This is a genomic window from Burkholderia sp. AU28863, from assembly GCF_002223195.1.
GTDB lineage: Bacteria > Pseudomonadota > Gammaproteobacteria > Burkholderiales > Burkholderiaceae > Burkholderia > Burkholderia sola.
Genome location: NZ_NKFE01000005.1, coordinates 1 through 56,687, shown reverse-complemented (window position 1 = coordinate 56,687; position 56,687 = coordinate 1). Strand labels below are relative to the sequence as shown.

53 protein-coding genes, 2 pseudogenes and 1 riboswitch (1 of these 56 running past the window's edge) are annotated in these 56,687 nt (G+C 66.9%); of the genes and pseudogenes, 20 read left to right on the top strand and 35 right to left on the bottom strand.

All coding sequences use genetic code 11. The features are described 5' to 3' along the window. The 9 genes from CFB81_RS16815 to CFB81_RS16770 form a co-directional block, all read right to left on the bottom strand. Positions 1-451: the start of a peptidase S10 gene (locus CFB81_RS16815; RefSeq protein ID WP_089435906.1), read on the bottom strand. 1,397 nt of this gene lie to the left of the window's left edge; 451 of the gene's 1,848 nt are visible here — the first part of the coding sequence; its start codon is at positions 449-451; its stop codon lies beyond the left edge, outside the window. Positions 452-1,148: 697 nt separating this feature from the next. Further along, positions 1,149-2,963 carry an ExeM/NucH family extracellular endonuclease gene (locus tag CFB81_RS16805; protein WP_089435905.1) on the bottom strand — a complete coding sequence of 605 codons (1,815 nt, stop codon included), beginning with the start codon at positions 2,961-2,963 and terminating at the stop codon, positions 1,149-1,151. A gap of 169 nt (positions 2,964-3,132) precedes the next feature. Beyond that, positions 3,133-4,074, bottom strand: a complete 942-nt coding sequence (locus CFB81_RS16800) for a CopD family protein (protein ID WP_089435904.1) — start codon at positions 4,072-4,074, stop codon at positions 3,133-3,135. Next, on the bottom strand, positions 4,071-4,451 hold the full coding sequence (gene copC / locus CFB81_RS16795) for a copper homeostasis periplasmic binding protein CopC (RefSeq protein ID WP_089437037.1): 381 nt from the start codon (positions 4,449-4,451) through the stop codon (positions 4,071-4,073). The genes CFB81_RS16800 and copC overlap by 4 nt, the downstream gene beginning before the upstream one ends. Before the next feature lie 14 nt (positions 4,452-4,465). Next, a complete protein-coding gene (locus CFB81_RS16790; RefSeq protein WP_089435903.1) occupies positions 4,466-4,813 on the bottom strand; it encodes a copper-binding protein in 348 nt (115 codons plus the stop codon). A gap of 65 nt (positions 4,814-4,878) precedes the next feature. Continuing rightward, the gene (locus CFB81_RS16785) at positions 4,879-6,174 is read right to left on the bottom strand and encodes a multicopper oxidase family protein (protein ID WP_089435902.1); all 1,296 of its coding nucleotides are present in this window, start codon (positions 6,172-6,174) and stop codon (positions 4,879-4,881) included. Position 6,175: 1 nt separating this feature from the next. Beyond that, positions 6,176-7,678 (bottom strand): TolC family protein, encoded by a 1,503-nt coding sequence (locus CFB81_RS16780; protein WP_089435901.1) that lies wholly within the window; start codon positions 7,676-7,678, stop codon positions 6,176-6,178. Further along, a complete protein-coding gene (locus CFB81_RS16775; RefSeq protein WP_179235984.1) occupies positions 7,675-7,956 on the bottom strand; it encodes a hypothetical protein in 282 nt (93 codons plus the stop codon). Before CFB81_RS16775 ends, CFB81_RS16780 begins: the two co-directional genes overlap by 4 nt. A 90-nt stretch (positions 7,957-8,046) precedes the next feature. Further along, positions 8,047-8,403, bottom strand: a complete 357-nt coding sequence (locus CFB81_RS16770; protein WP_089491880.1) for a hypothetical protein — start codon at positions 8,401-8,403, stop codon at positions 8,047-8,049. A 232-nt stretch (positions 8,404-8,635) separates the two neighbouring features. Here CFB81_RS16770 and CFB81_RS16765 point away from each other — a divergent pair, with 232 nt between their 5' ends. Both CFB81_RS16765 and CFB81_RS16760 read left to right on the top strand, forming a co-directional pair. Continuing rightward, complete coding sequence (locus CFB81_RS16765) at positions 8,636-9,307, top strand: heavy metal response regulator transcription factor (RefSeq protein WP_069619009.1); 672 nt, start codon at positions 8,636-8,638, stop codon at positions 9,305-9,307. Beyond that, positions 9,304-10,713, top strand: coding sequence for a heavy metal sensor histidine kinase (locus tag CFB81_RS16760; protein WP_089435898.1), 1,410 nt, complete (start codon positions 9,304-9,306; stop codon positions 10,711-10,713). The genes CFB81_RS16765 and CFB81_RS16760 overlap by 4 nt, the downstream gene beginning before the upstream one ends. A 23-nt stretch (positions 10,714-10,736) precedes the next feature. Here CFB81_RS16760 and CFB81_RS16755 read toward each other — a convergent pair whose 3' ends face one another. The 4 genes from CFB81_RS16755 to CFB81_RS16740 all read right to left on the bottom strand — a co-directional run bounded on the left by CFB81_RS16755 (position 10,737) and on the right by CFB81_RS16740 (position 13,505). Continuing rightward, positions 10,737-11,945 carry an MFS transporter gene (locus tag CFB81_RS16755; protein ID WP_089435897.1) on the bottom strand — a complete coding sequence of 403 codons (1,209 nt, stop codon included), beginning with the start codon at positions 11,943-11,945 and terminating at the stop codon, positions 10,737-10,739. A gap of 97 nt (positions 11,946-12,042) precedes the next feature. Next, positions 12,043-12,228: a DUF1289 domain-containing protein gene (locus CFB81_RS16750; RefSeq protein ID WP_089435896.1), complete on the bottom strand. Its 186-nt coding sequence runs from the start codon at positions 12,226-12,228 to the stop codon at positions 12,043-12,045. A gap of 2 nt (positions 12,229-12,230) precedes the next feature. Next, a complete protein-coding gene (gene dmeF / locus CFB81_RS16745; RefSeq protein ID WP_089435895.1) occupies positions 12,231-13,217 on the bottom strand; it encodes a CDF family Co(II)/Ni(II) efflux transporter DmeF in 987 nt (328 codons plus the stop codon). Between the two features lie 12 nt (positions 13,218-13,229). After that, positions 13,230-13,505, bottom strand: a complete 276-nt coding sequence (locus CFB81_RS16740; protein WP_069619013.1) for a metal/formaldehyde-sensitive transcriptional repressor — start codon at positions 13,503-13,505, stop codon at positions 13,230-13,232. Positions 13,506-13,620: 115 nt separating this feature from the next. Beyond that, a riboswitch (yybP-ykoY riboswitch) is annotated at positions 13,621-13,788 on the top strand. A 69-nt stretch (positions 13,789-13,857) separates the two neighbouring features. Between CFB81_RS16740 and CFB81_RS16735 the strand changes: the two genes are divergently transcribed. Next, complete coding sequence (locus CFB81_RS16735) at positions 13,858-14,868, top strand: sodium:calcium antiporter (protein WP_069619014.1); 1,011 nt, start codon at positions 13,858-13,860, stop codon at positions 14,866-14,868. Between the two features lie 94 nt (positions 14,869-14,962). Here the strand turns inward: CFB81_RS16735 and CFB81_RS16730 are convergent, their stop codons facing one another. The 6 genes from CFB81_RS16730 to gstA all read right to left on the bottom strand — a co-directional run bounded on the left by CFB81_RS16730 (position 14,963) and on the right by gstA (position 22,555). After that, entirely contained in the window at positions 14,963-15,331 is a 369-nt protein-coding gene (locus CFB81_RS16730; protein ID WP_089435894.1) for a copper-binding protein, read from the bottom strand. Further along, positions 15,328-18,534 (bottom strand): efflux RND transporter permease subunit, encoded by a 3,207-nt coding sequence (locus CFB81_RS16725; RefSeq protein ID WP_089435893.1) that lies wholly within the window; start codon positions 18,532-18,534, stop codon positions 15,328-15,330. The genes CFB81_RS16730 and CFB81_RS16725 overlap by 4 nt, the downstream gene beginning before the upstream one ends. Then, positions 18,531-20,054, bottom strand: coding sequence for an efflux RND transporter periplasmic adaptor subunit (locus CFB81_RS16720; RefSeq protein ID WP_089437036.1), 1,524 nt, complete (start codon positions 20,052-20,054; stop codon positions 18,531-18,533). The genes CFB81_RS16725 and CFB81_RS16720 overlap by 4 nt, the downstream gene beginning before the upstream one ends. 11 nt (positions 20,055-20,065) lie before the next feature. Beyond that, entirely contained in the window at positions 20,066-21,358 is a 1,293-nt protein-coding gene (locus tag CFB81_RS16715; RefSeq protein ID WP_089435892.1) for a TolC family protein, read from the bottom strand. Positions 21,359-21,449: 91 nt separating this feature from the next. Beyond that, positions 21,450-21,836: a hypothetical protein gene (locus tag CFB81_RS16710; protein ID WP_089435891.1), complete on the bottom strand. Its 387-nt coding sequence runs from the start codon at positions 21,834-21,836 to the stop codon at positions 21,450-21,452. A gap of 86 nt (positions 21,837-21,922) precedes the next feature. Further along, a complete protein-coding gene (gstA, locus tag CFB81_RS16705) occupies positions 21,923-22,555 on the bottom strand; it encodes a glutathione transferase GstA (protein WP_089435890.1) in 633 nt (210 codons plus the stop codon). 136 nt (positions 22,556-22,691) lie between these two features. Between gstA and CFB81_RS16700 the strand changes: the two genes are divergently transcribed. From CFB81_RS16700 to CFB81_RS16685, 5 genes are all read left to right on the top strand, one after another. After that, positions 22,692-23,072 carry a helix-turn-helix domain-containing protein gene (locus CFB81_RS16700; protein ID WP_089435889.1) on the top strand — a complete coding sequence of 127 codons (381 nt, stop codon included), beginning with the start codon at positions 22,692-22,694 and terminating at the stop codon, positions 23,070-23,072. A gap of 18 nt (positions 23,073-23,090) precedes the next feature. Further along, complete coding sequence (locus CFB81_RS16695; RefSeq protein ID WP_089435888.1) at positions 23,091-23,465, top strand: hypothetical protein; 375 nt, start codon at positions 23,091-23,093, stop codon at positions 23,463-23,465. Positions 23,466-23,505: 40 nt separating this feature from the next. After that, on the top strand, positions 23,506-23,661 hold the full coding sequence (locus CFB81_RS36130; RefSeq protein WP_176730212.1) for a hypothetical protein: 156 nt from the start codon (positions 23,506-23,508) through the stop codon (positions 23,659-23,661). 283 nt (positions 23,662-23,944) lie between these two features. Continuing rightward, entirely contained in the window at positions 23,945-24,829 is an 885-nt protein-coding gene (locus CFB81_RS16690; protein ID WP_089437035.1) for a helix-turn-helix transcriptional regulator, read from the top strand. Between the two features lie 135 nt (positions 24,830-24,964). Further along, the gene (locus CFB81_RS16685) at positions 24,965-25,555 is read left to right on the top strand and encodes a GNAT family N-acetyltransferase (protein ID WP_089435887.1); all 591 of its coding nucleotides are present in this window, start codon (positions 24,965-24,967) and stop codon (positions 25,553-25,555) included. Between the two features lie 41 nt (positions 25,556-25,596). Here CFB81_RS16685 and tam read toward each other — a convergent pair whose 3' ends face one another. Further along, positions 25,597-26,382: a trans-aconitate 2-methyltransferase gene (gene tam / locus CFB81_RS16680; protein ID WP_089435886.1), complete on the bottom strand. Its 786-nt coding sequence runs from the start codon at positions 26,380-26,382 to the stop codon at positions 25,597-25,599. A gap of 139 nt (positions 26,383-26,521) precedes the next feature. Between tam and CFB81_RS16675 the strand changes: the two genes are divergently transcribed. Together CFB81_RS16675 and CFB81_RS16670 are read left to right on the top strand one after the other, a co-directional pair. After that, complete coding sequence (locus CFB81_RS16675) at positions 26,522-27,304, top strand: LysR family transcriptional regulator (RefSeq protein ID WP_089435885.1); 783 nt, start codon at positions 26,522-26,524, stop codon at positions 27,302-27,304. A gap of 145 nt (positions 27,305-27,449) precedes the next feature. Beyond that, the gene (locus tag CFB81_RS16670) at positions 27,450-28,733 is read left to right on the top strand and encodes a cystathionine gamma-synthase family protein (protein ID WP_069619026.1); all 1,284 of its coding nucleotides are present in this window, start codon (positions 27,450-27,452) and stop codon (positions 28,731-28,733) included. Between the two features lie 153 nt (positions 28,734-28,886). Here the strand turns inward: CFB81_RS16670 and CFB81_RS16665 are convergent, their stop codons facing one another. The 4 genes from CFB81_RS16665 to CFB81_RS16650 form a co-directional block, all read right to left on the bottom strand. Continuing rightward, on the bottom strand, positions 28,887-29,321 hold the full coding sequence (locus tag CFB81_RS16665; RefSeq protein WP_089435884.1) for an N-acetyltransferase: 435 nt from the start codon (positions 29,319-29,321) through the stop codon (positions 28,887-28,889). 150 nt (positions 29,322-29,471) lie between these two features. Then, entirely contained in the window at positions 29,472-29,939 is a 468-nt protein-coding gene (locus CFB81_RS16660; RefSeq protein WP_069619028.1) for a nucleoside deaminase, read from the bottom strand. A 98-nt stretch (positions 29,940-30,037) separates the two neighbouring features. Then, positions 30,038-30,508, bottom strand: a complete 471-nt coding sequence (cynS, locus tag CFB81_RS16655; protein WP_089435883.1) for a cyanase — start codon at positions 30,506-30,508, stop codon at positions 30,038-30,040. A gap of 36 nt (positions 30,509-30,544) precedes the next feature. After that, entirely contained in the window at positions 30,545-31,204 is a 660-nt protein-coding gene (locus tag CFB81_RS16650; RefSeq protein ID WP_069619030.1) for a carbonic anhydrase, read from the bottom strand. Positions 31,205-31,317: 113 nt separating this feature from the next. On the opposite strand from CFB81_RS16650, the gene cynR reads away from it, so the two are divergent. Next, positions 31,318-32,247, top strand: a complete 930-nt coding sequence (cynR, locus tag CFB81_RS16645; protein WP_089435882.1) for a transcriptional regulator CynR — start codon at positions 31,318-31,320, stop codon at positions 32,245-32,247. A 105-nt stretch (positions 32,248-32,352) separates the two neighbouring features. Here cynR and CFB81_RS16640 read toward each other — a convergent pair whose 3' ends face one another. Beyond that, entirely contained in the window at positions 32,353-32,556 is a 204-nt protein-coding gene (locus CFB81_RS16640; RefSeq protein ID WP_069619032.1) for a hypothetical protein, read from the bottom strand. A 220-nt stretch (positions 32,557-32,776) separates the two neighbouring features. Between CFB81_RS16640 and CFB81_RS16635 the strand changes: the two genes are divergently transcribed. Beyond that, the gene (locus CFB81_RS16635; RefSeq protein WP_027782171.1) at positions 32,777-33,652 is read left to right on the top strand and encodes a LysR family transcriptional regulator; all 876 of its coding nucleotides are present in this window, start codon (positions 32,777-32,779) and stop codon (positions 33,650-33,652) included. Between the two features lie 27 nt (positions 33,653-33,679). Here CFB81_RS16635 and CFB81_RS16630 read toward each other — a convergent pair whose 3' ends face one another. Together CFB81_RS16630 and CFB81_RS16625 are read right to left on the bottom strand one after the other, a co-directional pair. Continuing rightward, positions 33,680-34,231: a hypothetical protein gene (locus CFB81_RS16630; protein ID WP_089435881.1), complete on the bottom strand. Its 552-nt coding sequence runs from the start codon at positions 34,229-34,231 to the stop codon at positions 33,680-33,682. 128 nt (positions 34,232-34,359) lie between these two features. Continuing rightward, entirely contained in the window at positions 34,360-34,710 is a 351-nt protein-coding gene (locus tag CFB81_RS16625) for a hypothetical protein (RefSeq protein WP_089435880.1), read from the bottom strand. Positions 34,711-35,185: 475 nt separating this feature from the next. Between CFB81_RS16625 and blaOXA the strand changes: the two genes are divergently transcribed. Further along, the gene (gene blaOXA / locus CFB81_RS16620; protein ID WP_373452656.1) at positions 35,186-35,998 is read left to right on the top strand and encodes an OXA-1043 family class D beta-lactamase; all 813 of its coding nucleotides are present in this window, start codon (positions 35,186-35,188) and stop codon (positions 35,996-35,998) included. After that, positions 35,995-37,134 (top strand): acyltransferase, encoded by a 1,140-nt coding sequence (locus CFB81_RS16615; RefSeq protein WP_089435878.1) that lies wholly within the window; start codon positions 35,995-35,997, stop codon positions 37,132-37,134. Before blaOXA ends, CFB81_RS16615 begins: the two co-directional genes overlap by 4 nt. Before the next feature lie 41 nt (positions 37,135-37,175). Here CFB81_RS16615 and CFB81_RS16610 read toward each other — a convergent pair whose 3' ends face one another. The 3 genes and pseudogenes from CFB81_RS16610 to CFB81_RS16600 all read right to left on the bottom strand — a co-directional run. Continuing rightward, entirely contained in the window at positions 37,176-37,763 is a 588-nt protein-coding gene (locus CFB81_RS16610) for a class I SAM-dependent methyltransferase (protein WP_089435877.1), read from the bottom strand. Positions 37,764-38,239: 476 nt separating this feature from the next. Beyond that, positions 38,240-39,961 (bottom strand): ubiquinone-dependent pyruvate dehydrogenase, encoded by a 1,722-nt coding sequence (poxB, locus tag CFB81_RS16605; protein ID WP_089435876.1) that lies wholly within the window; start codon positions 39,959-39,961, stop codon positions 38,240-38,242. Positions 39,962-40,213: 252 nt separating this feature from the next. After that, positions 40,214-40,420, bottom strand: a pseudogene (locus CFB81_RS16600) (Lrp/AsnC ligand binding domain-containing protein); the annotation flags it as partial. 23 nt (positions 40,421-40,443) lie between these two features. Between CFB81_RS16600 and CFB81_RS16595 the strand changes: the two are divergent. The 5 genes and pseudogenes from CFB81_RS16595 to CFB81_RS16575 form a co-directional block, all read left to right on the top strand. Then, positions 40,444-40,982 (top strand): annotated as a pseudogene (locus tag CFB81_RS16595) (aminocyclopropane-1-carboxylate deaminase/D-cysteine desulfhydrase family protein); the annotation flags it as partial. 750 nt (positions 40,983-41,732) lie between these two features. After that, the gene (locus tag CFB81_RS16590; RefSeq protein WP_089435875.1) at positions 41,733-42,293 is read left to right on the top strand and encodes a fimbrial protein; all 561 of its coding nucleotides are present in this window, start codon (positions 41,733-41,735) and stop codon (positions 42,291-42,293) included. Between the two features lie 111 nt (positions 42,294-42,404). Next, positions 42,405-43,145 carry a molecular chaperone gene (locus tag CFB81_RS16585; RefSeq protein WP_089435874.1) on the top strand — a complete coding sequence of 247 codons (741 nt, stop codon included), beginning with the start codon at positions 42,405-42,407 and terminating at the stop codon, positions 43,143-43,145. A gap of 216 nt (positions 43,146-43,361) precedes the next feature. Then, positions 43,362-45,971, top strand: coding sequence for a fimbria/pilus outer membrane usher protein (locus CFB81_RS16580; protein ID WP_089435873.1), 2,610 nt, complete (start codon positions 43,362-43,364; stop codon positions 45,969-45,971). A gap of 7 nt (positions 45,972-45,978) precedes the next feature. Continuing rightward, positions 45,979-47,136 (top strand): fimbrial protein, encoded by a 1,158-nt coding sequence (locus CFB81_RS16575; protein ID WP_179235982.1) that lies wholly within the window; start codon positions 45,979-45,981, stop codon positions 47,134-47,136. Positions 47,137-47,244: 108 nt separating this feature from the next. Here the strand turns inward: CFB81_RS16575 and CFB81_RS16570 are convergent, their stop codons facing one another. Beyond that, positions 47,245-50,319 carry an ATP-binding protein gene (locus tag CFB81_RS16570; protein ID WP_089435871.1) on the bottom strand — a complete coding sequence of 1,025 codons (3,075 nt, stop codon included), beginning with the start codon at positions 50,317-50,319 and terminating at the stop codon, positions 47,245-47,247. A gap of 256 nt (positions 50,320-50,575) precedes the next feature. Between CFB81_RS16570 and CFB81_RS16565 the strand changes: the two genes are divergently transcribed. Further along, positions 50,576-50,779 (top strand): hypothetical protein, encoded by a 204-nt coding sequence (locus tag CFB81_RS16565; RefSeq protein WP_089435870.1) that lies wholly within the window; start codon positions 50,576-50,578, stop codon positions 50,777-50,779. A gap of 158 nt (positions 50,780-50,937) precedes the next feature. Here the strand turns inward: CFB81_RS16565 and CFB81_RS16560 are convergent, their stop codons facing one another. The 4 genes from CFB81_RS16560 to CFB81_RS16545 form a co-directional block, all read right to left on the bottom strand. Further along, entirely contained in the window at positions 50,938-51,597 is a 660-nt protein-coding gene (locus tag CFB81_RS16560; protein ID WP_069619056.1) for a response regulator, read from the bottom strand. Positions 51,598-51,918: 321 nt separating this feature from the next. After that, a complete protein-coding gene (locus tag CFB81_RS16555; protein WP_084044297.1) occupies positions 51,919-52,107 on the bottom strand; it encodes a hypothetical protein in 189 nt (62 codons plus the stop codon). A gap of 120 nt (positions 52,108-52,227) precedes the next feature. Beyond that, on the bottom strand, positions 52,228-55,308 hold the full coding sequence (locus CFB81_RS16550) for an ATP-binding protein (protein ID WP_089435869.1): 3,081 nt from the start codon (positions 55,306-55,308) through the stop codon (positions 52,228-52,230). Between the two features lie 354 nt (positions 55,309-55,662). After that, positions 55,663-56,682: a hypothetical protein gene (locus CFB81_RS16545; protein WP_089437034.1), complete on the bottom strand. Its 1,020-nt coding sequence runs from the start codon at positions 56,680-56,682 to the stop codon at positions 55,663-55,665. Positions 56,683-56,687 lie beyond the last annotated feature (5 nt).

The window sequence follows — 56,687 nt, the reverse complement described above, 5'->3', positions numbered from 1 at the left end:
CGAACGTGACCGGGCGCGGCTTGCCGTTCGTGCTGGGCGCGGTGTACGCGACATACGACATCGACGCTTCCGGATTGCCGTTCGCGTCCTGCGCGGTCAGGTGGCCGGTGGTCGTCGTGTAGTCGATCGTCTTGCCGCCGCCCTTCCACTGGTAATGCATGACGGCCGCTTTCTCGGACACCTGCGACGGCGCGAGGCCGTCGGTCGCGTTCATCGAGTACGCGACCGGGTCGACATACGGCTGGTTGGCGGCAGACGTCTGGGTGCCGGCCGCCTGCGCGCTGGCCTGCTGGCTCGCGGTGGCCTGCGCGAGGCTCGACGCGCCGACGGACGACGAATCGTCGCCGCCGCATGCCGCGAGCGCCAGTGTCATGACGGTCAATGCGCCTAGCCCGGCCAGCCGGCCACGACGAACACGGCGGCTGCCGGTACTGCTCCTGTCTGGTTTCATCTCTTTCCTTCGGCTTCGGATACCGCGTCACAAAGGCCGCCAACGCCCGCGACACGCGCAGGCCGACCCGCCACTCGCGTTGCACGGTCGGCAGTCGGCGGTTGGGGATAGGACTTCCAAGAGACTGAACTTGATACAGACACAGCAAACTGCTGGCGAGAATGATGCCCGGACGCGCCCCCTGCAGTTTGGACAACTTTTGTATGACTGAAACTCAGGCCATGACAAAAATAGGCGGTGCTGCGCCGCGTTGTCAAAGATCATTCGGATATTAAAAATCCCGCAATGATGCGAAGGGCGGACAGTGTCTGGAACTTGAAAGAAAACGGAATTATTCGTGCAAGGTGTGTTTTGGCGGCAATGCCACGCCGAATATTTTACTTTTCACGCGCAATGCAGAATCCTTTCCCGTATTGGCGCAGAAGACAGAAATCCTTCAAATCGGCATGATCATTCTTTCAACTTTATTATCGCCAATCGATTAACGCGATGCAGCAGCATGTACAGGTCATTCGACGATCCGATTCACTTCAATCCTTCCTCAATTGCGGCATCGATGTGCACTGCATCATCCATAAAGTACCGGCTCGATTAATTACTCATGGAATTATTTACCCGGTATTCGAACGGTTTCCGGGACAAGCGCGACGTCCGGCATTGCCGCACATCACGCCTGTCGCAAAACCTCAAGCCATCGTCACCTCCCGCCGCCCGGCAGCGCGATATCGATCAGCACCGGATCATGATCCGACGAACGATACGCATCGGCCGCGTAGAACGTCTTCTGCTGCTCGGCCGACTTGTACGCGAGCGTGTACTGCAGCGCGAGCGGCTCGTCCGCGTTGATGTGCCATTCGTGCACGGCCTTCACGTGCGACGCGAGCGGCAGCGTCGCGAGCGCGTGGTCGAGATAGCCGGCTTCGCCGTTGTACACGTAGCTGTACGCGTTCGCACCGATCCAGCGCGCGACGAGGTTGCGGTAGCCGCGCGATTCGAGCGTGCGGATCGGGTCTTCGTACGTGTAGCTGTTGAAGTCGCCGATCAGCAGCACGCCCTGGCTCTTGACGCCCGTCGGGTTGCCGGCCAGCCAGTCGGCGACCTTCGCCGCCGCGCGCGTGCGCGTCGGGTTCCAGCATCCCTGGCCATCGCCCTGGTCGAGATCGTCGTTCGCGGCGTCCGGGCAGTTCTTCGACTTCAGGTGGTTCACGGCCACCGTCAGCGCCTGCTTGTTGCCGCCGAGCAGCCGGAACGACTGCGCGAGCGGCTGGCGGTTCTTGTCGTCGATCGCGAGCGTCGCCGCGCGGCCGACCGGTTCGACCTTGCGGCTGTCGTAGATCATCGCGACCGCGATCGCGTCGCCGCCGAGCCGCGACGTGCCCGGATCGACCACGCGCCAGTGACTGCCGAGCTTCGCCGCGAGCTGGCGCACCGCGCTCAGTTCGCCGTAGCCGTTGTTCTGGATTTCCATCAGGCCGATCACGTCGGCGTCGATGGCCTTCAGCGCGCTGACGATCTTCGCTTCCTGGCGCTGGAATTCCTGGAACGTCTTCGCGCCGCGATTGTTCGGATCGTCGAAGCCGCCGCCGAGACCGTTGCCGTTGAAGTAGTTGAGCACGTTGAACGACGCGACGCGCAGGTTCGCTTTCGGATCGCGCGCCGGTGCGTTCGTGCGCGGGTTCTCGCGCTTGTCGAACACCGGCGCGGCCGCGCCGGGCAGCGGCTGTACGCGCCATGCGCCGTAACGCACTTCGAGCACGCCCTCGACGTCGCGCACCGTGTAGCCCGTGCGCAGCGTGTTCGCGGCCGACAGGCCCGGCGCCGGATACGGCACGGTCGCGGGATTCTGCTTGTTCGAGCCGTCGTCGAGGATCAGGCGGTTGCGCGCGTTCGCGTCGATCTGCGTCTGCGCCTGTGCGGGCGGCACGACGCTCGTCGGCGTGCGCAGCCGGCCGTTGCTGAGCATCACGCTGCCGTAGCGGCCGAGTTCGTAGTTGTCGGTGACGCTGAGCGTCTGCGGCAGGCGCACGAGCATCCCTTCGTACGCGGCGAACGCGTTCGGGCTGTCGACCGGCAGCGTGAGCGTCGCGGGCGTGACCGTCTGGCCGTTCGCGCACACCGCGATCGCACCCGCCAGCGTGAGCTGCGTCTGCCCGTATTTCTCGTCGACCCTGCCCGTCACGTGCACGAGATCGCCGGCCTTCGCACGCACCTTCGGCGCATAGACGAACAGGCCTTCGGACACGCCCGGCTGGTTGCGGCGCTGCGCGTCGGCCTGCTGGACGAAGAAGCCGCCGAAGCCGTCCGTGCCGCCGAAATCGGCGGTGACGACGGCTTCGATCGACGCGTTCTGACCGGCGAGCGGCGACGGCGCGCCCGGCCCTTGGATATCGGCGATCGGCGTCGTGCTGCCGCCGCAATTCGCGCTGACGGGCGCGGCGGTGGCGGCGGATACCGGCGCGGCGAGCATCGGGAGCAGCAATAGCGGGGCAAACAGGCGGATTGTCGAGCGCATGGCGGGAATCCCGGTTGTGAGGGTGGCGAAAGCTTAGCGACGCTCGGTGACAGTTTTTGGTAATCGGCAGACAGGCCGATGTCATCGTCGTCATCACGCCGGGATCGCCACGCGTCGTACGGCCGGGCGTCGCCGATGCGCCGAATCCTCCGCCGACAAAACCGCCGCGCTAGACCGTCCCCGGCAGTGCGCTCGACACGAGCACGGCCGCGACCATCAGCACGCCGCCGAGCACGACCGCCTCGACGCGCAGCACCGTGCCGAACCGTTTCAACGCGCCGGCCGGCATCGCGGCGGCCGGGTCCTTCAACGCGGCCAGCAGCTTCGGCATCCCGAAGAACCGGTTGTGTCCGCCGAGCATCGCGGCAATCAGCACGAGCGCGAGCTTCAGCAGCAGGATCTGCCCGTACGTCGATGCGAGCAGGTTGGCGGGCGTACCGACGCCGCGCCAGCCGTTGTACGTACCGGTCGCGAACAGCACGACCAGCGCGTAAGTGGATGCATCGGACAACGACTGCACGAACGATGCGCCCGTCGTGCGTTCGCTCGCCGGCATGCGGACGAGCCGCGGCATCACGCCGAACGCCGTCACGAGCACGAGCCCGACCCACGCGCTGATCGCCAGCAGATGCAGCCAGTCGATCCACACCGGCACGCTGAACAAGCCCGCATCCACGGGATGGCCGCCGTTGCCGCGCGCGAGCGCGACACCGGCGAGCGCGACCGCCATCGCGAACGGAAACCGGGTGTCGTTCGCATGCGTGACGAACGACAGCAGCACGACGACGAGCATGAACACCGTGCCGGCCAGCCACGCATGGCCGAACCCGGTGCCCGCGAGCATCGAATGAGCCGCCGGCCCCGCGTCGAGCAGCGACACTTCGCTCATCAGCGCGCAGTGCGCCCAGAACGCGATGACGCTCGCGAGCAGCGAGACGACGGACGCGCTGCGCAGCGTCGCGACGAGTCGCTGGCCGACGTCGTGTTGCCACACCGATGCGCCGCGCGCGAGCCAGTGCCGGCCGAGCAACGCGCCGACGACGACCGCGAACCCGGCGTTCTGGATCGCCACTGACACGAGCCGCAGCAGGCCGACGATGCCGTCGTTCACCCCTTCACCCGGAACGTATAAGCGCCCTTCGTGCGATGCGCGTCGGCCGTCATCGCCGCCCACTGCACCGTGTACGCGCCCGCCGCGAGCTTCGGTATCGCGACGGTCATCACGCGCGGGTTCGACGCATCGATCTTCGCCTTGTCCCGCGTGACGGCGTTGCCGCTCGCGTCGGACACCGTCACCGAGCTGAACGCCGGTTCGAGGTCTTCGTTGAACGTGAGCCGCAACGTGTCGGGCGCCGCGTCGACCGTGCTGCCGGCCGCCGGCACAGCGCCTTCGAGCTTGCCGTGGGCCGAAGCCGCGACCGGTGTCATCGCGAAGAGGGCGGCAGCCGCGGCGAGCGCGGCGAGCCGTCCGGAAATCGTGCTGTTCATGTTCGCGCTCCGCGTCACGGCTTCTTCAGTTCGACGACGGTCAGCGCGCCGTTCACGTCCTCGGCGACGAAATCGATCGTATCGCCCGCCTTCACCTGCGACAGCATCGCCGGGTCCTTGACCTTGAACACCATCGTCATCGCGTCCATCCCGAGGTTCTCCAGCGGGCCATGCTTGATCGTCAGCTTGCCGGCGGCCATGTCGACCTTGCGGATCTCGCCGTGCGACATGCGCTGCGCCGCCGCGGCGCCCTGCCTCGAGCCGCCGCTCATGTCCATGCCGGCCACGTCGCCGGCCGCGTACGACGCGGCGGAGAATGCGAGCGCGCACCCCGTCGCCATCAAAACCAGTCCTTTCTTCATCGTGTCGACTCCCGTGTGAATGAATGGAAACCGGCGGCGCGTCGGTGCGGCCGCCGCGTGCTGCTTCAGCCGTCCGGCAATTCGCCGGTGAATTCGTACGCGACCGTGCCCTTCGGATGCCGGAACCAGCCCGGATCGCGATAGTCGTTGCGGCCAAGCCCTTGCCGCACCTTGAGCACCGTGAACATGCCGCCCATCTCCAGCGGCCCGAACGGGCCCGTGCCGGTCATCATCGGCAGCGTGTTGTCGGGCAGCGGCATCTCCATGCCGCCCATCGCGCCGCCCGTGCTGCCCATCGCCATGTAGTCGGGCACGAGCTTGCCGATGCGCTTCGCGAGATCCTTCTGCGGCACGCCGATCAGGTTCGGCACCTGGTGGCCCATCGCATTCATCGTGTGATGCGACTTGTGGCAATGGAACGCCCAGTCGCCCGGACGATCGGCGGTGAACTCGATCGCGCGCATCTGGCCCACCGCAACGTCGGCCGTCACTTCGGGCCAGCGCGCGGCCGGCGGAATCCAGCCGCCGTCGGTGCCCGCGACCTCGAAGCTGTAGCCGTGCAGGTGGATCGGATGGTTCGTCATCGTCAGGTTGCCGAACCGGATCCGCACGCGGTCGCCGGCGCGCACCGGCAGCGGATCGATGCCCGGGAATACGCGCGAGTTGAAGGTCCACATGTTGAAGTCGGTCATCTCGTTCACGCGCGGCGTGTAGCTGCCCGGATCGATGTCGTACGCGGCGAGCAGGAACACGAAATCGCGATCGACCGGCATCGTGCCGCGCGCCTTCGGATGCACGATGAACATGCCCATCATCCCCATCGCCATCTGCACCATCTCGTCGGCGTGCGGGTGATACATGAACGTGCCGTGCGCTTCGAGCCGGAACTCGTAGACGAAGGTCTTGCCGGGCGGAATGTGCGGCTGCGTCAGGCCGCCGACGCCGTCCATCCCGTTCGGCAGCCGCAGCCCGTGCCAGTGGATCGTCGTGTGCTCGGGCAGCCGGTTGGTCACGAAGATGCGGACCTTGTCGCCTTCGACGGCCTCGATCGTCGGACCCGGCGACTGGCCGTTGTAGCCCCACAGGTTCGCGTTCATGCCGGGCGCCATCTCGCGCACGACGGGCTCGGCCGTCAGGTGGAATTCCTTCCAGCCGTTCTTCATCCGCCACGGCAGCGACCAGCCGTTCAACGTCGCGACGGGCGTGTACGGGCGGCCGTCGGGCGGCACGAGCGGCGGCTGCGTGCCGGCTTTCGCCATCGTGGGCGCTTCGGGCAGCGACGCGGCGCCGGCCTTGCTGACCATCGCCGCACCGAGCAGCGCGGCGCCCGAGCCGCTGAGAAATTGTCGACGGGACACCATGTCAATGACCTTCCGGATGCGGTTGCGTGGCGGGCGCCGACGGCGCCGCGGGAGTGGAAGCCGGCTGCGGCGCGGCGTCGGCTTTCGAAGCGGATTCGGGTGATGATTCGGCGGAGTGCGTCGCGCGCGGCGCGGCGCCCGACGACGGCAACCGGCCGCCGACCGCCATCTGCAGATCGGTTTCGGCGAGCCAGTAGTCCTTCAGCGCATCGATGTAGCCGTTGACCGCGCCAACCTGTTCTCGCGCATCGGTCAGCAGCTCGAACACGCTCGCGAGCATCCCGTTGTAGCGCAGCAGCAGTTCGTCGGAGATCGTCTTGCGCAGCGGCACGACTTCGTCGCGATAGTGCGTGGCGACGTCGTAGCGGGTGACGTAAGCCGCATACGATTCGCGCACTTCGGAGCGCGCATCGATGGCGGTTTTCGCGAGCCGGTTCGCGGACTGCATGTAGATCGCCTCGGCACGCGCGACCTTGGCGCCGCCCCAGTCGAACAGCGGAATCTCGACGCTGATCTCGTAGCCGTGCTCGTGGCCCTTGCCGGTTTCGTAGTCGTTCACGTAGCCGAGTTCGACCGCGTTGACGAAGCGCGTGGCCTTGCTCAGGCCGAGCGACGACGCGACGCCCTGCGTCCGCAGCTTCGCGGCCTGGATGTCGAGACGGTTGCTCATCGCGAAACGTTCGAGATCGGGCAGGTCCGGGCGCGCTTTAGGCAGATCGGGCAAGCGTTCGGGCAACGCGTACCGCGTGCGCTCGCCCCACAGCCCCATCGCGCGCGTGAGCTTCTCGCGTGCGGCGACGGCCTGCTGGCGCGCTTTCGCGTGCTGCGCGACCGCGTCGGCATGAAACGCCTGTTCGCGTGCGTAGTCGAGCCGGCTGAAGTTGCCGGCCTGCCGCATGCGCAGCGCGAGTTCGGCCGCCGCGCTCGCAGCCTCGCGCACCTGCTGCGCATAGTTCGCGGCCTGCTCGGCGGCGACGGCCTCCACGTAGGCCCGGCGCGCGTCGGCCGCGACCTTCAGCATCGCGTCGGCCGTTTCGAGCTTGGTCTGCTCGAAGCGACGGCGCTCGATGTGCGTCGCGAGCGGCATCGTCAGCAGCGCGAACACGTTCGCCGAGAACGTGCGGCCGAGCGTCAGCTCGCCGTCGCCGGCACGCGTGCGGCTGAACGCGAAGCGCGGGTTCGGCAGCCGGCCGGCCTGCACGAGGTCGGCCTCCGACAGCCCGAGTTCCGCGTACGACGCCTGCAGCCCGCGGTTGTTCAGCAGCGCGACCTGCACCGCGTCGTCCATCGACAGCGGTTTTGCAAGCAATTCCTGCGTCCGCTGGTCGACCGCTTCGCGGTCGGCGTCGGTCCGCACCACCACCGCGTCCTTGCCGATTCGCTCGGTTGCGACGGACGACACGGCGTCGAACCCGCCGTCCTTCGAAAATGTCGTGCAGCCCGCGAGGAGCGCCAGCACGATCGCGGCCGCACCGATCCGACGCGATATCGCGAGCGTCGTCATCGCGTGGCCCCTCCGTGCGTGGAATGAGCGGCGCCGTTGCCGGCCGCGCCGCTGTTCGTGCGCCCTTTCGCGGGTCGCTCCGTCACGTCCCGGTTCAGTTGCTTCCAGCCCGGGCCTGCGTCGTCCCGATACGGCCGATAGCCGTCGAACGCCGACGTCACGGTGACGTCCGGCACCGACGCGGCGGCGTCTGCCGGATCGGGAAACGCGGTTTGCGCGGGCGCGAGCGACGGCACGAGGGCCGCCGCGCCCCATAGCGCCGCAATGATCAATCGCATGAACATGTCTCGTCGTAAAGTCGTCCGGCGTGGCGTGATGCGATGGCCGGAGCAAATAGCGGATCGCGGCGGGTCGGCCGCGGCCAGGAACTAGACGGGTATCCGGCGAGGCGGCCGGTCGATGCCGCCGGTCAGGAACGACACGCCCCCGGCCGAACGCGGCCGCGCGACGGTCGTGACGCGCACGCTCGCCATGACGGGCGCCGCGGGTGCGCCCGCCATGCCCATGCCGATGCAGCAGGACACGCACGCGGCACATGACGACGCATGCCGCGCGCGATCGCCGTGATCGTGATGGCCGTCCTGCGCGGCCGGTATCGTGTGCGGCGCGTTGTCCTCATGCGGCACGGCGGCGCCCGCGCACGGCATTGAAACAGCCGCGAACGACTGGATCGGCAGGCTCAGCGCCAGCAACACGACGACGAGAAAGGTGCGCCAGTACGACATGGATGCGAAATCGGGGCAGACAGCGACCGTTGGGCCGGCGCGTCGCACGACAGCGCGCGCCGGGGACAAGACGGCCGCAGCTTATCGCCGCCGCGGTGACGGCGACATGGCCGAAACATGACCGGGCTTTCATGACAATTCCGTCATCCGCCGATCATCGTTCGCGCACGCGCGGCGCCGTATGCTCCGGCGTTACACTGACCGGCTGGAATCACGGACGGCCTGCCTCACCATGCGGATACTGATAGTCGAAGACGAACCCAAGATGGCGTCGTACCTCCGGAAGGGGTTGATGGAGGCGAGCTACACGGTCGACGTCGCGGAAAACGGCCAGGACGGGCTGTTCCTCGCGCTGCACGAGGATTTCGATCTCGTCGTGCTCGACGTGATGCTGCCGGCGCTGGACGGCTTCGAGGTGCTCAGGCGGCTACGCGCGCAGAAGCAGACGCCCGTGCTGCTGCTCACGGCCCGCGACGCGATCGAGGACAAGGTCGCCGGGCTCGAACTCGGCGCCGACGATTACCTGCTCAAGCCGTTCGCGTATGCCGAATTCCTCGCGCGCATCCGCTCGCTGCTGCGGCGCGCGCCGCGCAACGTGCGCGACATCCTGCACGTCGCCGATCTCGAAATCGACCTGCTCAAGCGCCGCGTGCGGCGCGCCGACACCCGCATCGACCTGACCGCGCAGGAATTCGCGCTGCTGCAGCTGCTCGCGGAACGCGAGGGCGAGGTGCTGACGCGCACCTTCATCACGTCGCAGATCTGGGACATGAATTTCGACAGCGACACGAACGTCGTCGACGCGGCGATCAAGCGCCTGCGCGCGAAGATCGACAACGCGTACGAGACGAAGCTGATCCACACGATCCGCGGGATGGGCTACGTGCTCGAGGATCGTTCGTGACCGCGCACGCCGCTTCGTATTCGCTGCTGCGGCGCCTGACGCTCGCGTTCGCCGCGGTCGCCGCGCTCGTGTTCGCGCTGACCGGCGCGTATCTGTACCGATCGCTGTCCGCCGAGCTGACGCGACGCGACGACATCGAAATCTCCGGCAAGCTCAACCAGTTTCTGCAGCTCGCGCGCGCCAGCGGATCGACGGCCGCGCTGCGCGCCGACCCGGCCGTGTTCCACGACGTGCTGCTGTCGCATCCGGGTGTCTATCTCGGCATCTACGACGCGCAAAACCGCCCGCTCGTCGAGCATTCCGACGAAGCCGGCAACACGCTCGCGTCGGTGATCGCCGCATCGCATCGGGCACGCAGCACCGATGGCCCGTTCACCTGCGCGCCGCCCGGCATCGGCACGTCGCGCTGCGTGTCCGCACGCGAAACGCTGCCGTCCGGCGAAACGATCCAGGTCGCACTCGCACGCACGGCGACCGATCGGCAGTCGCTGCTCGAAAGCTATCGCGTCGACATCTGGCTCGCGGCGGCCGTCGGCGCGCTGCTGGTCGGCGCGCTCGGCTACGCGGTCGCGTCGCGCGGCCTGCGCCCGGTCGAAAGCCTCGGCCGGCAGACGTCGCGCATCGAGGCGCACAACCTGAACGCACGCCTCGACGCACGCGGCGGTCCGGTCGAATTGCGCGAGCTCGCCACGTCGGTGAACCGGATGCTCGACCGCCTCGAACGCGCGTTCGTGCGGCTGTCGCAATTCTCGTCCGATCTCGCGCACGACATGCGCACGCCGCTCGCGAACGTGATCAGCTCATCGCAGATCACGCTGTCGCGCGCACGCACGGCCGACGAATACGAAGCGCTGATCGAATCGAACATCGAGGAATGCGAACGGCTGCAGCGGATGATCGAGAACATGCTGTTTCTCGCGCGCACCGACAATGCGCGACAGCACCTGAAGGCCGCCGAACTCGACGCGGGCAGCGAATTGCGCCGGCTCGCGTCGTATTTCCAGGCACTGGCCGACGAAGCCGGCGTGCGCATCGACGTGCATGGCGAAGCGCCGGTCGTCGCGGACGCGACGCTGTTCCGGCGCGCGGTCAGCAATCTCGCGTCGAATGCGCTCGAACACGCGGAAGCCGCATCGACGATCGAGCTGGCCGTGTCGACCCAACGCGGTTACGCGGTCGTCGAAGTCACGAATCGCGGCGTCGCGATTCCGCCCGAACAGGTCGAGCGGATCTTCGAGCGCTTCTACCGGATCGATTCGTCGCGGCACGGCGCGGCGCGCAACGCGGGGCTCGGGCTCGCGATCGTGAAGTCGATCATGGAGCTGCATCGCGGCAAGGTGGAAGTCGCGAGCCGCGACGGGCGCACGACGTTCACGCTCTACTTTCCGCGCGACACCGACAATTGAACGACGCGCCGCCGCGTGCGGCGCTAGCGATCCCGCGCGGCAGCGAACGACGTGCGAACGCACACGAGCAGCACGATGGTCGCCGCGCTGAATACGGCCCCCGCGTAGAACGTGGCCGCGGCGCCGGCCCGATCCCACAGCACGCCCGCGACGGCGCTCGAGACGAGCGTCACGATGCCGCTGATCAGGTTGAACACGCCGAACGCCGTGCCTCTCAATTCGGCCGGCGCGGCCTGCGCGACCATCGTCGCGAGCAGCCCTTGCGTCATCCCCATATGGAGCCCCCACAGCGCGACGCCGACGAGCACGGCCGGCCAGTGCGCGCCGTGCGCCAGCACGATGTCGGCGGCGATCAGCAGGAGGAGCCCGATCGCCATCAGTTTCGTGTGGCTCGTCGTATCGGCGAGCTTGCCGAACGGGTAAGCGGACAACGCATACACGACGTTCATCGCGACCATCACGAGCGGCACGAGTGCGACGGGCACGCCGCTGCCCATCGCGCGCAGCACCAGGAACGCCTCGCTGAAACGCGCGAGCGCGAACACGCCGCCGACGGCCACGACCCACCAGTAGCGGGCGCCGAGTTGCGCGACGACCTCACGGCGGATCGGGTTCACGCCCTTCTCGCCCGGCGCACCAGCCGGTTCCTGGATGCCGAACGCGAGCAGCGCCACGGCCAGCACGCCCGGGATCACGGCCAGCCAGAACGCGAGGCGGAAATCGTCGCGCCACACCAGCATGATGACGACGGCCAGCAGCGGCCCGAAAAACGCGCCCACCGTGTCGAGCGACTGGCGCAACCCGTACGCGGCGCCGCGCAGGTGAACGGGCGTGACGTCGGCGACGAGCGCATCGCGCGGCGCGCCGCGAATCCCCTTGCCGATGCGGTCGACGATCCGCGCGGTCACCACGACGCCGATCGTCGGCGCGATCGCGAACAACGGCTTGCTGAGCGCGCCGAGCGCATAGCCGGCCACCGCGAGCCATTTCCGATTACGCAGGTAGTCGCTCAGCGTGCCGGAGAACACCTTGACGACCGGCGACGTCGCCTCGGCGATCCCTTCGATCACGCCGATCGTCGTCGCGCTCGCGCCCAGGCCCGCCATCAGGAACATCGGCAACAGGCTGTGGATGATTTCGGACGACACGTCCATCAGCAGGCTGACACAGCCGAGCACCCACACGCTACGCGGAATCTGCCGAAGAATGCCGGTCGATGCGTCGGTCTGCATGGATCGCTCCCGGTTCAGGCATCGTGATGCCGAATGCCTGTGATGCTACCGCATGCTCGCGACCCTGATCGCAGACCGAGGCGCGCGTGCGCGCTTGCTATTGCGCCGCGTCGCGCCGTAGCTTCGCCTGTCGGCGCGACCGGTCGTTCAGTATCTGGTGCCGGCGATGGTCGGTCCGCTTCTTCCAGTCGCGGGCCTCATCGCGCGTGCGCAGGCAGCCGACACAAAAGCCCGTTCGGCCGTCGAACGCGCACCGGTCGATACACGGCGATTTCGCGGCCACGATCAGGCTGCCTTCGCACGCGTCATCACTTCGACGGTCACGTGCGACACGCCGTCGAAGCGCGCGAGCAGCGCATGGTAGAAACGCGCGTCGCGCGCGGCGTCGCCCGATTCGACCGACACGATCGCGCTCATGTGCCCGGGGCCCACGCGCCACACATGGAGGTCGTTGACCTTGTCGCCGAGCGCCTCGATCGCACGGCGCACGTTGTCCGTCAGCTTGCGATCGACGTTGACGTCGAGCAGGATCCCGCCCGTGTCGCGCATCAGCCCGTACGCCCAGTTGGCGATCACCAGCGCGCCGACGATGCCCGCGAGCGGGTCCATCCAGACCCAGCCGAACGCACGCGCGAGCAGCAGGCCGACGATCGCCAGCACCGACACGGCCGCGTCGGCGATCACGTGAACGTAGGCCGACCGGATGTTGTGGTCGCGATGCGCGGCCGAGTGCGAACCGTGATCATGGTGTGTGTCGCCGTGGTCATGATCGTGGTCGTGCGCATGATGATGATCATGCCCGTGATGGTGATCGCCGCTCAGCAGCCACACGCTCGCGAGGTTCACGGCAAGCCCCAGCACGGCGATCGGAATCGCTTCGTCGAAGTGGATCGGCACCGGCGCCAGCAAGCGCGCGATCGCCTCATAGCCGATCAGCACCGCAATCATCGCCAGCACGATCGCGCTCGTGAAGCCGGCCAGGTCGCCGAGCTTGCCGGTGCCGAACACGAAGCGCGGATCGTCGGCGTGCCGGCGCGCATAGGTATAGGCCAGCGCCGCGATCAGCATCGCATCCGCGTGCGTCGACATGTGCAGCCCGTCGGCAACCAGCGCGAGCGAGCCGAACAGCGTGCCGCCGACGATCTCGGCGATCATCATCGCCGTGCACAGGCCGATGACCATCCACGTCTTCCGCTCGTTGCGGGCGTGTGCGGCGCCCAGGAACGCGTGACTGTGCGAGCCGCCGGCCGACGTGCGGTTGAATTCGTTCATGTCGCGGTCCGGTTACTTGAAATAGCTGTGCACGACGTCGATGAGCTGCTCGGTCGCGCTGCCCTCGTGTGCGTCGGCCGTATCCGCATCGACGAGATGCGACCGGATGTGGTCTTCCAGCACGACGGCCAGCAGGCCGTTCATCGCGCCGCGGCAGCTCGTGATCCGTTGCAGCACGTCGTTGCAGCCACGCTCTTCCTCCAGCGCGCGCTCGATCGCTTCGACCTGCCCCTTGATACGGCGCACGCGGTTCAGCAGCTTCTGTTTCTCGCGAACGGTATGACTCATCGATGGCTCCCGGATAGGGTAGGGGAGTATATCTCCGGAAGATTTCCCCCATAGGGTAGAGGGGTATATTTTTCCAGACGAACGCTTGTCGAACGAAAACCGCTCGGCTAGACTGTTTTTCGTCTTTGGGGAGTAGCCTGCTTTCCGTCACCGGAAAGCGAACGCGTCAACACACTCGGCCCGCGGCCGTGGCGCGTTCGGCCTGATCGGCTTGGCGAGACCATCGGCACATCGCGTCGTTCCTGGTCGGACGCCGGCGGATGTGTCATGGTTCGTCAGCGTCCGACCACGGAGTCCCCATGTTCCTTTCCGCTCGCCTCCCTCACGCCACCGCCGCCCGCGGAGGTGCCGCATGACCTTCATGTTCGTCGAACTGGCGTTCATGCTGATCGTCATCCTCGTCGCCGCCGAAGTCTTCACCAATGCGCTCGAACATCTCGGCGAACGCCTGAAGATTTCCGAAGGCGTGACCGGCTCGCTGTTCGCGGCCGTCGGCACCGCGCTGCCCGAAACGATGGTGCCGCTGCTCGCGCTGGCCGGCGGCACGTCGAACCAGGCCGTGAACGAGGAGATCGGCGTCGGCGCGATTCTCGGCGCGCCACTGATGCTCGCGACGCTCACCACGCTCCTGATGGCGCTCGCCGTGATCCGCTCGCGCGGGCTGCGCGGCACGATCGCGCCCGAACGCACGGGCTTCGTGCGCGACATGAACACCTTTCTCGCCGCATTCTCGCTGGCGACCGTCGCGATGTTCGTCCCGCATCACAACTGGGCCGTGCGCGCATTACTCGCCGCGATGCTGGTCGGCCTCTACGTGATGTATGTCGTGCTGACGTTCCGCGCGTCGACCGGGCTCGTCGACGCCGGGCACGGCACCGAGGCGCCGCACGCGATGTTCCTGTCGCGCGTCGGCCTGCCGACCAACCTGTCGACGATCGTGCTGCAACTGCTGATCGGCGTCGCGCTGCTGGTCGGCGGCGCGAAGGGCTTCATTCACGGTGTGGAAGGCGTGTCGCACGCGCTCGGCGTGTCGGCGCTGCTGCTGTCGCTGATCATCGTGCCGATCGCGACGGAACTGCCGGAGAAGGTCAACAGCGTGCTGTGGATCCGCCGCGGGAAAGACACGCTCGCGTTCGGCAACATCACCGGCGCGATGGTGTTCCAGGGCACGCTGCTGCCGGCGATCGGCATCATGCTGACGCCGTGGGAGCCGCGCCCCGAAGTGCTGACCGGCGTGATCGTCACGCTCGCGGCGGCGGCCTGGCTGCGCATCCATGCGCGCACGCGCGGGCTCGCGATCTGGGCGCTGCTCGCGAACGGTGCGGGTTATGCGGGGTATCTGGCGCTGACGCTGACGCGCTGAGCGCCGGTCGGGCGCGCCGGCCGGCGAACCCGTCGGCGCGGCGCGTTTCATCGCGCCGGACGCGGGCGACGGCAACGCCCGCGCATCCGGACGATCAGGAACCCTTGACGAGCTTGACGATCGTCAACGTGCCGCCGACCTTCTCGATCCGCACCCTGACCTTGTCGCCCGCATGCGCTTGCGCGAGCATCGCCGCATCCTTCGCCTTGAATGCCATCGTCATCGGCGGCATCCCGACGTTCTCCAGCGCGCCGTGCTTCAGCGTGATCTTGCCGCTCGCGGCATCGACCTTCTTCACTTCGGCGTCGGTCAGCGCGGCGTTCGATTCCGCCGCGCCGTCCGACGACATCTTCATGCCGGACATGTCCATGCCCGACATCTCGCCGGCGGCAAACGCCGGTACCGCGAAGGCACTCAGCGCGACGACGGCGGCTGCAGTGGCGATCAATTGATTCATCTTCATCGTGATTCTCCGGTGGGAAGGGATGGCACGTTCGTGCCGGAAGGAACTGCATCGGAATGCCGCGTGGGGCCCGCGCTTCGCGCACGACGGCGTTGAAGCAGAAGCCACGCGGCGGGAATGACGAACATCGACAGGAGCGGCGCCGTGACCATGCCGCCGACCATCGGCGCGGCGATGCGCTGCATGACTTCAGAGCCGGCGCCGTGGCCGAGCATGATCGGCACGAGCCCGGCGAGCACGACGGCGACCGTCATCGCCTTCGGCCGCACGCGCAACACCGCGCCTTCGCGAATCGCGTCGAGCAGCAACGCATCGGTCAGCGGTTCGCCGGCATCGAGCCGGCGCTGCAGCGCGCCCTTCAGGTACAGCAGCATCACGACGCCGAATTCGGCGGCCACGCCCGCCAGTGCGATGAAACCGACCGACGTCGCGACGGACACCGCATGGCCGAGCGCCCACACGAGCCAGAAGCCGCCGACCAGCGCGAACGGGACCGTCGACATCAGCAGCAGCGCGTCGGCCGCGGAATCGAACGTGACGAACAGCAGCACGAAGATCACGACGAGCGTGACGGGCACGACGGTGCGCAGCGTCGCCGCCGCGCGTTCGAGGTACTCGAACTGCCCCGACCACGCGATCGAATAGCCCGGCGGCAACGCGACCTGTTGCGCGACGGTCTTCTGCATCGCACGGACGGCCGTGCTCAGGTCGGTACCGCGGAGATCGACGTACACGTAGCCGGACAGCCGTGCGTTCTCGCTGCGGATCATCGGCGGCCCGTCGGCGATCGCGACGTGCGCGACGTCGCCGAGGCGGATCTGCGCGCCGCGCGCGGTGACGATCGGCAGTTGCCGCAGGTTCTCGAGCGAATCGCGGATCTCGCGCGGATAGCGGATGTTGATCGGGAAGCGCTCGCGCCCGGCGATCACTTCGCCGACATCCTCGCCGCCGATCGCCGACGATACGACCGACTGGATATCGGCCACCGACAGCCCGTAACGCGCGGCAGCGAGCCGGTCGACGTCGACGTCGACGTAGCGGCCGCCGTTCAGCCGTTCCGCGAGCGCGGACGTCACGCCCGGCACGCGCTTCACGGCCGCCTCGACCTGCGTCGCGATCGCGTCGATTCCCGCGAGGTCCGGCCCGGAAATCTTCACGCCGACCGGCGTCTTGATTCCGGTGGACAGCATGTCGAGCCGGTTGCGGATCGGCGGCACCCATACGTTCGACAGCCCGGGCACCTTCACCGTCCGGTCGAGTTCGTCGACGAGCTTCTCCGGCGTCATGCCCGGCCGCCACGCGCTGCGCGGCTTGAAGCGGATCGTCGTCTCGAACATCTCGAGCGGCGCCGGGTCGGTCGCCGTATCGGCGCGGCCCGACTTGCCGAACACCGTGTCGACCTCGGGCACGGTCTTGATCAGCCGGTCGGTCTGCTGCAGCAGTTCGCTCGCCTTGTCCGCCGAGATGCCCGGCAGCGCGGTCGGCATGTAGAGCAAATCGCCTTCGTCGAGCGGCGGCATGAATTCGCCGCCGAGCCGCGACAACGGCACGGCCGTCAGCACGAGCGCGACGACCGCGACGCCGATCGCGGCCCACGGGCGCCGCAGCGTCGCTTCGAGCAGCGGCCGGTACAGGCGGATCAGCACGCGGTTGATCGGGTTCGCGTGCTCGTGCGGAATGCGGCCGCGCACCAGATAGCCCATCAGCACCGGCACCAGCGTCACCGACAGCCCGGCGGCGGCGGCGATCGTGTAGGTCTTCGTGAACGCAAGCGGCGCGAACAGCTTGCCCTCCTGCCCTTCCAGCGAAAACACCGGAATGAACGACAGCGTGATGATCAGCAGCGAGAAGAACAGCGCGGGCCCGACCTCCGCGGCCGACGCCGCGACGAGTTCCCGGCGGCGTGCGGCCGTGATCGGCTCGCCGGGATGCGCGCGGTCGTACGCTTCCAGATGCTTGTGCGCGTTCTCGATCATCACGATCGCCGCGTCGATCATCGCACCGATCGCGATCGCGATCCCGCCGAGCGACATCAGGTTCGCATTCACGCCCTGGTAGCGCATCACGATGAACGCGGCCAGCACGCCGAGCGGCAGCGACAGGATCGCGACCAGCGCACTGCGCAGATGAAACAGGAACACCGCGCAGACGATGCCGACGATGACGAATTCCTCGATCAGCTTGTCCGTCAGGTTGTCGACCGCACGCACGATCAGTTGCGAACGGTCGTAGGTCGTGACGATCTCGACGCCCGGCGGCAGCGAACGCTTCAGGTCGGCGAGCTTCGCCTTCACCGCGTCGATCGTCGTCAGCGCGTTCTTGCCCGAGCGCATCACGACGACGCCGCCCGTCACCTCGCCCTGCCCGTTCAGTTCCGCGATGCCGCGCCGCATCGCCGGGCCGACCTGGATGCGCGCGACGTCGCCGAGCAGGACCGGCGTGCCGGTGTCGCCGGTGCGCAGCACGACGTGACGAAAATCGTCGAGCGTGCGCAGGTAGCCGGACGACCGCACGATGTACTCCGACTCGGCCAGCTCGACGACCGAGCCGCCGGACGCCTGGTTGGCCTTGCCCAGCGCCTCCGCGACCGCCGCCTGCGTGATGCCGTACGCGCGCAGCTTGTCCGGATCCAGCACGACCTGGTACTGGCGCACCATGCCGCCGATGCTCGCCACTTCCGATACGTCCGGCACGGCCTTCAGCTCGAACTTCAGGAACCAGTCGTTGAGCGCGCGCAGTTGGCCGAGATCGTGACGGCCGGTGCGATCGACGAGCGCGTATTCGTATACCCAGCCGACGCCGGTCGCATCGGGCCCAAGCGACACGGTCGCGCCCGCCGGCAGCCGGCTCTGCACCTGGCTCAGGTATTCGAGCACGCGCGAACGCGCCCAGTACGGATCGGTGCGGTCGTCGAACAGCACGTAGACGAACGCGTCGCCGAACGACGAGTACGCGCGCACGGTTTTCGCGCCCGGCACGCCGAGCAGCGTCGTCGTCAGCGGATAGGTCACCTGATCCTCGACGACCTGCGGCGCCTTGCCCGGATACGACGCCTTCACGATCACCTGCGTGTCCGACAGGTCGGGCAATGCGTCGAGCGGCGTCTGTCGCAGCGAATGCACGCCCCATGCCGCGAGCAGCACGGTGGCCAGCAGCACCAGAAACCGGTGATGGACGGACCAGTGAATGATGCGCGCGATCATCGCTCGCCTCCCTGCGGCTCGACCTTCGTCAGCCGGTAGCCGTCGTCGGCCTGCGTGAACGCGAAGCGCACGGTCTGGCCCGGCTTCACGTCCGGAAACGCGTGCGCCGACGGCTTGCCGAACGCCATCGTCATCGCGCCCCAGCCAAGCGCCGGCACCGGCTGATGCGAGAACGTGATGTCGTCGGCCGTGACCTTCTCCACCTTGCCGGTGGTTTCGTAGACCGGCGCGGTTGCCGTCGCGGACGACGCGGCCGAGCTCACCCCTGCCGCCCGCGCAAGCCGCGGCAACACGCTTTTCAGGCTGGCTTCCGAATCGATCAGGAACTGCCCCGACGCGACGACCGTGTCGCCTTCGTTCAGCCCGTCGAGCACTTCCGTGTCGCCGCCGACGTCGTTGCCGACCGTCACCGACACCGGCTGCAGCCGGCCGTCGCCGTGCTTCGCGATGACGATCGTGCGCTGGCCGGTCGCGATCACCGCCTCGGACGGCACGAGCAGGCGCGACACCGTCTCGTTCGCGGCGACCCGCACGCGCATCAGCATGCCGGGCGTGAGCTTCAGCGATGCGTTGTCGATCTCCACGCGCGCCTGCAGCGTCCGGCTGCCCGTGCTGATGCCGGGCAGCACTTCGCGGATGCGTCCGCTGAAATGCCGGGCCGGATCGCCCGCGAACGTCGCGTCGACCGACATCCCCGGCTGCACGTTCAAGGCGAGCGCTTCCGGCACCTCGACGATCAGCCACAGCGTCGACAGCCCGGCAATCTTCACGAGTGTCTGACCGGGCGCGACCGTCGCGCCGTCGCGCACGTTCAGCTCGCTGACGACGCCGGTTTCCGGCGCGCTCAGCACGACGTGCGTCTGCGCGCGGCCGGTGCGGTCGAGGGCCGCGATCATCCCGTCCGGGATCGACAGCGCCCGCATCCGTGCGCGCGCCGCATCGAGCAGGCTGCCGTCCATCCCGCCGCGCTTCAGCGCGAGATACTCCTCCTGCGGCGCGAGCCAGTCGGGCACGAACAGCGATGCGACCGGCGCGCCCTTCGCGATGCGCTGCATCGGCGCACGCGCGTACAGACGATCGATGTAGCCCGTCACACGCGACTGCACGACCGTCGCGCGCGCTTCGTCGAACTGCGTGGTGCCTACCGCGTCGAAGCCGGCCGCCGTCTGCTGCCGACGCACGGTCGCATAGCGGATGCCGAGGTTCTGCTGCAGGCCCGGATCGATCCGGATGCCCGCCGCGGCACCGCCTTCGTCCGCATAGACCGGCTGCAACTGCATGTCCATGAACGGCGATTTGCCCGGTTTGTCGAAGTGCTGGTTCGGCACCATCGGGTCGTGCCAGTACAGCACCTTGCGTGCGGCCTGCTGCGCCGGCGCGTCCGACGGCGCGGCGGCGGGCATGGCGCGCGGCGCCGCGTCGTCCGCAGCATGGCGAACGCCCGCGAAATAGCCGGCGCCCGCGAGCGCCGCACCGGCGGACGCGATCAGCGCCGCACGCATCAGTGATTGCCTTGTCATGAGCGTCTCCTTCACTGCGCGGCGGCCATCGCCGACGGCACGACCTGATATTCGAGCTGCGCCCAGGTCTGCGAGACCTCGCGCCTGAGATCGAGCACCTGCAACTGCGCATCGAGTTGCGCACGCCGCGCGGCGAACGTGTCGGCGAGCGACCCCGTGCCGGCCCGGTACGCGGCCGTCGCGAGCTGCACGCGCTGCTCGGCGGCCGGCAACAGCGCGGCGCCCAGCTGCGCGATACGTTCGCGGCCGCTCGCCAGCGTGTCGGATTGCGTGCGGATGTCGGCCTGTACCTGGCGCAACGTGTCCTCGTACATCAGGCGCGCCTTCGTCGCGAGCGCCGCCTTTTCGGCGACGTCGCGGTTCTGGCGATTCTTGCGATCGAGCGGCAGCGGAATGGAGACACCGATCGACACCATGTTCGAATACGCGCCGCCGCGCTGCTGGTATGCGATTTCCCATGTCCAGTTGGGGTTGCGCTCGCTGGTCGCGACCGCGGCGTCGGCTTCGGCCACCGCGATATCGTTCGCGGCGGCGACGAGTGCCGGCTGCGACAGGCGCAGCTCGTCCGGCGGCAACGACGATACGAAGGATTCGGGCGCGGGCGGCGTACCTGCCACGTCCGTCACGGGCGCCGCCGTCCAGCGGCCCAACGCGACAAGCGCGGTGCGATACGCCTGCTGCGCCTTGAGCACCTGGTCCTGCGTCCGAGCGAGCATCGCGCGGGCCTGCACGACGTCGCCCGCGCTCGCCTTCGCGCCGCGATACGACGCCTGCGTCGCGTCGAGTTCATGGTTCATGTGACCGAGCAGCGCCTGCTGAAGCGCGAGCGCCTGCTTCGCATAGACGGCATCCAGCCACGCCGTCGCGGTCTGCCGGCGCACGGCCGCCAGTTGCACGAGATAGCCGGCGCGCTCGCGGCCGACCTGTTCGTCGGCCAGCGCGGTACGCAGCCGCCGCTTGTCGCCGGACACCCATTCCTGCTCGATGCCGATGCGGCGCATCGTCATGAAGTCCTGGCCGACGGTGAAGCGCTGCCCGCCGTTGACCGGCAGGTTGTCGATACCGGCCTTGAGCATCGGGTCCGGCAACTGCCCGGCCCTGACGGCCGCTTCGGAACGCGCGAGCACGGAAGCCTGTGCGGCCTGCATCGACGCGGAACGATCGGTGGCGGCCTGTAGCGCGGCGTCCAGCGTCAGCGGCGCCTGCTGCGCGTGAACGGCGCCCGCCATCAGCAGCGCGGCCCACGGTACGGGCGCGCGCCGACGTGCACGCGGCATGCGCCGCGTGCGGAAAGCGAATGACATGGTGTAACCCCAAATCGGAACCCAAAGGGATTCCACGTCCTGCGCACAGGACGAACCTCACCGCGTACGCGGCGAACCGGTCAAATCGGGATCAGCTGATGCGTGGCGGGCGCCACAACCCGTTCGGGTCGCGAGCCGGGACGGACTGCGTGTAGTGGAAGACGATCGTGCTGGCGAATGCGGCGGGACGGCTGACGTCGGCGCGGGCGGCCGGGTGGTAGAGACTGCCGAACTGGCATTGGGCCGTCACCTTGCAGGCCGAGCCCTTGGCTTTGGCCTTCGCGTGATCGGCGGAGGACGGCTGCATCGAATCGCAGCCGTTCATGTCGGCGGACATGGCCATGTTCATGCCCGTATCCGCCTCCACCGACATCGTGTGCTGCATTGGACATTCACCGGTCAGGCCGCTGGCTGCCAGCCCAGTGATGGGCAGCACCGCGCACAGCAGCAGCAGGATGAAGGTCCGAAACAGTTTCATGGCGGCGATTATAGCGCGGGCTGCAGCGGCATGCCGCTGCGTCGCGACGGCGAAACGACGCGCCTTCCCGCCGCAGCCGCCACGGGTCATCGCAGCAGGTTGTCCGCCGCCAGCACCTGCTGCACCGCCGGCCGCGCGCGCACCCGCTCGTACCACGCACGCAGATGCGCATGCCGGCTCAGGTCGATATCCGCGTTGTACACGGAACGCATCCAGTCGGCCTTGCCCCAGCCGGTCAGCGCGAACAGGTACGCATCGGCGACCGTGAACGTGTCGCCGGTAACGAACGTCCTGCCGTCGAGCTGGCGGTCGATCCACGCGAAGCGACCGTCGAGCTTCTGCCGTACGGGCTCGACGTACTTCCCCGCCTGCACCGCATACAGCAGCGGGATGAACCCCTTGTGGATCTCGGTGCCGAGAAAGTTCAGCCATTCCATCAGCCGGTAGCGCGCGAGCGTGCCGTAAGCGGGCACAAGCGCAGCCGCCGGGCGCTGGTCCGCGAGATACTGGGCGATCACCGGCCCTTCGCGCAGCATCGTGCCGTCGTCGAGCTCGAGCAGCGGCACGTAGCCGAGTTCGGTCACGTCGTAGTAATCGCGGCCGCCGTCGACGACATGCTTGCGCGCGTCGACCTTGACGATCTCGGCGTCGAATCCGCCTTCGCGCAGTACGATGCAAATAGCCTGCGAACAGCTGCCGGGAGCGTGATAGAGCTTCAAGCGTTTCCTCCGTGGGTTGTCCATGTATCGATTCGCCGCGACGCGGGCGCTAATATCTCGCATCGGCGCAGCGCTGGGAAGACGGCAGTCGTTTGTGCCGTAGTCACAAAAAATTTACCGACCAGGATTCGGCACGATGAAAACGAGTGCGACAGGATGTTCCGTTGAAGAAGCGATGCGCCTGCTCGGCGGCCGCTGGCGGCTGCTGCTGGTGTCGTATCTGCTCGACGGGCCGCGCCGCTTCAGCGACCTGCGGCGCGACATGCCGGGCATCTCGCAGCGCATGCTGACGCTCGACCTGCGCGCGCTGGAAGACGCGGGGCTCGTGCGGCGCACCGTCTATCCGGAAGTGCCGGTGCGCGTCGAGTACGATCTGACCGCGGACGGCGACCGGCTGCGGCCGGTGGTCGACGTGATGCGCGAATTCGGGCTGTGGCTGAAGGCGCGCGACGCACAGGCCGACGCGATGCTCGACGCCACGGCTGCGACCGAAACGACGATGCATGCTCACAAATAACGCCTTTAGCAGGAATCGATGCTCATGGAACTTCACGCTACCGTCGGCGCGGCCACGTCCGATCTCGACGATGACGAAAGCTTCGCCAACATCTACTGTCACGATGCGGAGCAGGACTATTGCTTCGCGCTGTCGCGCTTTCCGGACGATACGCTGATCGAAGTGATGGTGCGCGACCAGCTCAACGTACGCGTCAAGGATCTGTCGGTGCGGCTGACCGACGATACGATCGACGTCGAGATCGAGCCCGGCGTCGCCGCGCGCCTCGACGGCCAGACGCGTTATGTGATCCATCTCGCGCCCGGTCAATACGATCCGGTCACGCTGCGCGCCGCGCTGAAGGAGATCTTCGTCGGCAAGAACGGCTATCGCGACGACAGCACGCACGGCTGACCGGTCGCCTGCGCGCGCTCCTTCGCCACGACAACCGCTCATGACACGCTTCGCGCGATTCCACCCGCTTCCCTGTGTCGCCGCGCTGCGGGGCGGCACGGCGGGGCACGCGACCACCTACATCGCCGCGATGGCGCTCGCCGGTAGCCTGTCGTACGGGCTGCTCGTCGGCAAGGTGGAGCGTATCGACGCATAGACGCACACGAAAAAGGCGCAGGCGCACCGACTCGTTTACACTGCCCCGGTATACCCTCTTCCGGGTGACGCGCGACGTTTTACGGGGCGAACGGATCGACAGGACGCCTGCCGGCATTTCCCGCTGATGGCGTCCTTCGCGGCAAACGCGGGAATCCAGCCGCTTCAACGGCCGGCCCCGCTGATAACGGGCTTGCGGCCCCCTTCCGACGGCAAGCCGAACCCATGCTTTTTTCGTATCAATGGAACGCGCGTCATGGGCGGAACAGGCCCTTGGGAACCGCATGCTGCTCAACGTGAACGCCATCCACCGCGACGACGATCGCGTCAACCTATCGTTCAAGGCATTGGGCGAGCTGATCGAGACGGTCGGCACGCCGCACTTCGTGCCGCGCCTCACGCAACTGCTGAACGATATCGTGCCGCTCGACGTCGCACACGTCGAACGCTCGCGCGTCGATGGCACGATGCCCACAGGCTATCGTTGCGAATGGATCGGCAGCAGCGGCATCGGCGCCGCGTCCACCGACATCTCCGACGTGATGACGCTCTACTACGAGCGCTTTCTCGACAGCGACCCGCTGTTCGCGGGGCTGCGCGGCAAGACGGGCACGATGCTCGTCGTGCGCGACATCGCGGCGATCCCGCCCGGAGAATTCCGCCAGCGGCTGTTCGACGACGTGCATATCGGGCATGAATGCGTGCTCGCACGCGGCACCCGCTATTCGCAGCATTCGATCGCACTCGAGCGCGGCCGCGACCGGCCGCCGTTCACGCTCGCCGAGATGAACCGCTTCCGCAGCATCAGCGACATGCTGTTTCCGCTGCTCGAACTGCATGCGTCGACCACCGCCGCGCGGCGCATCGCGCACGCGACGCCCGACCTCCATCCGCTCGCGCAATTCGATGCGCGTCTCGCGGCCGACGGCGTGAAGCTGTCGAAGCGCGAATACGAAACCTGCAAGCATCTGCTCTCGGGCAAGACCGTGCCGGAAACCGCCGGCATTCTCGGCGTGCGCGTCGCGTCGGCCGAGTCGTACGTGAAGCGCGCATTCGCGAAGCTCGGCGTGCGCACGAAGCGCGAACTCGCCGCGTGGGGTTCGGCCACCGCCGTGCTCCCCGCCGCCGGATCGCACGACGGCGGCGCACCGCCGGCCATCCCGCGCTGACCCGAGCCGCCGCGTCGGCGTCCCGGCGCAGTGAACGAAGCAACGACAAGGACGCGATACGGCGCGCATTCATCGCACCGACGATCGCATCACGGATACCATCACGTCATCCCGCCGAAGACAGGACACCGACCCATGGACCGAGCCGAACACATCAGCATCGAACCAACGCTCGCGTTTGCCGCCGACGAGCTGAACGAATGCGATTTCTCGTTCGACATCGCGTGGGAATTGAATGCGCCGTATCAGGACTTGCTCGATCTTCGCGCGCTGCCGGCGCGGCGCAAGGACTACGGCTTCGATCCGGCTGGCTCGGCGAGCGAAGCGTCGGGCCGAACGGCGCTGTTTCGCGCGACGGCCGGCGAGCGGCTCGCCGGGTTTGTCGCGATCGAGGAAAGCTGGAACGGCATGGCCGAGATCGCGGAACTGGCCGTCGACCGCCACTGCCGACGCCAGGGCATCGGGCAGCTCCTGCTGGCGGCCGCGGAAGCGTGGGCGCGCAGCCACGGATTCCGCTTCATGCGGCTCGAAACGCAGGCGAACAACGTCGCGGCCTGCTCGACGTATGCGCGCGCGGGCTTCGTGCTCGGCGGCCACGACCGCTTCCTGTACGCCGACGGCGAGAATGCCGGGGAAGTCGCGCTGTTCTGGTACAAGGACCTGCGCGACGGTCAGACCGCGCGAAGCCGCACGGTCGACCCCGCATCAGTGCAACCGGTGCGCTGACGCGCCGCCATTCGTCGCATCAGCGCAATGTCACTGCCGCGTTACTTGCGCGTCGCCACGATGAACAGGCGCGGAAACGGCAGCAGCACAGCGCCGTCGTCCTGCACCGGATAACCGTCCGGCCCGGCCAGCGCATCGCGATAGCGCGCGACAAACGCGCGCCGTTCGGTGTCGTCGAGCGCCGCGAGGAACGGCCGCAATGCACTGCCCTTGAACCATTCGACAACCGCATCCGCGCCGCCGCGCAGCAGGTGGTAATAGGTCGTGCGCCACACGTCCACGCGCGAACATAGCGGCGCGAGCAGCGCATGGTAATAGCGCGCATCGAACCGCTCGGTGCGCGCCGCGCCTTTCAGCTTGTCGGCCCACGGCCCGGCCGCGGCGACTTCTCGCATCAGCCGGTGCGCGGGTTCGTCGAGATTGTCGGGCATCTGCACCGCGAGATGGCCACCCGGCGCGAGGCGGCCGACGAGCATCGGGAACAGCGTGTCGTGCGCGGGCACCCATTGCAGCACCGCATTCGACAGGATCAGGTCATAGCCGCCCGGTTCGTCCCAGGTCGTGACATCGGCAAGGTCGAAACGCAGCGCCGGCAGGCGCTTGCGCGCGGCCGCGATCATGTCCGCCGACGCATCGATCCCGTGGATCGTCGCGTCGGGTGCGCGTGCGATCAACGCTTCCGTCGAATTGCCCGGCCCGCAGCCGATATCGATCGCGGTGCGGATCGGTGTATTCGGCACGGCGGCCAGCAGGTCGCGCACGGGGCGCGTGCGTTCGTCCTCGAACTGCACGTATTGGTTAGCGTATTGATCGAGCGGGGTCGTCACGATAGATCTCCTTGTCGGCATGAGCGGCCGCCGCGCTTCCGCGTAAGGGAATGCCGCAGGCCGCCGATGCAGCGCATTCTGCGACGGCCGGTGACATTCAGTAAAATGAATTTAATATCGTGATTGATTCAAAGTTCTGATGAAGATCGATACGCTCGGTGTCCAGGCTTTCGTCGCGATCGCCGACGGCGGCAGCTTCAGGCAGGCAGCCGATACGCTGCACGTCACGCAAACGGCGATCACGCAGCGGCTGCGCAAGCTCGAAGCGTATCTCGGCGTCGCGCTGGTCGAACGCACGACGCGCCGCACCACGCTGACCGAGATCGGCCGGCGTTTCCTGCCGCAGGCGCGCCGGCTGCTGAACGAACTGTCCGACGCACTGACCGAAATCCGCGAGACGGGCCTGAGCCAGCGCGGCGACGTCACGATCGCGTGCGTGCCGACGGTCGGCGTGCAATACCTGCCGCGCATCCTGCGCGCGTTCTCCGGGCACCGGCCGCACGATCGCGTGAAGATTCTCGATCATGCGTCGGCGTCGGTGCTGCAGGCGGTGCTGCGGCGCGAGGCCGAATTCGGCATCAGCATCGCCGGCGACCAGCACCCGGAACTCGTCAGCGTGCCGCTCACGCACGATCCTTATGTGCTCGTGTGCCGCGACGATCATCCGCTCGCGAAGCGGCGGCGCATCCGCTGGACGGCGCTGCAGCCGCATCCGCTGATCTTCGCCGGCGAAGTGAGCGGCAATCGCGGGCTGCTCGAAGGCGCGCTGAAGACGAGCGGTGTGTCGCTGCATTCGTTCTACGAGGTGCAGCGCAGTTCGACGGTGTCGCGCACGCTCGTGCTCGTCATGCGGCGGAACGCACAACTGTCGCCCGCCGCGCGGGCGCTGTACGACATGATCGTCGAGCGGGCCGCACCCTGACGATAGTGTCAGGGGTGCGTCACGAAGCAGCGCCTTCGGGGTAGTATCGCCACACGCGGTCGCGACGACCGGTGCCTACCCGGCGCCGCACGCGTCATGCCGCCGCTGCAACGGCTGTTCCTCACCACCCCGCACGGAGCACTGCATGGCCTATCGCAACTACCACAAGCGCAAGATTGCAGACCGGGAACTCCATCCCGAAACCCAGATGATGTCGTACGGTTACGATCCGTTCCTGTCGGAAGGGTCGGTGAAGCCGCCCGTGTTCCTCACGTCGACGTTCGCGTTCCGCACGGCCGAGGACGGCGCCGAATTCTTCGACGTCGTGGCCGGGCGCAAGCCTTTGCCCGAAGGTGAAAGCGCGGGCCTCGTCTACAGCCGGTTCAATCACCCGAACCTCGAGATCCTCGAGGATCGCCTCGCGCTGCTCGACGATTCCGAAGCCGCCGTCGTGACGTCGAGCGGCATGTCCGCGATCGCCGCGATCCTGCTGACGTTCCTGCGGCCGGGCGACTGCGTCGTCCAGTCCGTGCCGCTGTACGGCGGCACCGAAACGCTGATCTCGAAGTTCCTGCCCGAGTGGGGCATTCGCTCCGAGGTAATCGCCGACGGGCTGTCCACCCGTGCGATCCGCGCCGCGCTCGAAGCGGCCGCGCAGAAGGGGCACGTGCGGATGTGCTACATCGAGACGCCCGCCAACCCGACCAACGCGCTGTTCGACCTCGAAGGGCTGCGCAGCGAGATCGATGCGTTCGAGGCTCGCCACGGCTATCGCCCGCTGTCGGTCTGCGACAACACGCTGCTCGGGCCGCTGTACCAGAAGCCGTCGCGCCAGGGCATCGACCTGAGCGTGTACTCGCTGACGAAATACATCGGCGGGCATAGCGACCTCGTCGCCGGCGGCGTCACCGGCACCCGCGCCCTGATCACGAAGATCCGCTCGTTCCGCAGCACGCTCGGCTCGCAGCTCGACCCGCATTCGTCGTGGATGATCACGCGCTCGATGGAAACGCTCGTGCTGCGCATGCAGCAGGCCGCGCGCAGCGGCAGCGCCGTCGCGCGCTGGCTCGCCGACAATCCGTATCGGCCGGTGCGCGTGCTGCACCCCGAGCTCATCGACGATCCGGCCTACCAGGCCGTCTACCAGCGTCAGTGCAGCGGGCCCGGCTCGACGTTCGCGTTCATCCTCGACGGCGGCCGCGAGCAGGCCTTCAGGTTCATCAACCACCTGACGCTCTTCAAGTCCGCGGTCAGTCTCGGCGGCACGGAGTCGCTGATCTGCCATCCGGCGTCGACGACGCATTCGGGCGTGGCGGCCGAGGCGCGCGCCGCGGCGGGCGTGTCGGAAGGGTTGATTCGCGTGTCGGTCGGGCTCGAACATCCGGACGATCTGATCGCCGACCTGTCGTACGCGCTGGAGCATTGCTGATACGCGTGGCATGCGCCCCGTGCGGGTTCGTACGGAGCCGGTCCCCGCCGGCGCGGAGCGGGCATTCAGCGATGCCGCCCCGCGCCCGATGCCGACGCCCGGATACCGACTTTCGCGCTGCGCGAGCGTGCTTGCCGCGCAACGCGAACTGCTTCAAAGCACCTTGACCATGAACACGCGCGCCGCGCCTTCCGGCTCGCATGGCACTTCGCCGAACGTCTCGTAACCGTGCTTCCGATAGAAATCGGGTGCCTGGAACGAGATCGTGTACAGCACCGCACGCGCGCAACCGCGCCGCTTCGCTTCCGCTTCGGCCTCGCGCAGCAACCGGCTGCCGAAACCGCCGCCGCGCAGCGATTCGGGCAGATAGAACAGATCGATGAAGAACAGGCCGAGCGACGTGCGGCCGGTGAGGCCGCCCAATACCTCGCCGGTCGCGGGATCGGTCACGTAGACGTCGAGCGCGGCCGTATCGGCGCGCCCCGTCATCGCATGGTTGAATTCGCCGAGCTTGCGGCTGATGAAGTCGCGGGCGGCCGGCTGCTCGGTGTCGGTCAGTTGAAGGGTGACGTCGGGATGGGCTGTCATCGAGGCGAACGCGTGCGTAAAAGGACCGCCGGGCGTGCGGTGTCCGCGGCGGGCGTCGCACGACTATAGCGCGTTGTCATGCGCTCATGTCACCGTAAACGAACGCCACCGTCAGCCCGTGACAATCGCGCCACCGTCGCGCACATCCCGTCACTTCGCGTTCAATTCCTTCCAGCGCCGGTACACGTCGATCGCGCCGTCGTGCTTGTGCTGCACCATCGGCAACCGGCGTTCCCCAATCGGCTTCGTGTATTCCGCATAAAACGTATCGAGCTCGAAGTACTTGCGATCGTCGCGATAGAACGGCGCGTAATCCTCGCGCGTCGTGACGTAGATCACGCGCTTCGGGCTGCAGTAGTACAGCGAGCCGAGGCACATCGGGCACGGGCTCGCGAGGATGTAGATCTCGCAGTCGGTCAGGTGCTCGGTACCGAGCTTGCGGCACGCGTCGCGCACCGCGAGGATCTCCGCGTGCGCGGTCGGGTCGCTGGTCTGCGCGACGAGGTTCGGGCTCTCGGCGACGATCTCGCCGTCGCGGACGATCACCGTCGCGAACGGGCGACCGCCCTCTTCCACGTTCTTCATCGCGAGATCGATCGTGCGTTTCACAAAATCCATGGGTGTGTCCTCGTTGAAACGACATGGCGGGAACGTGCGCCGGCCGGCGCACGTCGGGCGATACTGCGCGACACCGTTGCAGCGGTGCCGTGCAGGCGTCAGAACGGCTTGGTCGGCAGGTACTTGCCGTCGAGCGTGATCACCGCGCGCGAACCGCCTTCGGGATCGTCGACCTTCTTCACGTCGAGCCGGAAATTGATCGCGCTGATGATGCCGTCGCCGAACTTCTCGTGCACGAGCGCCTTCAGCGTCGTGCCGTACACCTGCAGCATTTCGTAGAAACGGTAGATGGTCGGGTCGGTCGGCACGCGATCGTCGATGCTGCCGCGCAGCGGAATCGACTGCAGCAGCAGCACCGCGTCGTCGTCGAGGCCGAGCTTGTCGGCGACGACGCGCGCCGCATCGGCCGGCAGCGCATGCTGGCCGAGCAGCGCGGCCGTGACGAACGCTTCGCTCAGGCCCGTGCCTTCGGTAAGCTGCGCGAACGACAGGTTCTTGCGCGCCTTCGCGAGGACGACGGTTTCCGCCAGCGCGTGACGCGCCGTCTGACTCTGCTGGGACTGGATCATGGCAATTCCTCGTAGTGGAGTGAGAGCAGGAGCGACTCAGGCCGCGACGGGCAGCGTCGCGGGGGTGGCGCGGACGCCGGGATGGTCCGCGAGGGACACGAAGCGGCCGCTCGCGCCGTCGTAGGCGTCGATGCAGCCCGATTCGATGTCGTAGACCCACCCGTGCAGCGCGAGACGCCCTTCTTCGAGCGCGAGCCGCACGGCGGGGTGCGTCTTCAGGTTGGCCAGTTGCGCGACGACGTTCTCGCGCACCATCGAGTCGATCCGCTCGCGCTCGCTGCGATGCGTGCGCGCCTCGTTCACGACCCGCGCCGAATCGGCATAGCGCAGCCAGTGGCCGACCGCCGGCATGTGGTCCATGCACTGGCAGGTCGCGATCGCGGTCATCGCGCCACAATCGGAATGCCCGCAGATCACGACGTCGGTCACGCGCAGCGCGGCGACCGCATATTCGACCGACGCCGACACGCCGCCCGGCTCCGGGCCGTACGACGGCACGATGTTGCCCGCGTTGCGGATCACGAACAGGTCGCCCGGTTCGCGCTGCGTGACGAGCTCCGGCACGAGCCGGCTGTCCGAGCACGAGATGAACAGCGCCCGCGGGTGCTGGCTGCGCGCGAGATCGCGAAACAGCGCGGCGCGCGCCGGATACGCGTCGCGCTGGAACTTCAGGAAGCCTTCGATGATGTCCTTCATCGCGTGTTCTCCGGTGCCGGTGGAATCGATGAAGGGCAGGTTACGCCCGGCTTCCGATAACGTAAAAGACTGATTTATGATCCGCTGGATAAGCAAGACTTATAGGAACCGCCATGCTGCTGCGCCACATCCACTACTTCCTGGCCGTCGCCGAACACCGTAGCTTCACGCGCGCGGCCGCTGCGCTGCACGTGTCGCAGCCCGCGCTGTCGCAGCAGATCCGCCAGCTCGAGGACACGCTCGGCGCGCAGTTGTTCGACCGCACGGCGCGCGTCACGCGGCTGACCGATGCCGGCGACGTGTATTTCCGCTATGCGCGGCAGGCGCTGCACGATCTGGCGGAAGGCCGGCGAGCGATTCACGACGTGCAGGATCTGAGCCGCGGCTCCCTGCGCGTCGCGGTCACGCCGACCTTCACGAGCTATCTCGTCGGGCCGCTCGTCGAGGCATTTCACGGCCGCTACCCGGACGTGTCGCTATCGATGCGCGAGATGTCGCAGGAGCGTATCGAAGCGCTGCTCGGCGACGGCGAGCTCGATGTCGGCATTGCATTCGACGAGGTGCAGGCGGCGGATGTCGACGCGCAAACGCTGCTGGTCGAAACGCTCGCGCTCGTCGTGAACCGCGGGCACGCGCTCGCCGGCAAACGCAAGGCCAGCCTGCACGCGCTGCACGACGCGCCGCTCGTGCTGCTCACCGCGGAGTTCGCGACGCGCACGCAGATCGACCGCTATTTCCGTGCGCACGACGTACAGCCGCGCGTGCTGATGGAGGCGAATTCGCTCGGCGCGGTGATCGAAATCGTGCGCCGCACGAACCTTGCGACGCTGCTGCCGGTGACGATCGCGATCGAGCACGACGATCTCGTCGCGGTCACGCTCGATCCGGCGGGGCTGCGGCGCACGGCCGTGCTGCTGCAGCGCAAGGGCGCGTACCGGAGCGCGGCCGCGCGTGCGTTCGTCGAGCTGGCGCTCGCGCAGGGGGCGGAAAAATCGAAGGGGGAAGGCGGAGCGCGTGCAACGCGCAAAAAGGCGGCCGGCTGAACGCAGTCACGCGGAACGGAAGACGAACCGTCCCGCGCGGACGTCCGGCGTTTCAGTCGAACGAAACGCCGGCGTGACGTCGAAACGACGCGAACGAAACGCGCGTCAGTTGTACCCGAGGATCGCCACGGCCGCGACATCCGGCCGATCGATCGTATGGCCGACGAGCGACGTCATCGGTTCCTGCAGCACGGCCTGGTACGAGGTCACGCGCGCTTCTTCCGGCGCACCCGCGTCATCCGCGGCCGGTTCGTCGAACATCGCATCGAAACCGCTATGGAACACCGCCTGCTTCTGCGAAAAAGTCATCTCCACTCCTTTGCTTTGATATGTCGTTGATGTTCCAGCTAGCCTGCTTCAACGCCGCCGCACGCACGGGTGGGCCGTCATGCGCCGCCTTGGATCGCGCGAGCTGCGCGCGCGTCGCGCCACCCTCGGGCGAAACGCCAGCGTGATCGCACTATGGCAGACACACTGCAACAATAAAAACGCATAATGCTGATCGTTACGTTCAGTTTTCCTGATACCTATGAAGATGCTCGATCACGACGTGCTGGCCACCGTCGTCGCCGTCGCGGAAACCGGCAACATGACTCGCGCGGCCGAAGCCGTGAACCGCTCGCAGTCGGCCGTGAGCATGCAGATCAAGAGCCTGGAAGACGCGATCGGCCGGCCGCTGTTCGTACGCAAGCCGCGCAGCATCGTGCTGACACGCGAGGGCGAGGTGTTGCTGGGATTCGCCAGGCGAATGCTGGCGCTGCGCGACGAGGCTTGGGCGGCCGTGGTGCGGCCGGAAGTGACCGGCAAGGTCGTGATCGGCGTGCCGGACGACTATGCGTCGTCGCTGCTGCCGTCGGTGCTGAAGAAATTCTCGGCGACCTACCCGAAGGTCGAGATCCAGGTGATGGGGCTGCCGAGCAGCGCGCTCGCGCCGCTGATCAAGGAGGGCACCGTCGATCTCGTGTGCGGGACGCGCATCAAGGGGCTCACCGGCGACTTCATCCGCCACGAGCCGATGGCGTGGGCCGCGATGACGAACGGGCCGCGCGTCTGGGAGGAACGGCCGCTGCCGATCGCGGTGTTCATGCCGGGCAGCGTCGCGCGCGAGAACGCGATCCGCAGCCTCGAACGCGCGAAAGTGCCGTACCGCACGTCGTATGAAAGCCCGAGCCTGCTCGGGCTGCTCAGCATGGTCGAAGCCGGCCTCGCGGTCGCGCCGCTCGCCCGCTGCGCGATTCCCGCGCAACTGTCGATGCTCGGCCGCTCGCACGGGCTGCCCGACCTGCCGCCGCTCGAGCTGATTCTCGCGCGCAGCACGAAGTCGAAACGGCCGCCGTGCGACTTCCTCGCGGAACAGTTGATGGAAGACCTGCAGCGGCAGACCGGACAGACAGGCGACGCGTGAGGCCGCCGGCGGCCGCTCGCCACGAGGTCACCCATGTCCGGCCGCGCGCAACGCCGCATTGACGATGCCGGCCACCGTATCGACGAGCGCTTCCAGCGTGTCGCCGTGCACGTACCGCCCGGCCGGCGGAACGTGCTCGCTGCGCCGGCCGCCCCACTGCGAGCCTGACGTGACCGACAGCGTCGCGCTGAACCGCTGGCCGTGCCGCCGGCCGAAGATGCCGATCCGCCGCTCGGCCACGTAAGCCTGTTCGGGAAGGAACAATCGAATCTCGACCGCCGCCTGATCGGGGTCGGCCGCGCACGCGTGCGCATCGAACGCCGGTGCGAATGCCTTGACGATGCGGAACGTCACGTGGGAATCCCACGCGGCCAGCGGCCCGCCGGCCGCATCGACGCGTTCGGCGTCGACCGACCACTGATGGTGATCGGGCACGCGAATCGCCTGGCGCAGCAGCACGTCCGCCGCGCGAACCGTCACCATCAACTGCCGGGCAAGCTGCCTGCCCGACGGCAACGCCGCGGTATGCGCGCGACGGGCAGCCGGGCGCGCAATACGCACTTCTTCCGTAAGGTACATGGGCCCTCCCTGTTCACGGGTAGCGCCGCGTTCGACGCAGCGCACAAACGGCCGCCGTCGCCGGCCGGCGGACAGCACGGCGGCCGACGAATCGGCGGCGGATGAGCCGAGCAATCGCCGTTCCCGATTCAACGGACGGCGGGCCGGACGCATATTCGGCGCACGACCGGCCCGATCACCGCGTCGACTTGCTGCGCGATCAGCGTGTGCAGCGCGAAATCCAGGTCTTCCGGCGCGATGTCGAACCGCACGTGAATCACGTTGCGCACGGCGCGCGCGCTGACGACGTACACGCCGAGCGGGGAATGCAGCAACGCGGCAAGCCGGGCGTGCGCGGCGTCGACGGAGTCGGCCGTCAACGTGACGGGCAGTTGCAGGCGCGGGCGCGGCGGCGGGAACGGCACGACGTTGGCGGATGCGCCGCCGCGCAACCGGCGGCCGGCGACATCGAAGGCGGGAAAGGGATGAATGAAGGTCATGGCGCGGACGGCGGCCGTCCCGGCTGTTCGACACGTGCCCAGCTTAGAAGAGACCGTATCAACGCCGTGCAAAAAAACGGGGCGGTCGTGCAAAAAACGGCATGCACGCATCGGGATCGCGCCCCGTACGCCGCGCTTGCGGCGTCGGGCAATCACGGCGACGGCCGATCAGCCGTTTGGCGGACTCGCCCCGCCGGGCTCGCGGCGATATGCCGGGCGCTTTCCACGCGCCGCCTGCAGCCATGACCGTCTGGCGATGAACGTGCGATCGACATGCGCCGCCTGAACCGGTGACGGTCGCACACGTCCCCGTCAACCATGACAGGTCGACAACAGGCGATCCGTCGATACACTGTGAGCCGTCCCGACGACGGCGATCTCCGTCGTCATCGATGCCGGCCCTCGCTTCTTCGAGCGCGCCCGAGCCTTCGGCTTCCCATCCATCCCGCACACCGACCGCACGCTTGCCAAGGAGCTGCACTTGAAACACTGGCGCGACACGCTGTTCGTCTTCGCCGGCCTGCTGGCCGCCGCGTCCTCTCACGCCCATCCCGTCTGCACCGTCGTCGCCGACGCGGCCACCGGCAAGCTGCTCGTGCAGCACGGCGACTGCACGACCCGCGTGACGCCGGCATCGACGTTCAAGGTCGCGATCAGCCTGATGGGCTTCGACGCCGGCGTGCTGAAGGACGCGCACACGCCCACGCTCGACTTCCACGCCGGCTACCCCGACTGGGGCGGTGCGCCGTGGCGCGAACCGACCGACCCGGCGCGCTGGATGAAGCTGTCGATCTTCTGGTATTCGCAGCAGGTCGCGCAGGCGCTCGGGCAGGCACGCTTCCAGCAGTACACGAGCGCGTTCGGCTACGGCAACGCCGACGTCACTGCCCAGCAGGGCGAACGCCCCGGCGTGATGGGCGCCTGGGTCAATTCGTCGCTACGGATCTCGCCGCTCGAACAAGTCGCGTTCATGCGCAAGATCGCGCGCCGGACGCTGCCCATCAGTGCGCATGCGTACGACATGACCGAGCGCATCACGCTGATCGACGCACAACCGGGCGGCTGGATCGTTCACGGCAAGACCGGCACCGGCTCGCCGGGCTCCAAGTACGATGCTGCGCACGCGTACGGCTGGTTCGTCGGCTGGGCGACGAAGGGGCCACGCACGCTGGTGTTCGCGAACCTGATCCAGGACGACGAGCGGCAAATGCCCAATGCCGGCCTGCGCTCGCGCGACACGTTCCTCGCGGCGCTGCCGGCGCTCGCCGAAACGGCCCGGCCGCAATGAACACCGGCCCCCGCAATGCCCACATCGACCTGCTGCGCGGCGTGTCGATCCTGCTCGTCCTGCTGCATCACTTCAACATCGCGTATCCGCTGCGCGACACCGCGCTCGCGCGCGTGCTCGGCTGGGACACGATCCATGCGATCGTGCGCAACGGCAACTACGGCGTGACGATGTTCTTCGCGATCTCGGGCTACCTGATCGCGTCGAACGCGCGCCGCCGCTGGGGCAGCCTCGGCGCGCTCGACGTGCGCGCATTCTATGTGTCACGGGTCGCGCGGATCGTTCCGTGCCTGCTTCTGCTGCTCGCGCTCGTCAACGGCCTCGCGGCGGCCGGCGTGCCGATCTTCACGAACCACGCGCCGCAGGGCATCGCCGTGTCGTACTGGCTCGTGAATCTGGCGTCGCTCACGTTCTGGATGAACGTGCTGATCGGCGCATACGGATGGGTCAACTACGCGCTCGGCGTGTTGTGGTCGCTGTCGGTCGAAGAGGTGTTCTACCTGACGTTTCCGCTGCTGTGCATCGCGCTGCGTCGCGACACGCGGCTGTTCGCGTTCTGGGTGATGACCGCCGCGATCGGTCCCGCGTATCGCTACACGCATTCGGGCGACGAAGGCGGCTTCCTGTACGCGTACTTCGCATGCTTCGACGGCATCGCGATCGGCTGCTGCACCGCGCTACTGGCCGAACGCGCCCGCTGGCAGGTACTCGCGGCCGCGCCCGTGCAATGGCTCGTGGCAACGGCGATGACGGTGTTCTATCTCGCGTCGCCGATCGCCGACAGCCACGTGCTCGGCGTATCCGCGATGGCGCTCGGCACGGCCGTGCTACTGATCGGCGCCCATGCCGAACACACACCCGCTCACGGCCGCCTGCTCGCGCCGCTGCGCTGGAGCGGCCGGCTCAGCTACGAGCTGTATCTGTTCCATCTGATCGTGCTCGGCGCGCTGCGCACGTTCTGGCCGCCGTCCGCCACGCATGGCGACGACAAGCTGGCGCTGCTCGTCGCGTACCTGGCGCTGTCGGCGGCATTGAGCGCGGTCATTGCACGCGGCTATGCGGCGCCGCTCGACCGCTTCATCAAGCGGGTTGCGTCGCGGCCGCCGGTGCACGTGACGGACAGCGCGCGCGTGTAGCTGCTCCGGGTGGCGGCGAGCAAGGCAGAAGCCGGCCGCGGTCAGCCGGCGTATGCGGCGGCGCAGCGCACGGTCACGATGCGCGCCGGCGGAAGGTTGGCCCAGACGATCCGGCTGTCGCACGCGACGAATGCCGAATCGCCCAGCGGATGAGGGCCGGGCGGGCGCAGGTCGTAGGTAAATTGAATCATCACGCCATCGGCCGACAGCACGCGATGACATTGACCGACGATCGCCGCCACGTCATCACGCGGCAGCGTGCGCAGCGGCAGGCACGACACGATCGCGTCGACCGTGGCGCCAGGCGGCAGCAACCGTTCGAGCTGTCGTGCGTCGCCCGACACGATCGAGATACCGGGAAAGCGTCGCCGCAGATGCCGCACGAACGCCGGCGAGCGTTCGACGACGACGAGGCGCTGCGGCGCCACGCCGCGTTCGAGCAGCGCCGCGGTGATCGCGCCGGTGCCACCGCCGAGTTCGACGACGAGCCCGTCGCCGTCCGGCACCGTGTCGGCCATCTCGCGCGCCAGATGCCGCGAACTCGGGCACAACGCGCCCACCGCGGCCGGCCGGCCGACCCACTCGCGCACGAACAGTGCCGAGACACGCCACGCGTTCGGCCACATCACCGGCGGGGCTCCGGCGCTTGGGCGGTGGGCGGCGGCGTGCCGACGACTGCGCGGGGCAGGGCTACGGCGATACGGGCAAGGTTCATGCGCATCCTCCTGGGCGAATCGGTCCGCCGCAGGACGCGCGACGGTCAATCGATTCTAGGAAACGCAAACTTAAGGTGACGTGAAGATTGACCCTGATTTGCCTGACCAATTCGTGCCGGATCGGCGATCGACACGCTGCTGCACGTGCGCGGGATGCGCGGGATAGCGCTTGCCGACGATCCGATTTGCCCCGGCGCCGTCTGGATCTGCGCGAAATCGACGGCGGTCAGTCTCCAGCGACAGAAATGGGGTCGGGACGTCGGCGCGCGATGCCTCTCTCCCGCGAACCATCATCCCGCCCACCGCCTCGAGGTCGTCAGCCAAAGCCGTGCGCGAGCGAGCGGGCTTTGAACCGCGCGCCATGCTCGCCACACGGCGCGCGCGCCCCTTCACCGCAAGTTGGTTCTCGCCAATTCGACGATCTCGTCGCCGCGCCCGCTGAGGATCGCGCGCAGCATGAACAGGCTGAAGCCCTTCGCATGCGCGATCTCGATCTTCGGCGGCATCGCGAGCTCGTACTTCGACGTGACGACGTCGACCACCGCCGGCCCGTCATGCTCGAACGCCGTCCGCAGCGCTTGCTCGACGTTCTCCGAATGCTCGACGCGCACGCTGAAGATACCGGCGCCCTTCGCGATCGCCGCGAAATCGGTCGGGCTCAGGTCGACGTTCGTGTCGAGATAGCCAGCCGCCTTCAGCTCCATCGACACAAAGCCGAGCAGGCTGTTGTTGAACACGACGACCTTGATCGGCAGCTTGAGCTGGCGTGCGGTCAGCAGATCGCCGAGCAGCATCGACAGCCCGCCGTCGCCCGACAGCGACACGACCTGCCGCCCCGGATGCGCGCCCTGCGCGCCGAGCGCCTGCGGCATCGCATTCGCCATCGACCCGTGGTTGAACGAACCGTGCAGTTGCCGCTTGCCGTTCATCGTCAGGTAACGCGCGGCCCATAGCGTCGGCGTGCCGACGTCGGCCGTGAAGATCGCGTCCTCAGCCGCGACTTCGTCGACGATCTTCGTCAGGTACTGCGGATGGATCGCGCGGCCCGGCGGCTCGGCCACCGCGAGATCGTCGAGTCCCTTGCGCGCGGCCGCGTAATGTTTCAGCGCGTTCTCGAGGAAGCGCCGCTGCGTCTTGCGCGTCAGGCGCGGCAGCAGCGCCGCGATCGTTTCCTTCACGGTGCCGACGAGCCCGAGCGCGAGCGGCGCGCGATGGCCGAGTTGCGAACCCTTCCAGTCGATTTGCGCGATCTTCGCATTCGTCGGATAGAACGGCCGGTACGGGAAATCCGTGCCGAGCATCAGCAGCGTGTCGCACGATTCCATCGCATGATAGCCGGAGCTGAAACCGATCAGCCCCGTCATCCCGACGTCGAACGGGTTGTCCCATTCGACGAACTGCTTGCCGCGCAGCGCATGCACGACCGGCGCGCCGAGCGTGTCCGCCAGCGCGACCACTTCGTCGTGTGCGCCCTGCGTGCCGCTGCCGCACAGCAGCGTGACCGCGTCCGATTCGTTGAGCAACGCCGCGAGCCGGTCGAGATCGGCATCGGCCGGCAGGACCGACGGCGGCGCCGATTCGCTCCACGCGGGCGCTTCGTCGGGGCCGTCGCCGAGCGCGATGTCGCCCGGCAGCACGATCACCGCCACGCCGCGCTCCTCGATCGCGGTGCGCATCGCGCGCGCCAGCACGCGCGGAAACTGCGACGCGTTCGTCACCAGCTCCGCGAAATGGCTGCATTCACGGAACAGGTCCTGCGGATGGGTTTCCTGGAAGTAGCCCAGGCCGATCTCGGTCGACGGGATGTGCGCGGCGATCGCCAGCACCGGCTGATGATTGCGGTGACAATCGTACAGTCCGTTGATCAGGTGCAGGTTGCCGGGGCCGCAACTGCCCGCGCACACCGCGAGCCGCCCGGTCGACGCGGCATCGGCGCCGGCCGCGAACGCTGCGCTTTCCTCGTGCCGCGTGTGCATCCAGCGGATCGAGCCGATCTGGCTCAGGCTGAACGACAGGCCGTTCAGGCTGTCGCCCGTCACGCCCCAGATGCGCTCGCCGCCCGCTGCCGCCAGCGTCTTTGCCAGGTATTCCGCCATCGTCTGTCTTGCCATGATGCCCTCGCTCGTTGATCGGTTGTCGATTGATCCGGCTCCGGCACCTGCGGCCTTCGCCGATGACGGAACGAGCATACGCGATCGCGTCGAACGGCGTCGTGACGGTGCAATCGGCATGCGCGACAGCGCGGCCGGGCCCGTCCGCGCAGCCGGGCCGCCCTTTCGGCCAGGTCGGACGAGCGTCGCCGCATGGGCCATCCGGGCACGCAGGTGAACGGGGGCTCGCCAGGCTGCCGACCCCACCATGCGCTATACCGGCAGCGCATCCGTCGACAGGATCTCCTTGAGCACCATGAACAAGCGCACCTGCCGCACACCGGGCAGGTACGGCAGTTGCCGGCATGCAGGCGGTTGAAGCTGTCGTTGTTCGCGCGTGCGCACCCGCATGAAGCAGTCGAATTCGCCGGTCACCGCGTGACACTCGACGCATTCCGATATCTTCCGCGCGGCTTTCTCGAACGCGACGAATGCTGCCGGCGTCGACGACGATGGGCGGCGACGTGCGACTCGTGTGAGACGGCTTCGACATCGGTATTCGCCACGGTTGGGAAGATGCGATGGAGAGCGTGCGACAGGCGGGCGGCAAGCCGTATCCGATTCCGGCCGGCTGTTCCGAGCATCGGTTCGGCGGGCCCGGGTTCGTCGGCTTCGCGGCCGACGTGCGCGCCGACCGCGTGATCGGCATCGATGCGTCCGCCAAGCCGGAGTAGATGTGCGAACGGATCACACGCGTCGCGCGGCACACGGCCGCGGTATCGTCGATCAGGATGTCGTGCTCGACACGCGTTACGGCGGGCCCGAATACCGTTTGCCGAGCGACGGTACGCTGGAAGCGATTCGGCTATGCGCACGGCTGGCAGGCATGCCGACCGATCCTGTCTACGAAGGGAAATAGATGCATGGGATGATCAACAAGGTCCGGCTCGGGGAATTCGAACCGGGGTCGAAGGTGCTGTATGCGCACCTCGGCGGCGCGCCCGCGTTGAGCGCGTACAGCTTCATTGTCCGGGACGGCTGACGCCGAGCGCTGCGGCGCGCGCCGCACACGATTTCCATTTGCCTGTCACGCCCCGCCAAAGATCGCCGCCTCCCCGCCCCTCTACGTCTGTCACGTCCGGGTGGAAAAGCCGACGGTATCAGCGCTGAACCGGATAGTTCGGCGCATGCGACGCACGACCGACGCATCGACATGACTGCGGGCCTGCCCGGCTCTTCGATCGACCCGACGCCGAACCGATAGACCGCACGCCGCTGTCCGGCCTTCATCGGCAGGACTCGATTTTCAATCGACAAGCTCGGCGCCACGCCCGTTGAAAAACCAAGTCCGGAATTGAAGGCGGGAACTCCAACGCACCGCCCCCATGGCAATTGCGAATACGCAGATTGCATGGATGCGTTAAATCATCTCCACCACCGCGTTTACCATTTCAATATGCGCATGTCTCCGTCACGACATGCGACAACGCTTGCATGCCCTCCATAGGGAAGACAGAGCTTGCTGCCCCGTTCTGGCCAGCCGCGCCCTCCGACGTCCCCAAATTTGACAATCCATGCTGTTTTTTTGAAGTTCCAAATCGCTACATCTCATTTAGTACGTGTACTAAAACAAAGAACGATCATTTAGTTCTTGTCCAATTCCCCACCCACCCTCACATCAGGAAAATTCGTCTCGAAAGGCAAATATTGAAACTCATCCTCGGTTCACCCCAAGACGAATTTCATGTGCGCTTTCAATCAATTCACCCATTCATCGCCTGGAACTTAATCAATGAAAATCGCGAAAATCTCCTACGCTCTCTCCATGCTCACGGCTGCAGCCGGCCTCGCCGCAGCTTCGGCGGCGCACGCATCGGACGGCACGATCACGATCACCGGCAACGTCATCGCGTCGACCTGCAAGGTTTCGAACGGCACGGGCGGCAACGTTCCCGTCACGCTGCCGAAGATCGGTACGAACACCCTCGCCGAGGCAGGCTCGGTGGCCGGTCGCACGCCGTTCTCCGTGATGCTGGAAGGTTGCACCATCGGCGGCGAAAACCCGACGAAGGTCGGCGTGGTCTTCGAGTCCGGCTCGAACGTCAACCAGTCGACGGGCCGCCTGACGCTCGACGGAGGTGAGGGTGCGGCGAAGAACGTCGAAATCAATGTGCTGAACGACAAGCAATCGCCGGTCAAGGTCGGCGCGATGGGCGATCAAAACAGTCAGTTCGTCGACATCGCTGCGGACGGCAAGGCAACGCTGAACTACTTCGCCGAGTACTACTCGATGGGCGCGGCCACCGCCGGCGCAGCCAATTCGAAGGTTCAGTACTCGCTGACCTACCAGTAACCCGTAACGGCGACGGGAGCCTTGTCGGCAAAAGGCTCCCGGCCGATTCGCCTCCCCGGCCGACCCAGCGTCATGCCTGATTAGAACTACTACTGGATTCAGGAACCACTCATGCTAACTGCAAAGTCTGTTTCATCCATCGTCTTACTTTCCTCGCTCATCGCGTCGCAAGCCTGCGCCGAGGTGGTGATCGCCGGAACGCGAGTCGTGTTTCCGGGCAACGAGCGTGAAGTCACGATCAAGATCACGAACGAAGGCAAGGCGCCAGCGCTCGTGCAGGCGTGGCTCGACAAGGGCGACCCGAACGCGTCTCCGGACAACATCGACGTCCCGTTCACGATGACGCCCGCGATGTTCCGAATGGAACCCGGTAAGGGGCAAACGCTGCGCATGATCTATTCCGGCGAGTCGCTTCCCGCCGACAAGGAATCGCTGTTCTGGCTCAACGTGCTCGAGGTTCCGCCGAAAGCGGCGTCCAGCGACGACCGCAACAAGATTCAGATCGCATTCCGCTCGCGCATCAAGGTGATGTTCCGCCCCGAAGGCCTCACCGGCGGCGCGGGCGCGGCACCGAAGCAACTGAATTGGCGCATCGTCGGGTCCGACGGCCGGTATGCGCTGCAGGCGAGCAATCCGACGCCCTATGTCGTCAATCTGGGCAGCGTCACGCTGAACGCGGCCGGACACAAGCACGACGCGGGGATGGGATACGTGCTGCCGGGCGATACGCAGCAGTTTCCGATCAAGCAACTGAGCTCGCTCCCGTCGGGCGGCACGAAAGTCATGTTCGGCAGCATCGACGACTGGGGCGCATCGACCGATAACGAACTACCCGTTTCGATGACGCACTGACGCGGCACCCAGTCACACCGCTCTGCGGGTTCGACACCCGCGCCCTCGCAGCACACGTCCGCTTCCGATTTCCGTCCGAAACCCGGCGCTTCGAACGACACCGGTTTCTCAATTTCAACGCACTACCCAGCGACGCCACGAAACGCGCAGCCCGCAATCAGCCTGCGCAACGACGGGCGCACGCCCGATCCAGATCAACGACAGGAGCACCGCATAATGACTTCGACTCGACATGTTTGCACGCCCGTGCCCGACATGCCGCACCTCAAGCCGATATGCGCGCTGATCCTTTCCTGTCTCGCGCCATGGTCGGAAAGCGTGCGCGCGGATGCTTTCCCGCAGGTTCAGCTGGCGCAGACGGAGTTCGCCCAAGTAGAATTCGACCCCGGGTTCCTTAGCAACGGCAGCGGGAAGCCGATCGATCTGTCGCGCTACGCACGGGGCAATGTTGCGACGCCCGGCACCTATAGCGTCGACCTCTATGTCGGCGCGAACTGGATCGGCCGCCATGACATTCCGTTCAAGGCGGCACCGGGCACGCCAGACGCCCAGCCGTGCTTCGACGAAAAGATGCTCAAACGCATCGGCATCGATTTCAGCAAGCTGCCGCCCGCCCTGGTCGCGGACCTTGCCGCGGACGGCCAATGCCGCCGCATCGGCCAGGTCGTCCCGGATGCGAGCCCGGCATTCGACTTCACCGAGCAAAAACTGACGCTGAGCATCCCGCAGGCATCGCTCGTGCGCGAGGCGCGCGGCTACGTGAACCCAGATCAGTGGGATTCTGGCGTGCCGGTCGCAATGCTCGGCTACGACTTCAATCTCTACGGCTCGAAGTCCGCCCGCGGATCGGCGCAGACGCAAGGCTATCTCGGCCTGAACGGCGGCGTCAACGTCGGCAACTGGCACTTCCGTCACAACGGCTCCTACAGCTGGTCGTCGCAAGGAAGCGCCCGGTATCAGGACATCTCGACGTACCTCCAGCGCGATCTGCCGTCGCTGTCGTCGCAGCTCGTGATCGGCGAAACCTATACGTCCGGCGAACTGTTCGACTCCACCCAGTTCCGCGGCGTCCGTCTCTCGTCGGACGATCGCATGCTGCCCAATTCGCTGCGCGGCTACGCGCCGGTCGTGCGCGGCGTCGCCAACACCAATGCGAAGGTCACGATCCGCCAGAACGGCGTGACGCTCTACGAAACGACGGTCGCACCCGGCGCGTTCGAGATCGACGATCTCTATCCGACCGGCTATGGCGGCGACCTGAACGTATCCGTCACCGAGGCCGACGGTTCGGTGCATACCTTCTCGGTACCATACGCGGCCGTTCCGCTGTCGCTGCGCCCCGGCATCGGCCGCTACAGCGTCGTGGCCGGCGCGCTGCGCAACCCGCAGGGGAGCAGCAGCCCGCTGTTCACGCAAGCCACGTACCAGCGCGGCCTGACGAACCTTGTCACGGGCTACGGCGGCATCACGATCGCGTCGGGCTATGCGTCCGCGATGCTCGGTGCGGCATTCAATACGTCGTTTGGCGCGTTCGGCGCGGATATCACGCATGCGATGACGTCGGTCCCCGGCGTGAAGCGCTTCAACGGCTCCAGCATGCGGATCAGCTATTCGAAATCGATCTCGCAGACCAACACCGATATCGCACTCGCCGCCTATCGCTATTCGACGAGCGGCTACTTTGGCCTCAACGACGCGATGCGCGCACGCGACACCGTGCGCGACGGCGGGCGCGTTGAGTCCATCTGGCGTCAGCGCAATCGCGCGTCGCTGACCCTCAGCCAGCGTCTCGGCGAAAAAGGCGGGCAGCTCAGCGTCACGGCATCCACCGCCAACTATTGGAATCGATCGGGATCGGACGTCAATTACTCGGTCGGCTACAACAACGCATACCGGAACATTTCGTACAACTTGTCGGCTACGCGCCAGCGCAGTCCGGGGGGCGAAATGAGCACGTTGTACTACGCAAGCGTCACGATTCCGCTCGGGAAATCGCGGCCAACGACGCTGTCAGGCAGCGTCACACGCGACACGCGCGGCCGCACGCAACTCCAGACGACGCTGTCGGATTCGCTCGGTGTCGACAACGCGCTGTCATACAGCCTCAACGTGAACCATGCTTCCGGTTCCGGCAGTTCGAGCACCGACGGCGGCGGCAACGTCATGTACCGCGGACGCTTCGCGGAACTCAGCGCAAGCGGGAGCGCGAGCGCCGACTACCAGCAAGGCTCGATCGGCGTGCGCGGCGCGATGGTCGCGCACCCGGGCGGCATCACGCTGTCGCAGCCGCTGTCCGAGACATTCGCGATCGTCGAAGCGCCAGGCGCGGCAGGCGCGCGCATCACGAACTCGTCGGGCGTACGCGTCGACGGTCGCGGCTACGCGATCGTGCCCTACCTGACGCCCTACAACCTGAACACCGTCGAGCTCGATCCGAAGGGCATCTCGATGGATGTCGAGCTGAATGAAACAAGCCAGCAGATCGCGCCGCGCGCGGGCGCCGTGCCGTTCCTGAAATTCGCGACCAACACGGGCCGCGCCCTCGTCATCAAGGCACGGCAGACGAGCGGTGCGCCGCTGCCGTTCGGCGCGGCCGTCTACGACGAGTCGGGCAAGGACCTCGGCGTCGTCGGCCAGGCAAGCAAGATCTTCGCGCGCGGGCTCAACGACAAGGGCGAGCTCACCGTCAAGTGGGGCGACGATGCGAAGTCGTCCTGCCGGATTACCTATGACGCACCGGTCAAGCAGGGCAAGCGCAAGTCGACCGGCTATCAGCAGATCACGGGCATCTGCGATCCGCACGAAGCAACGCCTGTCCCGCGATGATTCACGCATGGAACGAATTCAGGATTTCCCGGCACAGGCTGCCGACCAGATCCATAACTCGTACAAGGAGCAACTAGTGAAACCGTCTACAAAACTTCGTCTGGCCCTACATGGCAGGTGGAATGTTTTCCTGCCGATTCTTGCGTTGGGATGTGCGCTGTTCGTCGCATCCCCCGCTGCACAAGCAGTGGATTGCACGTCGGCAACTTATTACCCCTCCTTCTCCCCAACGCTCCCCGCGAGTATTTCGGGCAATCGAGATGCGCAGACGCCGGGTGTGCTCGTAGGCTCGAGCGCGTTAACCGCGGCGCAAGACGTCGCGCACTACACTGGAAACCAATGCGGCGGCCAATACTACAAGTTCCGATCCATCGGAACACTTGTGCCGGGTGTCACGTATGCCTATGGGGGGCGCACACACCCCGTTTATGAGACAGGTATCCCCGGCATCGGCTATGCACTCATGGCGGCGGTATATTCCGACAATGTAACCCCTATATCGCCGTGGTACGCCGTCACTTCCGACTGGACACAGATCCCCTCGCGGGCCAAGTCGTCACTGGCCAACGTTCGCGTTGCGCTCGTGTTCACCGGATCGCTCGCCACCGGCACCTACAAGATCGCCTCTCGTCAAATAGCGGAAGTTTACGAGGGAAAATCCGCTGGAGACAGAACGATTCCACTCACGCTCTACGGGGTGACGATCAACGTGACCGCCACCGGCTGCTCGCTGACATCATCCACGCAGAGCGACATTGCGCTTCCACAGTTGTTGGCCACCAGGCTAGCTTCGATCGGTGACGTATCCGACGCATCCGGCACCACGTCGCTTCGCGTCAACTGCAAGCAGCCAACGAGCGTCTACGTGACGTTGACCGATGTCGTCACGCCGACGAACACCGGAAATGTCCTGAGCCTCGCTCCGGATTCCGGAGCGACCGGCGTTGGCATCCAGTTCTTCAAGCAGGGAAGCTCGACGCCCCTTGGCTTTGGCCCGGATTCGTCGCAGAAAGGCAACACCAATCAGTGGCTCGCGGGCACGTTGACGGGAAGCAGTGGCGGCAATCTGACCATTCCGCTTGTCGCGAAATACGTGAAGACGGAACCCAAGATCACGCCGGGGTCGGTGAAAGCTCGCGCGTCCTTTACGTTGTCGTATCAGTAGCCGTTGTACAACGGCGTCGAGCGAGGTTTGCGAGTCCTTGAAGCGGCGGCACGCGCGCCGTCCTTCAAGAACCAGCGGCAAATATTCAGACTTGTTCTCCCGGTTCGCCTAACCGCGGCCATCATCCATCGACAGCCGTTCCAGCGCCCGCCTGACGGCATCCTCGGTCGCCTCCCACACGCGATTCAATGCTTCCGGCCCGCCGTCCCGCATTGCATGCTCCGCGCTTGCGCACGCGTCGCGCGCGTTGACATCGCCCGCCAGCGCGAAACCGCCTCGCATCGAATGCAGTTCGATGCGCAGCGTATCTGCGTCGCCGTTCGCAAGCGCGTCGCTGATCGCCGCAAGCGACTGCAGCGTTGCGTCATGAAGCGTGCGCCGCATTTCGTCGGTCATCGCGGGCGCGACTGGCGGCCGCTCGCGCGCTGGCTCGGACGATACCGCATCGCGCCCCGCGTGCCGCCGCAACGCCGCGTCGAGCGTCTCGATCGACAGCGGCTTGAGCACGACCTCTACCGCACCGGCTTGCGCACAACGCCGCCGATCCTCGTCCGTCGCGTGTGCCGTCATCGTGATCACGGGCACGCGAGCGCCCTGCTCGCGCAGAAAGTTCGCGAGCGCGAAGCCGTCGAGCTCCGGCATGCCGAGATCGGTCAGCACAACGTCGTACTGCCGCTCGAAGAACGCGCGCATCGCCTCGACGCCGTTGGATACGATCGTGGCGTCGTAGCCCAACGCATCGAGCTGGTCGCGCAGCAGCGCGCGGCTCGCCGGATGATCCTCGGCGACAAGCACGCGCAGCGGCTCGTCATCGTCGGCCTGCGCATCTGCGCCAGCTTCCGCGCCCGACTCGAATGCCGCATCGGCGTCGTGCTCGTGCGCCGTATCCGCGAACGTCTCGGACTCCGGCACATCGGCCCGCCACCCGGCCGGCGCTTCGGGCAGCGGCAATGCCGCCACGAAAACCGTGCCTTCGCCTAGCCGGCTGTCGACACGCAACTCGCCGCCCATCAGCGTCGCGATGCGCCGGCACAGCGGCAGCCCGAGCCCCGTGCCGCCGAAGCGCCGGTAAATCGACGCGTCGGTCTGGATATAGACGTCGAACAGTGTCGGCATGCTGTCTTCGGGAATGCCGATGCCCGTATCGCTGACGGCGATTTCGACGCCACTGCCCGTCGGACCCGCGTGCGCGAGCCGCACGTCGATCGTCACGCGGCCGCGCTTCGTGAACTTGATCGCATTGCTGACGAGGTTCGAAATCAGTTGCCGCAACCGCGTCGAATCGCCCACGTAGCCATCGGCCAGATCCGGGGCAACCCGGCACGTCAGCGCGAGATTTTTCGCATCCGCGAGCGGACGGAAAATCGCAACCACGTCGTTCACGACGCGGCGCAGGTCGAACGGGATGCTTTCGAGCACCATCTGGTTCGACTCGGCCTTCGACAGGTCGAGCACGTCGTTGATCACGCGCAGCAGCGCATCGGACGACGACATGATCGTCTTCAGGCGCCGCCGCTCCTGCGACGGCAGGGCCGCGCGCTCCATCAACTCGAGATTGCCGACGATCGCATTGAGCGGCGTGCGGATCTCGTGGCTCATCGTCGCGAGGAAGGTCGACTTCGCCGTGTTCGCGTGCTCGGCGGCTTCGCGGGCCTCGTGCAGCTTCTCCTCGGCCTGCTTGCGCGCCGTGATGTCGAGCATCGTGCACAGCAGCACGTCGATCCCGCGGTACCTGGTGCGCACGATGTGCGCCTCGAGATAGGTCGTGCCGCGTCCCGCGCGCTCGACGGCCAGCTCTCGCGTCACGCGCGTACGCGCGTTGCCGCCCTGCGCGCCGGCCCGGTACGCCAGCCACAGTTGTCTGCCGAGCGGCTCGCCGATCATGTCGCGCTCGTACGCGGTCATCGCGTCGTTGCGTACGATCGTTTCGCCGTCGGCGAACGACAGCAACACGAGCCCGGCCGGCGCCGTGCGGATCAGCGTTCGGTTGAGCGCCTCGCTTTCGATCAAGCGAATCGCGCGCCGATTCGCCGGACGCAACGCGCGCCGGTCGAACATCACGATGGCGAACCACAGCAGCCCGATCGCGAAGAGCGCGGGTGCGACCGTCAAGCTCGCGCTCCACGCGATGTCGCTCAGAACGGCACGCCATGACACGGCTGCCATCACCACCTGGTCCGATCTCGGTACGCGGTCGCTGATGACGAAGTTCATGCCGACGCGATGGACGACCGCTCGCCCACTGGCCTGCAGACGCGCCTGCTCGAGCGCACGGGCCACCATCGCCCTGTCGGGCTGCCCGCCGAGCAGGAGACCTCCATCGGCATCGACGAGCGCGTATTCCCTGCCGGCGCCCGGCGAGCGCAGTATCCCCTCTATCAGCGGCGGGCTGTTGATAACGAACCAGACGACTGGCCTGCCGTTCGCGCCGAGCACCCATTGCACCATCCGCAGCACGGAGCGTCCGAGCAGCGGATCGAATCGCCGCTCGAGCACAATCGTGCTTTGACGAGCGACGGGCGCCATCGATACGGCTGTATCTTTCGTTGTCGGCCGCAGTTGCTCGACCCACGCCCTTACGTCGAATCCCGCTGGCAGCGCAAGCGCCCGTTTCACCAGCGGATGCCCTGCCGTAACGATGAAATCGCCGTCCGGATCGATCAGATAGGAAGTGCCGCCCGGATCGGCCGGTTGCGGCGGAGGCAGGACGCCCGTCACCTCGACCCGCCCGAGATAGCGCGCGAGGTAAGGCAAATGGCTGTTCGCCGATGCAGCCCGCGGGATGTCGGCGAATGCGGCGATCGCGATTCGCCCTATGCGCCCGACGAATGTCTGCATGCCGTGCTTGCCGGCGAGCAACCCGGGCAAGACCGGCGAATCGTCGACAACGCCGGCCCACTGCAGCTCCATGTCTTCGACATAGCGGTTCCGCAGCGCCCTCATGATTTCCAGCTCGGCCACGAGTTCGGCCCTGCGCCCCGTGAACTCGACGCGAAAGCGCTCGAGCGATTCCTGCACGTCGAGCCGCAAGACCAGCGTCGCGCACAGTAGCATGAACACCGAAATCGCAGCACCGCTTGCGTACAGCAGGATCTGCTGCTGGCGCCGGATACGACCGGGATTGAATGGCTTGCGAACGGCCGCCGTGCCGTGCGAGAGAAGTCTTTTCAGCTTTGCGGGCATGTCATATCGGTCTCGTCTCTCCTGGCCGGAAATACCGCGTCATTCACCGGTGCAGGCGCATCGGGCTCCTAGGAACCGGGGTAGTCGTGCCGCATGCGTCTCGCCGACGGCGCATCGCCGTCAGGCGCAATGGAGCGATTTTGCTCATCGGCATAGCGGACGACAGCGGCACGACCCGCGCGTAATCCTTGCCCGCAGCCCGCCTGCCGCGATCGCCGAGGAAAACGCGCGAGGGTATCGGGCGAGGCGGCCGGGCATGGCTCGCTATCGTTTCGAGGTTTTCGACGTAGCGGTTCCGAAGTGCGCTGACCACCTCGATCTCCTCGAGCAGGTCGGCCTTGCGGACGAGGCGCTCCGACCGGAACCGCCCAATCGGTTCCTGAAGATCCGTGCGACAAGCGCCATGCGACCCAGCACGAACACCGCGATCGCCACGCTGCTCCCATACAGCAGCCGCTGACGCGGGACGCGCCCGGGCTCGAACGGCTTGCGGCAGTGGATGTCGCGTACGCGATCAGCGTTCTCAGTCTATCGGGCATACATGTCGTCAAAGGCGGCCCGGCCACGCCGCTGCCTCATGCGCGGTCCGGATCGATCGGCACCACCGCCGGTTGGCGGCTACGCATCGGTTGCCGGCAAATCGGGCAACTGCCCCTCGCTCGCATAGCGGATCAGGTCCGCATCGCGGATGATCCCGAGCTTCTTCATCGCGCTCGACTTCTGCGAACTGATCGTCTGCTTGCTGCGGTGAAGCTGGACGGCGATCTCGCCAACCGTCAGGCCGGCCCCGTAAAGGCGCACGACCTCGATTTCGCGGGCGGTCAGCAAGCGCGTGCCGGCCGACGGCTGGCAGTCCTCCAGCAGCTTCTTGACGAACGGCGACAGATAATTCGCCCCGACGAACGCCGCATGTACCGCGCCGACCAGATGCGAAATCGCATCGGACTTGCTCAGGATGCACGCGACGCCCTGCTTCTGAATCGCGAGCAGCACGCTCGGGTTGTCGATCATCGTGATCGTCACGAGGCGCAGCGCCGGATAGCGGCGCTGGAGGAACGACAGCAGCGACAGGCCGTCGCCATACTTGCCGCCGGGCATCACGTAATCGACGACGAGCACGTCGCTCTGCTGCTCGTCGAGCATCGCCACCAGATCAGTCGAATTCGAGACGGTGCCGAGCAGCTTGATCGTGCTGCTGCCTGCGAGCGCCTGCGACATCCCGAGCGCGGACGAAGGATGATCGTCCGCCACCATCACTCGCACAAAAAATTCATCCATCTTTATTCTTCTCCCGATACACGCGGCCCGACGTGCCATGTTGAGCGACGCGCCGGGATTCGAATCGATCGCGCAACACGCTTGCGTTGCGGTATTGAGCGAACCGGGCGGTGCGCAGCGTAATTTTAAGATAATAGACGGGTTCCGGGGCGCGGCGGTACGGTCGGCGTGACCGCTGACAGCCGCAACGGCCCGACGCGCCGGACACCGCATCCGGCACGAATCTTCGGCGGCCCACGGACCGCCGCCCGCACACACCCGATCGGCGGCGTCCCCCAACGCCGTCGATCCATCCTATCCCGCCGGGCAGTTGGAGCTACCCTAACGTTTGATCACGGACTTGTCCGATTCACCCGAACCGTCATCCGCTGCGTGCTGCCACTCGACGATCACACGCCGCTTCTGCGACGGCGACATCATGATGAATTCGTTCAACTTCGTCAGAAAATCCCGTCTGGATTTCTCCGGCAACGTCGCGAATCCAAGCAGCAGCCCGAACACCTTTCCCATATAGCGCACGGCCTTACCCTTCCTTCTTCAGTCGAAATCACGCGACACCCTGCGATGCGGCGTGCCTGCCTTCCTCGTTTGACGCCGGGCGGCCTACGCCGCCGCCGCGTCGCGTTTTTCTTATCGTCCCGGCCCGTGTGCCGCCGCCGGCATTGCATCCAATGCCGGCCGCTTGTCCATCGCCCCGGCCGGAAAGTCGATCCCGCGCCGCCGCGCGATGCGGACCAGCGCGCGGCGCAGATCGGCGAGCATCACGGGTTTGGTCAATATGCATTCGACGTTCGACGCCGCATAACGCCGGGCGTCGTCGGGCGCCAGATGCGAGGCCACGACGATCATGTCGCACGGCAGCGCGCGCGCATGGACGGCTTCCGCCAGTTGGCGGGCCGACATGTCGGGCAAGTCCGCACCCAGCAGCAGCATGTCCCAGCCACCGGTCGCGAGCAGATCGAACGCCGCGCCGCCTGACGACACGCATCGAACCGTACAGCCGAGTACGTCCAGTTGCTCGCGGAAGATCGACCCGTTCACGGACGCATCGTCGGCAACCAGCACGCGTGGCACACGCGTGCCGGAACCCGGCACCGCCGGCAGACCGCCATGGGTAGCGCGACCCGGCCCGCGTGTCGACTCGGCCGTGGCGCCCCGCGCCTGCTCGAGCGCCGTGCGCAGCCCGTTCAGCGAATAGCTCGACACGCGGATCGTACGGCCCGCGACATTCGGCTGCAGCGGGCCGTCCGGCGTGGCCAGTACGACCGGCGTGCCGCCGCCGAGGCTGTCGAGCTCCTCGCGCCGCCATTGGTCGGAATCGCCGAAGAGCACGATCGCGTGAGCACGCGCGAGGCACCCGGCGGCAATCCCGATCGGACTCGGATGCATCGCGACGTCGAACCCCCATGCACGCAGATGCGGGAACGCGAACGCGCGCCATGCGTCCTCCGGCGACACGACGATCAGCGTCCGGCCGGCGCCCGCACCTGCGCCGATCGGGACTTTCCGCGCAATCCCCATGCGCAACGGCAGGCGCACGGTGAACACGCTGCCGATGCCCGGCGCGCTATCGACCGCGATCGTCCCGCCCATCACCGCGACCAGCCGGTCGCACAGCGCGAGCCCGAGCCCCGTGCCGCCGTACCGTCGCGTGATCGACGCATCGACCTGCGAAAACGGCTTGAACAACCTCGCCCGGTGTGCAGGATCGATCCCGATGCCCGTATCCTCGATGCCGATTGCAAGCTCGGGCGCACCGCGCGGGTTTCGCCCCACCGCCACGCGCGCGACGATGCGCCCTTCGCTCGTGAACTTGATCGCGTTGCTCAACAGGTTGCCGACCACCTGCGCGAGCCGCGTCGGGTCGCCGCGCATGCGCTGTGCGCCGCTCGCATCGATATCGGCGAATAGCGGCAACCCTTTCGCCTTCGCAACCGGCGCGAACGCCGCGAGCTCGCGCTCGATCACCGCAATCACGTCGAACTCGATCGACTCGACCGACATCGCACCGGCTTCGATCTTCGAGAAATCCAGGATGTCGCTGACGATCGCGAGCAGCCCCTCGGCCGATGCCCGCAGCGTTTGCACGCGGCTCTGCTGCGACGCATCGAGCGCCGTGCGTTCGAGCAGTTCGAGATTGCCGAGGATCACGTTCAGCGGTGTGCGGATCTCGTGGCTCGTCGCGGCAAGAAACGACGATTTGGCCGCATTCGCCGAATCGGCCGCGCGCACCGCTTCCTCGAGCTGGTGCACGAGACGGCGCTGCGCGCTCGTGTCGGCGAACGCCGCGATCAGCACGTCCTCCCCCTCGTAACGCGCGCTGTGCGCGATGACCTCCAGATGCAGCGGCATATCGCCGTGTGCGTCGAGCACGAACTCGGTCATCATCGTCCGGCCGCCGCCGCCTTGCGCGACGAACGCGTCATACTTCTCGAGCACCTGCGCGGACAGCGCATGATGATCGCCGCCGTGCGGCAGCAACATCTGCGTCAGCGCGTCGCTCGCGAGCATCACGCGCCGGTCGGACAGCGACACGAGCCCGATACCGACCGGCGCCATCGCGACCACGCTGCGGCAGAGCGCCTCGCTGTCGAACACGCGCGCCGAGCGCGCGTAGACCGGCACCAGCACGCGCCGGTGGAATCGCACGAGCAGCAGCCACATCACGGCGATCGCGACGAGTGTCGCCGCCGCCAGCGAGCCGGCCTGCACGCCGATGCCGGCCACCACGTCGGCCCACGACAGCGCATACGCGATCGTCCAGCCCGTCGCGGCGAGCTTGCCGCGGAACACGATCGTGCCGTCGCGAAAGAGCGGTTCGCCGGATGCGCGATCGCCGTGGGCGACGTCGAGGCTCAACAGGCGCTCGGTCAGCGCGTTCGTGCGCTCGACACCGGGATCGACCGCAATGAGCCGGTTGTCCGCGGACGCGATGAAGAACACGCCGGCCTGCGTGCGCTCGGCCAGCCACGACAGCAGGTATTCGGGCGCGTATTCGGTGACCAGCACCGCGAACGGCTGGCCGCTGGATCGGGCCTCGGCGGCCAGCCGGATGCGCACCTGCCCCGTGACCGGATTGAGGTAGGGCGGCAACCAGCGGACGTTCGGTCGGCCATCGTCCGGCGCGGGCGGCCGGCCGTCGAAATCCACGTGCAGCGCATCGAACACCTTGGCGCGCGCGTCGGTCGACGCGAGCGCCGGGTCGTCGCGCGACAGGTGCGGCACGAGCCCGAACATCCCGGTTCGCGTGCTGTAGTGGTAGCCCTCGAGCGTGCGCCCGCGATTGATCGAACTCGCCGCGCAGATGCGCGACAGCAGAAACGACAGGGCAAGGTAACGCGCGACCTCGTCGCGTTGCGCGGTTGCGCCCGGCACGCCGACCACGAGCGACGGAAACGGGGTGATCGCAAGCTGCTGGCCGTTATCGAGGAACGCCTTCGTGACGTCCGCCGGCGCCGGGCCGAGTTCGCGCCAGATCAGCTGCGTATTCGTGACGCCGTTCCTGAACGACGTCTCGGCCACCTGGACCTCGTCGGCGGTTTCTTCGACACCATTCAGGAAATTGCGCCGCTCGCCGTCCAGATAGCCGTAAACGATCGACGTAATCCCGAGCCCGCAGGCAATCAGGATCAGGACCGTGACGACGATGCCGCCCCCGAACATCGAGATGCTCTGGTAGCGGCGGATGGACTGAAGTGTGCTGTATGGCATGGCTCGACGTGACGGCGCCCGAGGATGCGGGCATGCGGCAGATTCCCTGCCGGACCGGGCGTCACGATGGGTACATTCGGGGTAGCGATGTCCCAATCATGCCAAACGACACTGCGAAAATCAGTCTTGCATTATCTTTTTAGTACAAATCCGATACCATCGAGAGATGATTTTGAACTTGAACGAAAGTTCATCGCGGGATCACGTCGGGAGCCTGTCCGATCGGACAAGTCGTGTCGTCGATTCGCGGCGGGCGGCCGCGCAAACGAAATACCGCCGGCAAGCCGGCGGCAGAAAAGACGCATCCACGGTAGACGCAGCGCGCCGGAGTCCCGTTCCGCCGCGCCGGCCCGCTCAGTTCTGCGTGAGCGGATTCAGCGTCGTGCACAGGAAGCCCGTGCAGTTCTTCGGCGTGAAATAGAACGACGCCATCACCGGCGTGGGAGAGCCGAGCGCGAGATCGCTCAGATACGCGCTGCCCTGTGTGCCGAACGTGTTCGCTTGCTGAACGAAGCTTGCGCCAGTCGATTGGATCGCGGCCGACTGGTACGAGAAGGTCGGCGACTGCGTCTGGTCCTTCACGTAGATCCACGAGATCGCCGTGCCGAATGCCATCCCGCCCTTCGCGCGATAGCCCTTCGCCCCTTCGCTGTTGGCCTGTGCGATGAAGTCGCCGACGGTCGACGTCGGCGCCAGCGCGTCGTACGTATAGGTCGCGTTCGACGCGTTGTTCTTCATGTACACGTTCGCCTGCACGGCGCCCACCATCATCGGGCCGAGGAGCCAGTAGCCCGACTGGCCCTGGCCGTTCGCCTGCGTGAGGAACGCATTCGCGTCGGCCGGCAGGCCCGTCGTCGTGTACGTGTAGGTGGCGGACGAACCGCCATCCTTGCGATAGAGATCGCCGTACGTGAGCGGTCCTTCGTAGCGATAGCCGCTCGCCCCTTGCGCGTTGGCCGCATTAACGAAGGACGTCATGTCGGCCGGCGCCGTCTGCAACTGGTACGTGTAGGTCTGCGCGGTGCCGTCGTTCACGAAGATCGACTGCGTTCCGCCGTTGCCCGCCGCGTAGAAGTAGTCGCCCAGATAGCGATAGCCCTTCGCGCCTTCGTTGTTGATCAGCGTCAGGAAGCTCGCGCGATCGGCCGCGACAGGTTGCGCCTCGTAGCGCCAGGTCAGCGTGCTGCCGCCCGAGCCCCCCGAACCGCCGCTGCCGCCGGATCCCGTTCCGCCCGAACCCGTGCCGCCTGTCCCGCCGCTGCCGCCGTTGTTGCTCGTGCCCGAGCCGCCCGACGAAGCGGGCGAGGGATTGTCGTCGCCGCCGCAAGCGGTCAGCGCGAGGCAGGTCAATGCAATCAGTGCAGCGGCTTTCATCGGGA

Excerpts from the sequence above, each read along its gene's own strand:
- CFB81_RS16805 (WP_089435905.1), bottom strand. The coding sequence starts at position 2,963 with ATGCGCTCGACAATCCGCCTGTTTGCCCCGCTATTGCTGCTCCCGATG.
- copC (WP_089437037.1), bottom strand. The coding sequence starts at position 4,451 with ATGAACAGCACGATTTCCGGACGGCTCGCCGCGCTCGCCGCGGCTGCC.
- CFB81_RS16790 (WP_089435903.1), bottom strand. The coding sequence starts at position 4,813 with ATGAAGAAAGGACTGGTTTTGATGGCGACGGGGTGCGCGCTCGCATTC.
- CFB81_RS16785 (WP_089435902.1), bottom strand. The coding sequence starts at position 6,174 with ATGGTGTCCCGTCGACAATTTCTCAGCGGCTCGGGCGCCGCGCTGCTC.
- CFB81_RS16780 (WP_089435901.1), bottom strand. The coding sequence starts at position 7,678 with ATGACGACGCTCGCGATATCGCGTCGGATCGGTGCGGCCGCGATCGTG.
- CFB81_RS16775 (WP_179235984.1), bottom strand. The coding sequence starts at position 7,956 with ATGCGATTGATCATTGCGGCGCTATGGGGCGCGGCGGCCCTCGTGCCG.
- CFB81_RS16770 (WP_089491880.1), bottom strand. The coding sequence starts at position 8,403 with ATGTCGTACTGGCGCACCTTTCTCGTCGTCGTGTTGCTGGCGCTGAGC.
- CFB81_RS16765 (WP_069619009.1), top strand. The coding sequence starts at position 8,636 with ATGCGGATACTGATAGTCGAAGACGAACCCAAGATGGCGTCGTACCTC.
- CFB81_RS16755 (WP_089435897.1), bottom strand. The coding sequence starts at position 11,945 with ATGCAGACCGACGCATCGACCGGCATTCTTCGGCAGATTCCGCGTAGC.
- dmeF (WP_089435895.1), bottom strand. The coding sequence starts at position 13,217 with ATGAACGAATTCAACCGCACGTCGGCCGGCGGCTCGCACAGTCACGCG.
- CFB81_RS16740 (WP_069619013.1), bottom strand. The coding sequence starts at position 13,505 with ATGAGTCATACCGTTCGCGAGAAACAGAAGCTGCTGAACCGCGTGCGC.
- CFB81_RS16735 (WP_069619014.1), top strand. The coding sequence starts at position 13,858 with ATGACCTTCATGTTCGTCGAACTGGCGTTCATGCTGATCGTCATCCTC.
- CFB81_RS16730 (WP_089435894.1), bottom strand. The coding sequence starts at position 15,331 with ATGAAGATGAATCAATTGATCGCCACTGCAGCCGCCGTCGTCGCGCTG.
- CFB81_RS16725 (WP_089435893.1), bottom strand. The coding sequence starts at position 18,534 with ATGATCGCGCGCATCATTCACTGGTCCGTCCATCACCGGTTTCTGGTG.
- CFB81_RS16720 (WP_089437036.1), bottom strand. The coding sequence starts at position 20,054 with ATGACAAGGCAATCACTGATGCGTGCGGCGCTGATCGCGTCCGCCGGT.
- CFB81_RS16715 (WP_089435892.1), bottom strand. The coding sequence starts at position 21,358 with ATGTCATTCGCTTTCCGCACGCGGCGCATGCCGCGTGCACGTCGGCGC.
- CFB81_RS16710 (WP_089435891.1), bottom strand. The coding sequence starts at position 21,836 with ATGAAACTGTTTCGGACCTTCATCCTGCTGCTGCTGTGCGCGGTGCTG.
- CFB81_RS16700 (WP_089435889.1), top strand. The coding sequence starts at position 22,692 with ATGAAAACGAGTGCGACAGGATGTTCCGTTGAAGAAGCGATGCGCCTG.
- CFB81_RS16695 (WP_089435888.1), top strand. The coding sequence starts at position 23,091 with ATGCTCATGGAACTTCACGCTACCGTCGGCGCGGCCACGTCCGATCTC.
- CFB81_RS36130 (WP_176730212.1), top strand. The coding sequence starts at position 23,506 with ATGACACGCTTCGCGCGATTCCACCCGCTTCCCTGTGTCGCCGCGCTG.
- CFB81_RS16690 (WP_089437035.1), top strand. The coding sequence starts at position 23,945 with ATGCTGCTCAACGTGAACGCCATCCACCGCGACGACGATCGCGTCAAC.
- CFB81_RS16685 (WP_089435887.1), top strand. The coding sequence starts at position 24,965 with ATGGACCGAGCCGAACACATCAGCATCGAACCAACGCTCGCGTTTGCC.
- CFB81_RS16675 (WP_089435885.1), top strand. The coding sequence starts at position 26,522 with ATGAAGATCGATACGCTCGGTGTCCAGGCTTTCGTCGCGATCGCCGAC.
- CFB81_RS16670 (WP_069619026.1), top strand. The coding sequence starts at position 27,450 with ATGGCCTATCGCAACTACCACAAGCGCAAGATTGCAGACCGGGAACTC.
- CFB81_RS16665 (WP_089435884.1), bottom strand. The coding sequence starts at position 29,321 with ATGACAGCCCATCCCGACGTCACCCTTCAACTGACCGACACCGAGCAG.
- CFB81_RS16660 (WP_069619028.1), bottom strand. The coding sequence starts at position 29,939 with ATGGATTTTGTGAAACGCACGATCGATCTCGCGATGAAGAACGTGGAA.
- cynS (WP_089435883.1), bottom strand. The coding sequence starts at position 30,508 with ATGATCCAGTCCCAGCAGAGTCAGACGGCGCGTCACGCGCTGGCGGAA.
- CFB81_RS16650 (WP_069619030.1), bottom strand. The coding sequence starts at position 31,204 with ATGAAGGACATCATCGAAGGCTTCCTGAAGTTCCAGCGCGACGCGTAT.
- cynR (WP_089435882.1), top strand. The coding sequence starts at position 31,318 with ATGCTGCTGCGCCACATCCACTACTTCCTGGCCGTCGCCGAACACCGT.
- CFB81_RS16640 (WP_069619032.1), bottom strand. The coding sequence starts at position 32,556 with ATGACTTTTTCGCAGAAGCAGGCGGTGTTCCATAGCGGTTTCGATGCG.
- CFB81_RS16635 (WP_027782171.1), top strand. The coding sequence starts at position 32,777 with ATGAAGATGCTCGATCACGACGTGCTGGCCACCGTCGTCGCCGTCGCG.
- CFB81_RS16630 (WP_089435881.1), bottom strand. The coding sequence starts at position 34,231 with ATGTACCTTACGGAAGAAGTGCGTATTGCGCGCCCGGCTGCCCGTCGC.
- CFB81_RS16625 (WP_089435880.1), bottom strand. The coding sequence starts at position 34,710 with ATGACCTTCATTCATCCCTTTCCCGCCTTCGATGTCGCCGGCCGCCGG.
- CFB81_RS16615 (WP_089435878.1), top strand. The coding sequence starts at position 35,995 with ATGAACACCGGCCCCCGCAATGCCCACATCGACCTGCTGCGCGGCGTG.
- poxB (WP_089435876.1), bottom strand. The coding sequence starts at position 39,961 with ATGGCAAGACAGACGATGGCGGAATACCTGGCAAAGACGCTGGCGGCA.
- CFB81_RS16590 (WP_089435875.1), top strand. The coding sequence starts at position 41,733 with ATGAAAATCGCGAAAATCTCCTACGCTCTCTCCATGCTCACGGCTGCA.
- CFB81_RS16585 (WP_089435874.1), top strand. The coding sequence starts at position 42,405 with ATGCTAACTGCAAAGTCTGTTTCATCCATCGTCTTACTTTCCTCGCTC.
- CFB81_RS16580 (WP_089435873.1), top strand. The coding sequence starts at position 43,362 with ATGACTTCGACTCGACATGTTTGCACGCCCGTGCCCGACATGCCGCAC.
- CFB81_RS16575 (WP_179235982.1), top strand. The coding sequence starts at position 45,979 with ATGGAACGAATTCAGGATTTCCCGGCACAGGCTGCCGACCAGATCCAT.
- CFB81_RS16570 (WP_089435871.1), bottom strand. The coding sequence starts at position 50,319 with ATGCCCGCAAAGCTGAAAAGACTTCTCTCGCACGGCACGGCGGCCGTT.
- CFB81_RS16565 (WP_089435870.1), top strand. The coding sequence starts at position 50,576 with ATGGCTCGCTATCGTTTCGAGGTTTTCGACGTAGCGGTTCCGAAGTGC.
- CFB81_RS16560 (WP_069619056.1), bottom strand. The coding sequence starts at position 51,597 with ATGGATGAATTTTTTGTGCGAGTGATGGTGGCGGACGATCATCCTTCG.
- CFB81_RS16555 (WP_084044297.1), bottom strand. The coding sequence starts at position 52,107 with ATGGGAAAGGTGTTCGGGCTGCTGCTTGGATTCGCGACGTTGCCGGAG.
- CFB81_RS16550 (WP_089435869.1), bottom strand. The coding sequence starts at position 55,308 with ATGCCATACAGCACACTTCAGTCCATCCGCCGCTACCAGAGCATCTCG.
- CFB81_RS16545 (WP_089437034.1), bottom strand. The coding sequence starts at position 56,682 with ATGAAAGCCGCTGCACTGATTGCATTGACCTGCCTCGCGCTGACCGCT.